This window comes from Hanstruepera marina (genome assembly GCF_019880635.1).
Lineage (GTDB): Bacteria > Bacteroidota > Bacteroidia > Flavobacteriales > Flavobacteriaceae > Hanstruepera > Hanstruepera marina.
On the sequence record NZ_JAINVX010000001.1, the window covers coordinates 1,566,029 to 1,616,122 of the forward strand.

The following is a 50,094-nucleotide window of genomic DNA, read 5'->3' on the forward strand; positions in this document are numbered from 1 at the left end:
AGTAATTGAAACATCCGGATACGTTTCAATTTTGGGCATCTAGAATTGTTTATAACAAATCTATTGATGTATTAAACAAGGCTAATAAAGAACGATTGGAGTTAAAAAACTTCAAGTATTCAAACTCTATTGCGGATACCGATAATACAGAAAACGAGAAATTGAATGCACAATTATTAAAAGCTATAAAAACATTGCCTGTAAACCATCAACAGGTTTTACATTTATTTTATTTAGAGCAGTATTCCATAGTTGATGTGGCAAAGAGACTTAACATATCAAAAGGAACAGCAAAATCGCGTTTATTCTATGCACGTGAAAAGTTAAAATTAATATTAAAAAGCGAACATTATGAAAACTAATATGGAAGACATTGACAACATAATTAAGGACACCTTAACTCAAGAGGAAGCAAAATTTTATGATGCTTTAGATGAACAAAACGTTTTACAGATGGTTTTGGGTTTGTTTAAAGGCAAGTACAAATGGATTATGTTTTTAATGAATGTTATGACACTTGTGTTTTTTGCACTATTCATTTATTGTATCGTACAGTTTTTTCAAACCGATATTCAAAAAGATTATATAAAATGGGGCATAGGTAGTGTGGTATTCTTATTGGGAGTGAGTATGCTAAAGCTTTTTGCTTGGATGCAAATGGACAAGAACGCCTTATTGAGAGAGATGAAACGCTTGGAATTACAGATTTCATCACTATCTGGAAAAATCTCTGAATAACATTTTACCAAGCAGGTAATATTTAGTATTTTGCAAGCCCTAGGGATGATTTCTTTCCCACGCTGAATTTTCGAATCTTTTCGGAAGGATAAAGGTAGATAAGGAATGGTTATTTATTAATTTAAAACAAATTAAGATGGCTGTTTTAGACCACATTTCATCGCAAGAAGCGATGGCTTTAGAAAACAAGTATGGCGCTCAAAATTATCATCCACTTCCAGTTGTGTTGAGCAAAGGGGAAGGTGTTTATGTTTGGGACGTAGAAGGGAAGAAGTATTACGATTTTTTATCGGCTTACTCTTCATTAAATCAAGGGCATTGCCACCCTAAAATTGTACAGGCAATGACAGATCAGGCGCAACGTTTAACATTAACTTCACGTGCCTTTTATAATGATATGTTGGGTAGATACGAGAAGTATGCCACCCAATATTTCGGGTTTGATAAAATGCTGCCTATGAACTCTGGTGCCGAGGCTGTAGAAACAGCTTTAAAGCTTTGCAGAAAATGGGCTTATGAAGTTAAAGGTATAGACCTTAACAAAGCAGAGATTATTGTCTGTAAAAATAATTTTCATGGTCGTACCACGACTATCATTTCTTTTTCAAACGATCCTGTTGCCCGTAAAAACTTTGGTCCTTATACTGATGGCTTTATTAAAATAGAATACGATAATTTGGCTGAATTGGAAGCCGTGTTGAGTACAAACCCTAATGTAGCTGGATTTATGGCAGAACCTATTCAAGGTGAAGCTGGTGTTTATGTGCCAAGCGAAGGGTATTTAGCCAAAGCCAAGGCTCTATGTGAAAAATATAATGTACTGTTTATTGCAGACGAAGTTCAAACGGGTATTGCTAGAACTGGTAAGTTGTTGGCTGTAGACCATGAAAATGTGAAACCAGATGTTTTAATTCTTGGTAAGGCATTAAGTGGCGGGTTATATCCCGTTTCTGCAGTTATGGCAGATAATGAGATTATGAATGTTATTCAACCTGGTAATCACGGTAGTACGTTTGGAGGAAATCCTATAGCTGCAGCTGTGGCTATTGCTGCTTTAGAGGTTGTTAAAGAGGAAAATTTAGCTGAAAACGCTGATTACCTTGGAAAAATATTTAGAGCAGAAATGAATAAGTACATTGAAACAAGCTCAATAGTTAATTTAGTAAGAGGTAAAGGTTTATTGAATGCTATTGTTATCAATGATGATGAAGATAGTGATACGGCTTGGAATATTTGTTTAGCGCTTCGCGATAATGGTTTGTTGGCTAAACCAACCCATGGAAACATAATCCGTTTTGCGCCACCATTGGTTATGACAGAAGAACAGTTGTTGGATTGTGTATCAATTATCACTAAAACCTTAAAAGAATTTGAAGAGTAAAACTATTTAGATTCGAAGTATAAAAAAAGCGACCTACAGGTCGCTTTTTTTATTTAGGAACCATAAGTTTATTGATTTTGCATTTGTTCCATCATTTCCTGAACTTGCTCCATATAAGCATCCCATCCACCAATGGCATAGATATTATATATAGCATAGAAGAAATATAAGATATTAATAATCAGAATTATAAGAGCTACAGTTTTAGCCGTATTCATGGCTTTAACACTAGACACTTCGTAATCATCAGGATTAATTTGTACTTGCTTTAATTTGCTGTGAGCTATAAAGAATGCTATTCCTGCTAAAATAAATCCTAGCCCTGCAAAACAGCAGCATAGCAGTCCGATAATAGCTAACACATAGACTAAAGTTGGATTGAGTTTTTGTTTTTCCATAAAAGTTTTAATTGATTAATTTAATTATATAATTACCAACAATAATTGCAACTGAAACAATTGCCAATATATTGATAACTCTTGTTGCGTGTTTAAATTTAAAGAAAATATTTAGGACTATAATTACGAATAGGGGAATTAACGTATATATAGCTGGATACATAAAAAAGGCTTCAACAAATTCGCCTTTAAAAATTAATGCTACTGAACGTTGTAAGCCACAGCCCATACATTCAAAACCAAAAAGTTTTTTGTTTAAGCAAGGAATCATGTAATCTTCTACAGAAGACATAAATGGTATTAATAAATTTCAATCAAAGGTATAAAACTACTACGAAGAATTAATTTTTATTTGCAACAATAACTTTTTTACTGATTTCTTCACTAGACTTGAGTTCAATTTTAGTAATATATACACCATCGCTTAAGCTTTGGGTAGAAAATTTATAATTACTTTTTAAAGGTAAATTTGTTTCGTTTAGAATGTGTTTACCAGTAATGTCAAACAAAGTAACTTGATTAATGCTTAATCGTTTAGGGTTTATAATAGTAAGCTGCGAATTGGAATTATCCTGATATATTGTAAAATCATTACTAGTTATTTCATCGGTACTTAAAGATTCAGATGTAAATGTAATTTCAAATCTATCAGAATATAATCCTTGGTCTAAAATTAATTCATAGGCTTGAACTGTTAAATCAACATACACATCGTTGTCTATATCGTGAATATATATAGGTTGCGACTCCTCAAAATTTTGGACATCGTAGATTCCAAACCTAACCAATTGCTGATTTTGGACCTTTACCACCAAAGGAATGGTTAGGGTTTCATTAAAATTAAAAGCTTGAATGATATATGGTGTACCTTCAAGAGTCCAATGCGCATCTGAATTTAGTAATTCACTTATTTGGGCTTCTAGGCCATAATCAAAACCGTTTGTAGCGGTACGATGAAAGTTCATTAATAATTGTCGGGTATATGAACCAGAACCGTTGTTGTCAAAACCTACATTTATTCTAAAGCGTTTAAAGTCTTCAGGAACCACATTGTAACCTTCATCGGTATATTGTGTTTCTGAAGTTCTATTGGCGTGCGCCCCATCGGTTCTAAAGAAACTACTGTTGGCATCAGACTGCTTATAATACACTCTGTGTGAATTCTTAAAAACAACGCTACTAGCACTCCCGGAGCCCTCCATCATGAAGCCTTGTCCAATAGGGATGTACCTGTAGGCTGTTTTAGGCATGGAGTTCGCAATTGGTGGACCAGAAGCAATAGAGCCATCTAATAAATACATATAAAAAACGGCAGGTGTAAAAGAATCTACAACAGTGTCATCGGTTAAATCGGCAGGCGTTCCATTGTTATTTGTAGCTGCATTAGTATACAAAGCATACCCACCAACATAGTCAGCTAAATTATGGGAACTAGATCCAGGATGCTGTTGCCAATATTTTAATACTCCAGTAGTATTGGTTTGATTATGTGAATCGTGAATAAAATAGTACGAGTCAATAGCAGAGGGATAAGGATTCCCCACTAAAGTTTCTTTATTCGGGTTAATGGTTGCAGAAATGTCCCCCTTATTTGGTCGTCCACGAAAATCGTATTGTTGTGCTCCACTTGGGTTACCTTTCATGGTAAATCCATAGCCTGGGGCAAGGGTTCCGCTAGGGTCGCCACCAACAGGTAGTGAACCGCCTCCTAATCCAATCCAATCTTCATAAGGATTGGTTGTAGCAGGTAAACCAATGTAGGTATAAAGCCAATAACTGGCTATTTGGGTAGTAGTGCCATCATATCCGCTTATAAAACCAAATGGCGTACTTGTGATTGGTGCAGCAGTTTCCCTGTAAAAATTAATATTGGGTGTAAACACAGAATTCCCAGCAGGACCACTGTTTATACCAACAGGCGAACCCCAATAATTATATTGATAGGTGTTTGAGTTTCCAGTTTGGTAAACACTTAACCTACCGGTTCCAGAATTTCCAGTAACACCATTGCCTTGAAATAGTTGCGCATCATCTCGTAAATAAATGTATGCATTGGTACCATCTAAATTAATTGCGTTGGTTACAAATAATGGCACTGAAGCTCCAGAAGCATCAGAGCTAAACCCATCGCCATCAACAAAAACATAGCTGTTATTACTGACGTATAAATCAGATTGAGCATATGTTAAATTGAAAAGAATAATTATAAGAAACGTAAATATGTTTTTCATATAATCGATATTTTATTTGTCAATTGACTGACTATTTCAATAGATTTTATATTAAAATTAATTTTATTCATCTGATTTATAAGCGCCTATAGATTTAAGTTCTGGTGTTTTACTTTTCAGAGTATCTTGTGTTATGTCTTTATTTAGATTCCTGACAACAACAGAAGATGTATTTAATTCAGGAGTTGCATTACTTTTTTTTAAAAAACTTAAACTATCTTTTCTTACTTGTGATTGATTCTCATTCATACCATAGCTTTTAAGAATTGGTTTCTCAATTTTATCGCCACTACTTTTTTTGTTTTGTGAAAAACTCACACAAAAAATTGATAAAAAAAGTAACGTTAAATAATATCTTTTTTGAATCTTCATGATTAATTATTGTAGTACAGTTAATGTAAGGTGATGGTAATCTGGGTTGGTGTTAGCAAATATTGCTGCATTAGGAGTCCCTAAGATTCCTCCAACTTGTCCTTGTAGTTGTATCGTATAAGTATTGCCAATTGTCAATCCAGTTAGTAATTTATTAAAAGCTAAACTCCAAGGAGTAACAGTACCAGTTAAATCATCATAACTTTGTATTTTGGTGTTGGAGCCACCAATTGAAGTTGTGCCATTTCTTGCCCTTATTTGAACAAAAGCCATTGAATTAGTATAACCAAATCCAGATGCCGTAAACATAATTAGTACTGAAGTTTTAGTTGCAGTAAAGGTTAAAGATGCACCAGTAATATTTGTCCAACTAGCAGAGCTTATCTGAAAATCAGTATTTACGGAAACACTTTGAATAGGTGCTGTTTGCTCAACACGAACCCATCTAGAACCATTGTTATAATATTGCCCTGGTGTAACATCATTTATAGTGGCAGTGTTATAAACAGACATTCCTTGAACATGAGCACTAAGAGGCGCAAAGCTAGCTGTAGAGGTAAGATTCATTCGTGGCAAAAGTAAACCACCAACATTTGTTGAGGCATCAATATCTAGCAGAGCATTGCTATTCGGACTGGTTGTACCAATACCAACTTGTGCGTAAGTTGAAAAGCACATTGTAATTATTAAAGCGAAATATAAGGAGCCTTTAAAAAGTTGTGTATTTTTTTTCATAGAATGTTCATTTTAAGTGAAATAGACACTATAAAATAAGAAAAAAAATGACACATATTAATTTGATGTTCTGTCATTTATAATTATTTTCGACCAATAGTTAATTTTTCACGATAATTGTATATTTAAATTGAAATATTTTAATTACTTATTGATTGTAATTGGCTGCACTGTAGCTATTTACGCACAGGCGGAAGTCAAGCAGAATGAACTGGTTTTGATTGCTGGAATCGTTATTTTAATGCTTGGCGTTTATAGGATTTCTAAAACTATTCCGAGTAAATTCGCTACTAAAGACAATGACGTTCTAGATGAAGAAGAATAAGCTTGAAATTGGAGATTTTGTTTCGGTTTTAGATGATGATTTATCGGGAACAGTAACTAAAATGAATAACAGCAATATTACCATTGAGACTGTAGACGGATTTAATCTGGATTTTGATGAAAGCGAGTTGGTAAAAATCAATAATCCATTACATATCTCCATATCATCTCATGATATACTGGAAAAAGAACAACCTGTTAAAAAACAAAGACCAAAACAAAAAGCCAAGGAACGTTTTCAGCCTACTTTAGAAGTGGATTTGCATATCCATCATCTTACTGAAAACTCAAATAGAATGACCAATCATGAGATGCTAACATTGCAATTGGATACAGCAAGACGGCAACTGGAATTTGCCATACAGAAACGTATTCAGAAAGTGGTCTTTATTCATGGTGTAGGAGAGGGCGTTTTAAAAATGGAATTGGAATACTTGTTTGGCAGATACAATAACGTTAAGCATTATGATGCCGACTACCAAAAATATGGACTAGGAGCCACCGAAGTCTATATTTATCAAAATGTAAATGCAGAATGATTCTAAAAATCGGGAGTTACAATACGTGAACTCTCTAATCTATCATCACCTTCTAAAGTCCCAAAATCAAATTCGTCTAGGTCAATAGTTGGTAGTCTAACTTCTTTAATTTCTAACTCTACAGTAAATTTTTGATCTATTACGTGTGGTCTGTAGGCTGTAGCTGGTACTGTTGTATTTACAACAGGGTTTAGGTAATCAGCTATTGAAGGGTCTGTAAAATCGTTTGCTGGGTTTTGGTCTTCAGAAAAATTTTCTTCGTCAATAGTTAAAACACCATCTCCATCATCATCATCATCCAGGTAATTTGGAACACCATCCATATCGGTATCTGCAGGATTTGTGAGTGGATCACCATCGCCATCCAAGTCTGGATCGAGATCCAGCTCGGTACTTGTTAATACATTGTCGCCATCGTCGTCAAAATCTAGATAGTCGGGAATGCCGTCACTATCCGTATCAGTTGGGTTGGTAGACGGGTCGTCGTCTCCATCTAAATTCTCATCTTCCATGTCTGCAGGAACACCATCCTCGTCGTCTTCTAAAAGGAACATGTATATTCCGGCTTCTCCTTCAGTACTCTGTAAATCTTCAATTATTTCAATACCTGAAGGCGGTACAGGGCTACAAAACAATGTTGTTGGGTCTGAATTATACGTTCTGTAATTAAATTTATTAGTATCTCCGTTAATGTTTACAATAAGTGTGTCTGTAACTAATTCGCCATCGTCATCCACCTCCAATAACTCGTCTAATGTTACTGGTGGATTGGTAATTTGAAGCGATAGACTTTCATGGGGAAATTCTTTTATTTGAAAAAACACCAATTCGCCACAGGTTTTGAAGGTGTCGCCAAATTCAATTTCAACGGTTATAATATCACCATCGTCACAAGATGTTGTACAAATAAGTAGGGTAAGTAACCAAAAAAGTTTGCGCATGAATAGCATATTTTTAAGCAAAAATAAAAGAATATCTAAATATACAACGTAGCGAATTATAAATAATTTTATTTCAAGTATTTTTGCAATTCAATTAATTCTAGATTAGATACAAGCACACGATTTATGAAGACAGTTTATTTTGATAATGCGGCAACAACCCAAGTTAGGGACGAGGTGATTAACACCATTACCGATGTTATAAAAAATAATTTCGGAAATCCTTCATCAACACATAGTTTTGGGAGGTCATCTAAAGTTTTAGTTGAACAATCTAGAAAAACAATAGCCAAGTATTTACATGCTACTGCTAGTGAAATTGTCTTTACCTCTGGAGGAACAGAAGCCGATAATTTTGCCATTCAATGTTCGGTTAAACATTTGGGTGTGACACATATTATTACGTCTCGATTGGAACATCATGCAGTGCTTCACACGGTTGAGGAACTTGAAAGAAATGAAAGGATTCGTATAAGTTATGTAAATGTTAATAGCAGCGGAGAAATTGATTACAATCATTTGGAGAGCTTATTACAAGACGATGAAAAAACACTGGTAAGTTTAATGTTGGTTAACAATGAAATTGGCAACATTTTAGATGTTAAACGTGTTGGTGACTTATGCAAAACCCATGAGGCTTTGTTTCATTGTGATGCGGTACAGTTTGTGGGGCATTTTAAAATTGATTTACAAGATATCCATGTTGATTTCCTAGCAGCAAGTGCTCATAAGTTTCATGGGCCAAAAGGTGTAGGGTTTGCTTATGTTCGTAAAAATTCAGGATTAAAGGCTCTGTTATTTGGTGGTGAGCAGGAGCGTGGATTACGAGCAGGAACAGAAGCTGTACATAATATAGCGGCTATGGAAACCGCTTTACAAGTTGCTTATGATGCATTAGATGAAGAACGCCAATATATTACAGAACTGAAATCTTATTTTATTGCCGAAATAATAAAAACCATCCCAGGCGTTACGTTTAATGGCTTGTCTGGAGATTTAGATAAAAGCACCTATACGTTGGTCAATGTTTGTTTGCCATTTACAGCGGACCAAGGTCAGATTTTATTATTCCAGTTGGATTTAAAAGGTATAGCTTGTTCAAAAGGGAGCGCTTGTCAAAGTGGGAGCTTAAAAGGTTCTCATGTGTTAGCCGAGATTTTAACTGATGATGATATTAAAAAACCATCCATTCGGTTTTCATTTAGTATTTATAATACTAAAGAGGAAGTTGATTATGTAATAAGCGTTTTGAAAGCGTTTAACCAAAATTAATTTGGTAGATGTGTATTTCTTTCGTAAACTCGCTATGGAATTATAACATTAAACTTTTTGCTATGAACAACTCAAGACTATTTCGTAACACTTTTTCATTATTTTGTCTTATTTTATTGGTAATAAGCTGTAGTAGTGATGACGACAACTCTGGTGATATAATTACCCCACAACCAAAAGTTTTTGAAGGTGATGTTGTACTGTCTTCACAATCTGAAGTTGACGATTTTGGTACGAATGGTTATAATGTTATTGATGGTTTTTTATTTATTGGTGTAAACGACCCTAACTCTCCAGATCAGGTAACTAATATTAGTGATTTAAGCTCGTTGTTAAGTATAAGTTCGGTTCAATACGGTGTTACAGTCTATAACAATCCACAATTGAATAACTTGGATGGATTAAATAGTTTGACGTATATAAATGGTGGTGCTTTAACAATTGATTCTAATGAAAGTTTAGTCTCTATAAGTGCGTTAACAGGCCTAGTATCATTTAGGTCTTTAGAAGTAGTTGGTAATCCAATGCTCTTAAACATTGATGGTTTAGAAGGTGTGCAGTCTTCTCGCGAATCTATTATTATTAGTAATAATTCAGGTTTGTTGAATATTGATGGATTAAGTGGCTTAAGAACTATAGGAGGTGAATTTTTGTTTATTTCTGACAATGAATCGTTAGCCAATATAAATGGTTTAAGTAATTTAGAGAACGTTGACAGAGATATTGTAATTAGCAGTAATATTGAATTAACCAATTTAAACGGATTATCTAGCTTGCAGAATGTAGGAGAAGATATCTATATTAATTTTAACGAGGGGTTAGTTAACTTTTGTGGATTGGAAAACTTATTTATGGAAGGTTCATTAGTAGGATCATTCAATACACTTGGTAATGGATTTAATCCTACTTCTGATGACATGGTTAATGGGAATTGTAGTTTGTAATCGTTTTCCACATTAAGGATTTTATTCACAACCTACCACATTTAAAAGCGCATACTGGTTCTAACGTTAAAAACTCTTGGCGTTAAGTAATTAGGAATTCCATATTGGCGCTTACTGTAGGCGTCTCTTACCCATGTGTTTGTGATTGAGTTTTGAACGTCAAATACATTAAAAATTTCAAATCCCACGGAAAGGTATTTAAACGGTTTACGCCAGCCTTTGTCGAAATTGTCATTGTCATCCACGATTACATACGAGAAACCAACGTCAGCCCGTTTATAATCGGGTAGTCTATTTTGATATTGATAAGGGTCTGCATAACTAGGTGCACCACCAGGTAATCCCGTGTTATACACTAAATTTAAGTACATTTTCAGCTTTGGTAGGCTAGGTACATAATCTTGAAATAAGGCTGCAAATTTTAAGCGTTGATCTGTTGGTCTGGCTATATAACCTCTATCATCTATATTTTCTTCAGTCTTTAGGTATCCAAAACTAAACCAAGATTCCGTTCCAGGGACAAACTCACCATTCAATCGCATATCAAGTCCATAGGCATAGGCTACAGCATTGTTTTTTGCCTGATAGCGAATACGAACATTATCAATGTTGTATGGATTAACATCGGTTATGTTTTTATAAAAAACTTCGGTGTTGAGTTTAAAAGGGCGTTCCCACATTTTAAAACTGTATTCATGCCCTAAAACAACTTGAATAGACCTTGGTGCCTTAACATCTGGTTGAACAGACCCAGATGAATCCCGAAGTTCTCTGTAGAAAGGCGGCTGGTAATACAAACCACCACTTATTCTAAATAGCATGTCGGCATCCCAATTGGGTTTAATGGCAAATTGTCCTCTAGGACTTATAACAGTCTGACTAGAGCTTTCAATGCCATCGCCACTAACGTTCCAATTATGGACACGTGCACCAATGTTAAACCAAACATCGTTATCTCCAATTTCGGTTCGTCTACTCCATTGCGCATAGGCTTGAACTCTATTGATTTGTACATCGTTAAAAGCTCTAACATTTTGATAGGCTTCCAACGGACCTCCATAAGGCGCGTAGGGTTGTTCGTTAAACGCATCGCTAGAAGGTGGATTAATGGCAAATCCTGCAGAGTCAATCACTTCCCATTCAACTAATCTGTCGCGAATGTCTTCGTTAGTGTACTTTACTGAAAATTTTAAATCATTTTGTTCAACGGTGTAGTCTGCATTAACTTCAACATTTGTTATAAAAGCATCTAAATCATTACGACCATGATTAAGTTGTGAACCAATACCTTCGGTAAATTCCACTTCCCCTAAATCCTCATCACCGATATTAGTGTTAACTTCCCCTAAGCGGTATTCTGCTAAAATATCAAAATGTTCTTGCTCTGTAGTATGAAATGCAGATACAATGGCATTGACAGTTAAATTGTCGTTGGCAAAGTATGTTCCTTTTAAGGCTCCAAAAAAAGTTTGATATTCATCTTGTTCTTGGCCCTCATAAAATACCAGCAATGCCAAAGGGTTTTGTAGTGTGCCAAAATTGGTTTGTCTGGTTTCAGGCTCGTAATTATATTGATTGATTGAAGCGTTTCCTAAAAAGCTCAACTGGAACTTATCGGTAAATTTATAGGTTATGTACGATTGAATATCGGCAAAGCGCGGATCGTAATTGGTTTCAGTTTCTTTTGCTTGAACCAAAAGACTGTTATCACGATACCTAACACCTAAAATACCGGACAACTTAGAATCTTTGCTAATAGCTCCAACTGAAGCACTGGCACCTAATAGGCTTAAGTCTACTGTTGATCCAAAATCTACTGGTTTTTTGTATGTGATATCCAATACAGAAGCGAGTTTGTCGCCATATTTAGCCTGAAATCCACCTGCAGAAAATTCAACGTTTTGTACTAAATCAACATTGGTAAAGCTTAAGCCTTCTTGCTGACCAGAACGAATTAAAAAAGGTCTGTAAACTTCAATGCCGTTTACATACACCAAATTTTGGTCGTAATTTCCGCCGCGAACCATATATTGTGTACTTAACTCATTATTTCCACTTACTCCAGGGAGTGTTTTTAATAAATTTTCAATACCAGGATTTGCTCCAGGAATTTTTCTAATGGTTTGTGGTTCTAATGTCGTGACACCTTCAACAGCTGTTCGTTTCACGTTTGAAATAACAACGGTTGATATCTGCTCGACATTGACATCCATAACAGGGTGAAATTCGATTTCCTCTCCGTTTTTAAGATTAAAGGTAGCCACAACACGTTTATGTGATAAGTGCGTGAATTCTATCCTTACATCTTGATTTGCAGGAATTTTTATGGTAAAAAAACCATTTTCGTTTGTAGTAGTACCAGTTTCTCCAGTGTTTACATTAACATCAGCAATGGGATTGTTCGATTCATCTAAAATAACACCTCTTACAGTTCCGGTTTGGGCAAACCCTATGGCAGATAGAATAAAAAGTAAAGGAAAAAGAAAATTAAGTTTATAGCTCAAGACAGTTATTTTTATTTTCTGTAAAACATAGTTTCAAATGTAGTAGAATTTCCAACATTATCGGTAACAATTAGCTTGAAATTATTTTTGGTTTCTGTTGATACCTTATCATTAAAGTCATATTGTAACAATTTGGTTTTATAATCATATTCCATAAGAATCCATTTTCCATTTATGGTGGCCCGATAATTTGAAATTCCAGATTCCTTATCATCAATTTGTATTTTTAAGTACCGATAGTTACTTATCCATTTACCTTCAGAAACGTTTATAGGTTTGATGGTTGGTGCAATATTGTCACTTACTAGTGCATAGGTTCCTAATGTTTTGGTTGATGTTGTTAATATATTGTCTTTTCGATATGTAGGTGAGTAGATGGTATACTGCTTTCTGTAACCTACTAATCTTGCAATGAATAGTTTATCCGAGTCTTCTGGTCCATAATTGCTGATGTCATAACTAATGGAAAAATTATTTTTTACAGGAACTGTATCGTCATGAAGTGTTAAGGTATCATTTTGCACTCTAAAATCTATAAAGAAATCATCGTAAAATGTGTTTTGCGGAAAATGGACCTCTATAGTTTTGTCTACCAACTCGTTGGTTTTATTGGCATAGATAAAAAAGTCGGAACTAAACTTATCTTTTTGTTCTATGTCTTGCGACTTGTTACCTTCAATATTAATTGTTATCCAGGAGTTATTATTTTTAAAATCTTTAACACAAATTTTATACACTGATGCTGTACTATCATTTATGGTTAAATAACCATCGTTATCTAAATTTTTGTACATGCTCAAAGGATTGTTTGGTTCAACAAACAATTTCTGAATGCGTTTTTTCTTGGTTTTATAATGTTCATAATCTATTAACCGGTTTAGATGTCTAGTTTCATCAAACGAAAAGCGTTTAAAATCAATTTCAAATTTCATATTACCATTAAACAACGCCTGAATATTGCTAACGCCATTGTTGTTGGAAGCTAGATCTTGACGATCATTGGCCTCAACTCCAAAACCAATTTTGCCAAAGGCCTTTAAGTTTTCAACCGTGTAATCACCATTGTCAAGCCTAATAAGTCTTAATTTTTGTCTTTCATTTGAGTTGTTTACATGCGAATCTTCATTAATAGGGTAGGCATAAACGTTTTTAATATCTGGAGCTGTTGTATCTTTTATGTCTAGTCCAAATAACATGGGATTAATAGGGCGTTCTTCGTTATCGCGAATTTCAAAGTGCAGGTGTGGGCCACCAGAACCTCCTGTATTACCACTGTATGCAATAACGTCTCCTTTAGTGAGTATGAGTTCATCAGAATTTGGAAACACTTCAATTTCAAAAGATTCTTTTTCATATTGCAGTTTTTTAACATAAGCTTCTATGGTTGGAGAAAATTTTTGAAGGTGCGCGTAAACTGTAGTATATCCATTAGGGTGGGTTATATAAAGTGCTTTTCCATAACCATAATGCGATATCTTTATCCTGCTAATATAACCTTCGGCAGCAGCATAAACTTTTAAGCCTTCACGACGCTGTGTTTTAATATCTAAACCCGAGTGGAAGTGGTTGGAGCGCAATTCGCCAAACGTACCAGACAATACTAGTGTAACATCAAGAGGGTTCCTAAAATAATCTTCAGGATATGGATTTTGGGCATGGCAATAAACCGAAAATAGAATTACAAGTGACAGTAATTTTTGCATAAAATAAGTATTAACGCTAATGTATTAATTTGTGTGAAAATGGCAAAAGAATAAAAATATATTGCTATTTAACTGATTACGAGATTTAACTGATTGCTTTTATTTTTATTGCAAAACTATTGTTATTTATCTTTAGGTATGTTAACTTTGTGATATAAGTATTGATATTGTAAATGAGTAAAATTGAAGACATTGTAGATACGCTTGAAAACAAAATCAGTAAAGTTTTACATAAGCAAGAGGTTTTAAAACAGGCCAATAGCAAGTTAAAACAAGAACTACAATCAACTCAAGAGGCTTTTCAATTACAACAGCAAGAATTAGATTCTTGGGAAGAAAAGTATGAAGCTCTAAAAATTGCAAATACAATGCTTGGCAGTGACAATAATAAAAGAGAAACAAAGCTTAAAATAAATGCATTAATTCGAGAAATTGACCATTGTATAGCTCAACTTTCAGAATAATGTAACATAGTTTTCAATGTCAGACAAGCTTAAAATAAAGCTATCAATAGCTAATAGAGTATACCCTTTAACAATTGCACCAAGTCAGGAAGAGGGTTTGCGAAAAGCAGCTAAAAATATTGATGCTATGATTAAACAATTTGAGCAAAGTTATTCTGTTCAAGATAAGCAAGATGTTTTGGCCATGTGTGCCTTACAGTTTGCTTCGCAAGTAGAACAGAAATCAATAGATAAAGACAATGTGAATGAACATGTTGAACAAAAGCTTAATGCTATCAACAATTTGTTACAGGAGCATTTAAACTCTTAAACGTTCTTTAAAATAAACAAAGGTTACTGCCTGCATTAGTTATTTTTTTGATAAACTCAACGCTAATTCTTTAAAAAGGGTGAGTTTAAGTTGTAAAAGCGTGCTGTTAGTATTGAATTTTTCAGTGCTTGGACAGATACTTGATCAGCTTGGTATCCCTAAACTTGTTTTAAGGAGTTTATACAAAACGTTATACTGATGCAGGCTTTTTTTTATAAATAAATTAACTTGAACATGGATAATACAATTTTAATAATTGTTGGAGGAATATTACTAGGTATCATTATAGGTTTTATTGTTGCAAAAGTTTTAGAACGAAACAATGCATCAAAACTTGTTAAAAGCGCTAAAAAATCGGCTGCAGCTATAATAAAGGAGGCCAATCATGAAGGTGAATCTATTAAAAAGGACAAAATACTTCAGGCTAAAGAAAAATTTATAGAGCTAAAATCAGAACACGAAAAAGTCATTTTAGCACGTGATAAAAAAATGGCTGATGCCGAAAAACGAACTCGAGACAAAGAATCTCAAGTTTCTGGTGAACTATCAAAGAACAAAAAACTTAACGATAGTTTGGAAGAAAAGATAAAAGATTACAACCATAGGTTGGATATCTTGCAAAAGAAAAAAGGAGAATTAGATAGACTACATAAAAGTCAAGTTGAACAGCTTGAAGTTATTTCAAGTCTTTCGGCAGAGGACGCTAAAGCACAACTAATAGAATCTCTTAAAGGTGAAGCTAAAAACGATGCCATGGCTTTTGTTCAAAGCACATTGGAAGAAGCCAAACTAACGGCTCAACAAGAGGCCAAAAAGGTTATTATTAATACCATTCAGCGTATTGGTACGGAAGAGGCTGTAGACAATTGCGTGTCAGTTTTCAATATTGAATCAGATGATGTAAAAGGTCGCATTATTGGGCGTGAAGGACGAAACATACGTGCAATAGAGGCTGCCACTGGTGTTGAGATTATTGTTGATGATACACCAGAAGCTATTATTTTATCGTGTTTTGACTCTGTTAGACGCGAAATAGCACGCTTATCACTACATAAACTGGTGACAGATGGACGTATTCATCCAGCCAGAATTGAAGAGGTGGTTAAGAAAACAACAAAACAAATTGAGCAAGAGATTATAGAGGTTGGAAAACGTACTGTAATCGATTTAGGAATTCACAATCTTCATCCCGAATTGGTAAAGGTTGTTGGTCGAATGAAATACCGTTCGTCTTACGGTCAGAACTTACTACAACACTCACGTGAAGTTGCTAAGCTATGTGGTGTTATGGCTGCTGAATTAGGCTTGAATCCTAAATTGGCAAAACGTGCAGGATTGTTACACGATATAGGGAAAGTACCTGATGCAGAAGCTGATATGGAAACACCTCACGCTATATTAGGTATGCAATGGGCTGAAAAATACGGCGAAAAAGAAGACGTTTGTAATGCTATTGGTGCTCACCATGATGAAATAGAAATGAAATCGTTGTTAGCACCTATTATACAAGTTTGTGATGCTATTTCTGGTGCTAGACCTGGTGCTAGACGTCAAGTATTGGATAGCTACATTCAACGTTTAAAAGATTTAGAGGATATCGCCTTTGGTTTTAATGGTGTAAAGAAAGCCTATGCCATACAAGCTGGTCGAGAATTACGTGTCATTGTTGAAAGTGAAAAGGTAGATGATCAAAAAGCTGCTGATTTATCATTTAATATTTCGCAGAAAATACAGACTGATATGACGTATCCTGGACAGGTTAAAGTAACTGTTATTAGGGAAACACGAGCAGTTAATATTGCTAAATAGAAGTTTAAAAACTCGAATAGTTTAAAGGTTCACAATTTGTGAACCTTTTTTATTTTCTGGGATGATAGGTCTGTATGGCTTTTTTAAGCTGTTTTTTGTCTAGATGCATATAAATTTCAGTAGTTGTAATACTCTCGTGTCCCAACATCAGTTGAATGGCTCTTAAATCAGCACCATTTTCCAATAAATGTGTCGCAAACGAATGCCTGAAGGTATGGGGTGAAATGGTTTTACCCAGATTAATGTCTTTAGCTAAATTTTTAATAATTGTAAAAACCATAGCACGCGTCAATTTTTTACCTCTATTGTTTAAAAACAGTGTATCATTATCTTCCTTTTGTACATTAATGGCTGTGCGTACCTCTTGTATATAGATATTGATTAACTTTTGTGTTTGTTGGCTAATGGGTACAAAACGCTGTTTATCACCTTTTCCGGTAACCTTAATAAAGCCTTCGGCAAAAAATAAATCTGATAGCTTTAAATTAATGAGTTCACTTACTCGCAGACCACAACTGTAGAGCGTCTCTAGCAGGGTTCTATCGCGTTCGCCAATTCTTACTCCATTGTATGTTTTTGAAAGGTCTATCGCGCCAATAAGGTTGTCAATATCGTTTAAGCTTAAGGTATCTGGAAGTTTACGGCCTATTTTAGGCGATTCAATTAAATCAACTGGGTTTGTCGTTCTATAATCTTCAAAAACCAAATAACTAAAAAAACTGCGCAGGCCAGAAATTAAACGGGATTGTGAGCGTGCATTCAATGTTTTGGCTTTCTCATAAATGAATTGTTGAATGGTTTCTGATTCAATTTTTAATGGAGAAATTGAGATGTTATTAGTGTCTAAATGCGAAACCAATTTATCTATATCCAAGTTGTAATTGTCTACGGTGTTTTGAGACAAACCGCGTTCTATTTTTAAATAGAGTTTATAATCGCTAATGCAGTTTTCCCAAGTCATGTGCTTTGTTTGTATGGTAAAGTAACGATTCTTTAAAATAATACCCTAAAAACCTGTAAAATATTAACCTTTAAAGATATAAATCAACAAAATTTGTTAATAACACAAATTTTAAAATATTGAAATTCAAATAGTTGAACTTTAATGTTAATTAAATTGTTAATAAAGTAGTTAAATGGTTAAAATATGTCATAAAAATGTATTTAGTTTGCCGAAATCAATTAATAAACTTAACAATTATGAAAAAATTATTTTTATGTGCTGCTATTGCAGTATTTGGATTAACAAATGTTAATGCTCAAAACGAAAAATCGGTTGATCAAGGCTTTAGTTTTGGACCAAAAGCTGGTGTGAATTTTGCTACTTTAACAGGAGATGTTGAAGACGCTGAAATGAGAATTGGCTTCCACATTGGTGGTGCCGCTGAGTATATGTTCAACCAAAATATGGGGCTTCAAGCAGAACTTTTGTTTTCTGCTCAAGGAGCAAAAAATGAATATACTGAAAGCAGTAGCCAAGGAGGAGTAGACTATTATTTAAAAGAGAAAGAAGAAGTTAAATTAAACTACATTAATATTCCAGTAATGTTTAAGTATTACATTGTAAATGGGTTTAATGTTGAAGCGGGTCCACAAGTTGGAATTTTAGCTTCTGCTAAATCTGAATATGAATATGAAGAAAGAGTTACAAGTGGTGGAAATACGGTTACTGACTCTGGTTCTGCAAAAGTGGATATTGATGATGAAGTTTCGTCAATAGATTTTGGACTAAATTTTGGATTAGGATACAGAATGGATAATGGTCTGAATTTTGGGGCACGTTATAATTTAGGATTATCAAATATCAACGATGCTGATGATTCTGATGATTACAAAGTTTCTAATGGAGTAATTCAAGTTTCTGTTGGATTTATGTTTTAGTAGTTTTTAAAGATAAAGGTCAAAAACCGAAGTGATTAACTTCGGTTTTTTTTGTTTCTAATTTTTAAACCTTATATTTAATAACATTAATCAATGTAAAACTTAACAATTATGAAAAAATTACTTTTAGTAGCTGTGTTTACAGTTTTTAGTTTAACAAGTGTAAAAGCCCAAGAAGGTTTCAGTATTGGAGCATTTATTGGATTACCGGTAGCAGACGGAGGAGATTTTGCAACATTCTCAATTGGTGTAGATGCCACATATCAATTTTCAATAAATGAAAAGTTTAGTGTTGGTCCAACAGTAGGGTTTTCGCATTCTTTTGGCGATGAGTACTTTGGTTTAGATTATGATGACACTCAATTTTTGCCAATAGCAGGTGCTGGTCGGTTTTACATCAATGAAATGTTTACTGTTGGTCTAGATTTAGGCTATGCTGTAGGGATTAATGATGGAAACGATGGTGGATTTTATTTTAGACCAATGTTTGGGTACAACATTAATGAAAGAATTCAATTAAATGCATCTTACAGAGGTGTGAGTTCAAGTTATGATGACACATATTATATTAATGGTACTGTCTATCGTAATAGTGTTAATTCCAATTTTGGAATATTAAGTGTTGGAGCAACGTTTAGTATAAACTAAATAAATAAAAAATTATAAAGGGCCGAAGCTTTTGCTTCGGTTTTTTTGTTTCTAACTTTTAAATCTTATATTTAATATAATTAATCCATTAATTAAACTTAATAATTATGAAAAAACTATTATTATTTACAGCTCTTGTAATCTTTAGTTTAAATGCCAAAGCACAAGATATTGAAGACAAAATAAAAGGTGGCGGTTTTTATGTTGGCGCCAATATTGGGATGCCAATAAGTGCAGCAGCAGATGTGGCATCATTTAATTTTGGATTTGATGTTGCCTATTTGTTTGAAGTTATTGATAATCTAGAGGTAGGACCGTTACTTGGATTTACACATTTTATTGGAGACGGCGAGTATTACGCTTACAGTTCTAGTAACGTGGAGTTTAGGAGAGATTATAAAGATGCTTCATTTTTACCTATAGCAGCATCTGCACGCTATTATTTTGCAGACCATCGGTTTTTTGGAGGTATAGATTTGGGTGTTGCCGTAAATGTTTCTGGTGATGCTAAAACAGGCTTTTATGCACGGCCAAAGTTTGGATTTGATCTTGGTGTAGTAGCCTTGATTGCATCGTTTCAAAATATTTCAGGAGGAGTGGATTATGGTGATACTTATTACGGCGGAACTTATGTTTCTAGTAGCGGATTTAATTCATTCAACTTTGGTGTTGAATTCGGATTTTAATAAACGTTTAAAAAATAAAGAAAAGAGTAAACTATAGTTTGCTCTTTTTTTTAATTTGTAAATTCATTAAAAACCCATAACAATGAAAAAATATGTTATTACTCTAGTAACCGCATTATTGTTTAATGCGTTTACCTATGCACAATCAGGCTTGAATATTGGAGCAAGTATTGGATTTCCCTATGAAAACTACGAAGGCTACGACTTTTCGTTTGCCTTTTCTGCAGATATCAATTATTTATTTGAAGTTAATCAGGCCTTTAGTTTAGGTATTGCAACTGGTTACGGACAAGCTTTAGGAGAAGATTTCTATCTAGGTCCAATTAATTTTGAAACACCTGACTACCAATTTGTACCTCTTGCAGCTGCAGCACGATTTGGAGCTGGCAGATTAGTATTTGGAGCCGATATTGGTTATGCGTTTTCAGTTTCAAGTGCCAAGGATGTTTTTAATAACGACTACTATACTGGTGGGTTTTATTGGAGACCTATGTTTGGGTTCAACCTTAATGAGGTGTTTCAATTAAATATCAATTATGTTGGTATAAGTGACGACTATTTTTACTATTCGTCATTTAATATTGGTTTTATGGTAAATATCAATTAAGATAGTTTATAAGAACACTAACCGAAGCCTAGAGCTTCGGTTTTTTTTATACCTTTACTTTATGAAAAATCTCATTATAATTAATGGTCCTAATTTAAATTTGTTAGGAAAGCGAGAACCCAATATATATGGGAGTTTGACCTTTAATGAATTTTTTGAGACCATTAAAAGTAAATACCCAAATGTGGCTTTTGAACATTATCAATCCAATATTGAAGGTGAATTGATTGACAAGTTGCACGAAATGGGTTTTAAATATGATGGTATTATATTAAACGCAGCAGCTTACACTCATACTTCGGTAAGTATAGGTGACGCTGTAGCAGCCATTGAAACTCCTGTTGTTGAGGTACATATTTCAAATACCTTTAATAGGGAAGAGTTTAGGCACCAATCTTTTGTAGCACCTCATGCCAAGGGCGTAATTGTTGGTTTTGGATTGCAAAGCTATGAATTGGCCATACAGAGCTTTCTTGATTAATTTTTATTTTTTACTTTCCTAAATTCATTCGAATAACGATTTTAGTTAAAGGGCATAGTGGTTAAATAATTATTTTACCCTGTGACTTTATTTTGATTATTGTGTCTAAATGAATGATTATAATTTTCATATTGGAAGATTTAAAAATAGACAGCTCAATTTCAGACGAAAAACTTGTAGAATTAATAGTTAAAACTAAAAGTTCAGAGTTATTTTCAATTATATATGACAGGTACTCACATTTAGTCTATAATAAGTGTATAAGCTTTGTGCAGAACAAAGAGGAAGCTCAAGATTTAACCCATGATATTTTTGTCAAGCTTTTTATTAAGATTAAAACTTTTGGTCATAAGTCTAAATTTTCCACATGGCTCTATTCGTTTACGTATAACCATTGTATAAACTATGTTCAACGCGATTTTAACAAGCGTAAGAGTAAGTTTCTTTATGCAGATACACATGAAGAACACTTAAGTACTGTTCAAAACAATATAAACGAAGAGAAAATTCATAGTATGGATTCGGAAAAATTAAACAAAGCACTAGATTTAATTGACCCAAACGATAAAACCATATTATTTATGAAGTATCAGGATGATATGAAAATAGAGGATATTCAAGAGGTATTGGAATTAGGTAAAAGCGCTGTAAAAATGCGATTGAGCAGAGCCAAAAGCAGGCTAGTTAAAGTATATGAAACTATTTAATTATGGAAAATCCGTTTAAAAAAGTAATAAACAGCGAAAAACTTCCAGACATTATTAAAGATAAAGTAATGGATGATATTAATGTCATTAAATTGGCACTTGATGTTACCGATTTACTTACCATAAAATATCCGGAAACCATAAATAATATTTTTAATCTATCTAAAAAAAACAACAAGTAATTACAAACTAAATTAACATACCATGAACGACGATTTGAATTTTAATCTTTTAGATGAGCTATTAAGAAATACCTATAAGTTTTTACCGAAAATTATTTTTGGAATTATATTTATAATAGTTGCGTGGTTGTTACTTAAACTGATATTGTTTGTGATTAAAAAATCACTTAAGCTAACTAAAATTGGATATTTGTCTGAAAAGTTAAATGACCTCCCTTTTTTGAATGGTACGTTCAAAATAGACCCAGAAAAAATAATTTTGGTTTTTGTTAAATGGCTCTTCATTTTAATTTTTGTTATTATTGGAGCTGAAATTTTAAACTTCAGTCTGATTTCTAATGAAGTTGGTAAGTTAATTAGGTATTTACCCCAATTCTTTAGTGCATTGTTAATTTTTGTGTTGGGTATTTATGGAGCCAATTATTTAAAAAAGACTTTACGTACTTTGCTAAAAGCAGTTGACATTAACGGCTCTAAAGCCATTAGTAATATTCTTTTTTTAATATTGGTTGTTATGGTATCTATTATGGCACTGGATCAAGCAGGCTTCAATACAGATATTATTACAAACAATCTGTTTTTAATTCTCGGAGCAGTTTTGGCTTCTTTTACAATAGCTTTTGGTTTTGGTTCGCGCGATATAGTTTATAGATTGTTATTAGGGTTTTACTCTAAACGTAATTTTTATGTAGGTCAAAAGATTGTAGTTGATGAAAAGCAAGGTGTTATATATGCCATAGACAATATAAGTATGGTTGTTGTTTTTAATGATGCCAAGGTAGTTTACCCCATAAAACATATCACCAACAAAAAAATAGAAATTCTAGACTAAAGCGTGACTTTATTGTGAATTACGTGTCTAAAACAATAAACCAACAATTTAGAACGTATTTATGGTCGCCAATTATGAGGTCAAGATTATTATCATTTTTTTACTGGTTATTATTTTAATTATGTTGGTTGGGTTATCAATAAGTGTTTTAAAAGATCATAAATCATCTTTCAGGTTTTATAAATCGATTGTTGAAGAAAAAGATAAAAAAGAATCTAAAAAGAAAAAAAGGAAATAACTATCAGGAAATAGATATTATGTTATGGAATATCTTTGTTGATGTTGTAAAAAAAAGAGCCTATTCCAGGCTCTTTTTGATTTTAGATTATACTTTTAAGCAATAAAATACTACTTTAAACAAAATTTCACTTTTATAATGAAACCTATTTGCGGCTTATTGATATTAAGTTTATGCTTTACTCATTTTGCACATGCACAATCTAAAACAGATTTTGGAATTAAAGGAGGTGTAAACCTGACGTTTTATAAAGTTACTGAAGCTAGTTTTGGCGATAACCCAGAAGTTGGGGTAGGGTATTATGGCGGTTTGTTTGTTGATATTCCTATTGAAAATAGTTTGTCAATTCAACCTGAAATACTTTTTGTGGGATTACATGACTTTAAGTTTTTAAATGCTCCTATCTATTTAAAATACGAAGCCGCAGAGCGGTTTTATCTTTTAATAGGACCCAGTATGAACTACTTTTTCGACTTCTTTTCAAATAAGTTTAAAGTGAGAGCCGATTTAAGTGTGGCCTATCAATTAACAGATGCTTTGGATATCCACATGAAATATACGCTGGGTTTTGAGGAAATTACGCCCAATGGTTTGTTTTTGGGTTTGGATTTTAGGCTGTAGTTTATTTAAAATTTAGTTTTAGAGAGTCATATTTCTATTCTTAAAGTTTATTACAACAGCATTAATAACTTTTTCAAAATTATTTAAGTGTCTAACAGAACAGTTTTCATAAATGAGGTATTCGTAATAAACATTTTTATTAATCTCTGTATCATAAAGCAACGTATGAATATATATGCGTTCTGATTCCCCATTATTTTTTGGAAAAAATTGAAAGAAAAATGCAAGTTTAAATCTGTGTTTTCCGACTTTATGAATTGCTTTAGTGTAGTACTCTTCAGGCACAAAATGGTTATGTGCTAATGAAAATGATGTGCTTCTGATGCTATTTTTATAATCTGCAATATCTTTTTGTGAAAAATCAGAAAGAGAACAAGGTATATAACTTATATTATGTTTTTTTAAACTGTTATATACAACAGATTCTACCTGCTTCCTTAAGGCTTCTTTTTCAGAAGTAATAGAGTCGTTTATAGATGATTTTAAACTAATGTCATAGAATACAGGTAGTATATCTAAACTATTAATATAAACGTTTTCAATTGAAGCACTGCTATATTGTTCTAAATTAAATGCTGGACAATTATCATCTTGGAACGTTTCACTCGTAAGCTCTGTTTTATATTTTGAAACTCCGCACGATAGTATAGTTATGATTAATAATGCAAGAAAGCCTTTTTTTTTCATAAATCGAAAATAAAAAAAAGCGATTCATATTTGAGTCGCTTTTTAAAATTATATAAATAAATATTTTTTATAAATGTATCACTTCATCATAAGCATCGGCAACAGCTTCCATAACGGCTTCACTCATAGTTGGATGTGGATGCACTGCTTTTAAGACTTCGTGTCCTGTTGTTTCCAGTTTTCTTCCTAAAACGGCTTCAGCAATCATATCTGTAACTCCAGCACCAATCATGTGGCAACCTAACCACTCACCATATTTGGCATCGAAAATTACTTTTACAAAACCATCTTTGTTTCCGCCAGCACTGGCTTTACCAGATGCAGAAAACGGAAATTTACCAACTTTTATGTCTAAACCTTGTTCTTTAGCTTGTTTTTCAGTTAAACCTACAGAAGCTATTTCTGGGGAACAATAGGTACATCCAGGAATATTTCCATAGTCAAGAGCTTCTACATGTTGTCCTGCTATTTTTTCAACACACAATATACCTTCAGCAGATGCAACGTGGGCTAAAGCTTGTCCAGGAGTAACATCTCCAATGGCATAATACCCTGGAATGTTGGTTTGGTAATAATCGTTTACCAAAATCTTATCACGATCTACAGCAATACCAACGTCTTCTAAACCTATATTCTCAATGTTGGATTTAATTCCAACAGCCGATAAAATAATATCTGCTTCAAGAACTTCTTCTCCTTTTTTAGTTTTTACCGTAGCTTTCACACCTTTACCCGAAGTGTCAACTTTGGTCACTTCTGAAGATGTCATAATCTTAATACCACTCTTTTTAAATGAACGTTCTAGTTGTTTTGAAACATCTTCGTCTTCAACAGGAACGACATTAGGTAGGTATTCAACTATGGTCACTTCAGTACCCATAGAATTATAGAAATAGGCAAACTCAACCCCAATAGCTCCAGAACCCACAACAATCATTTTTTTAGGTTGTTTAGGTAAGGTCATGGCTTCACGATATCCAATTACTTTTTTTCCGTCTTGGGGTAAGCTAGGTAATTCACGAGAGCGTGCTCCAGTTGCTATTATAATATGATCTGCAGCGTATTCTTTACCATCAACGTCTATTTTTTTTCCAGGTTTCACTTTTCCGTAGCCTTCAATAACGTCAATTTTATTTTTTTTCATTAAAAATTTAACACCATTACTCATGCCATCGGCAACACCACGACTACGCTTTACAACAGCATCGAAATCCTTATCGGCTTCCTTTACCGATAGGCCATAATCTTCAGCATGCTTTAGGTATTCAAAAACTTGAGCTGATTTTAAAAGTGCTTTTGTAGGAATGCAGCCCCAGTTTAAGCATACACCGCCTAAACTTTCTTTCTCAACAACTGCTGTTTTAAAACCTAATTGTGACGCGCGTATAGCTGTCACGTAGCCACCAGGACCACTTCCAAGAACAATAACATCGTATTTACTCATTCGTCTATTTTTAATCGTTTTTTGAAGCTACGAATTTACGAAATAGGAAGCGAATAATAAATAATATTCATTTTTAAAATTTGGATTAAAAAAAGCACTTAAGCATTTTATGTAAGTGCATTATAAATTTATCCTTCAGGAATAAATTCCAAAGCCACGCCATTTATACAATGCCTTTTGCCTGTTGTATCTCTTGGGCCATCATTGAATACATGTCCTAAATGACCACCGCAAGTAGCACAATGCTCTTCATTACTTTCATAACCATTTCCGTATGCAACATTTCCTTTGATCTCACGGTCAAAGCTTGGCCAGCCAGTTCCGGAATCAAATTTGTGATCGCTCTCAAACAAAGGTGTACTGCAAGCAGCGCAAACATATACCCCTTTTTTATAGTTTTTGTTTAGCGGGCTGGAAAAAGGACGTTCGGTACCAGACTGCCTTAAGACATAGTACTGTTCTTTAGTAAGCTCTTGTTTCCATTCAGCTTTAGTTTTAAAAACTTTAAAGGTTTCTGTTTGTTTAGTTTCTTTTTTTTGGGCATTGCTGTTGCAACTCAAAAAAAGTGACAATGAAACTAATAGGATGAATTTGTTCATGGTGATTTTTTTTAATTGTGTCGTTAGCAGAAAGCTTTAATTACAAAAGAACCATGATAATGATATTTTGCGTATATTATTTAAGTCATCAACTTGTGACCAAAAAACACTTTATGTGTCGAAAATTAAAGAATGATTATTGTAAATTTGATTAAATAAAAACCATAAACTACATGAAAACAAAAAACATAATAATAACAGCCGCTATAACCTTGCTGTTTCTTTCTTGTTCAACTAATCCATTTACGGGAAAGCAAACCATGGCATTTGTGTCTAACGATCAATTATTTCCTGCTGCCTTACAACAATATAATCAAGTGCTTTCTGAAAATAAAGTGATAACAGGAACGCCAGCTTCAAAAATGATTACCCGAGTTGGACAACGTATTGCCATTGCAGCCGAACGTTGGTTAAATGCCAATGGTTATGAAGGGTATTTAAAGGATTATGTATGGGAATACTCGTTAATAGATTCTGAAACCGTAAACGCTTGGTGTATGCCTGGCGGGAAGATTGCCTTTTATACAGGTATTTTACCAGTTGCAGAAAATGAAACGGCTATTGCAGCCATAATGGGACATGAAGTAGCCCATGCTTTAGCTAACCATGGTCAACAACGTATGAGTGCCGCATATATTCAACAAGGGGTTGCGGTTGCTGGAAATGTTTTGTTGGAGGGCGATGAAAATATCGATATTTACAATCAAGCTTATGGAATAGCTTCAAATGTAGGCGGTATGTTGCCATTTAGTCGAGCTCATGAAACCGAAGCTGATAAAATAGGATTGTACTTAATGGCTATTGCTGGATATAATCCTAATGAAGCTGCTAAATTATGGGAACGCATGGATGAGATGAGTGGTGGACAAGCACCTCCTGAATTTTTAAGTACACATCCTGCCAATCAATCACGAATTGATGAGTTAAACAAACTAGCACCTCAAGCCATTGCTGAAGCTAAAAATTTTGGTGTGACTACATTTAGACCTTTAGGAAAATATTAGTATTTAAATTATTTGTTTTAATTTAGGAGCTGCTCAATAAAAGGGCAGCTTTTTTTATGAAATCTTACCAAAAAGGCAGTAAAAAACTTTTAAACGCTTGGGCGTTTTACGATTGGGCAAACTCGGTTTACACGCTAACTATTGCATCGTCAATATTTCCCATATTTTATTCTAGTTTGTTTGCATCAGCTGACGAACCTGTTTCGGCGTTTGGTTTTGAAATGAAACAGACCGTTCTTATATCAATAATAACGGCGTTTACATTTTTGGTTGTCGCATTTTCTTCACCAATCTTATCAGGAATAGCTGATTATGTGGGTAACAAAAAATTCTTCCTTAAGTTTTTTTGTTATATGGGAGGCTTGGGTTGTATAGGATTGTATTGGTTTGATTTAGACTTTATTCACACCAGTATTTTGTTCTATTTTATGGGATTAATGGGATACTGGGGCAGTTTAGTGTTTTACAATTCCTATTTGCCAGACATTGCATTTGAAGAACAGCAAGATGCCATTAGTGCCAAAGGATTTTCTTTAGGTTATGTGGGTAGTGTACTACTGCTATTAATAAACCTAGCAATGGTTATGAAGCCAAACTGGTTTGGATTTGATATCGGTACTACAGAAGCCGAAAAGAATGCAGCATCAATTGAAGCTATGAAAATTTCATTTATTACAGTAGGGCTTTGGTGGGTTCTGTTTAGTCAATATACATTTTACTACTTACCAAAAGGTGTGTCTTCTGGACATAAAGTAACAAAGGATGTTGTTTTAAAAGGATTTACTGAATTACGGCAAGTCTGGAAACAGCTAAAACAAAACTTACGGTTAAAGCGGTATTTGTATGCTTTTTTTGTATTTAGTATGGCTGTGCAAACCATTATGTTAATGGCCGTTTATTTTGGTGAGAAAGAAATAGCATGGGCAGACTCTGATGAAAAAACACAAGGATTAATAGTAAGCGTGTTGGTTATTCAATTGGTAGCCATTATTGGAGCTATTTTAACATCAAAGGCTTCAGAAAAGTTTGGAAACATAAAAGTATTGATTGTTCTTAACTTTATTTGGATGAGTATTTGTTTCTATGCGTATTTTATGGAAACACCTATTCAGTTTTACATTGCTGCTGGTATTGTTGGATTGGTTATGGGTGGTATTCAGGCCTTGGCACGTTCAACATATTCAAAGTTTTTACCGGAAACCGAAGACACCACATCCTATTTTAGTTTTTATGATGTAGCCGAAAAAATCGGGATTGTTATAGGTATGCTTATTTTTGCTGTGGTTGACTACAGAAGCTCCATGCGTGATGCTATATTATTCTTGTTTGTGTTTTTCCTGTTTGGAATAGTGTTACTTTTTAGAGTTCCTAAAAAGGCTTGACAATGTAATCTGTGAAACGTAATTAAAAAAAAGCGACCAATTGGTCGCTTTTTTTGTTTCATAAGTGTTCTGTTATTTTCCTTTAATAGATCCAGAACCTGATACTTTAGTATCTTCTTTTTCTGGATTGCCTTTGTAAGCTATATCTCCAGATCCAGAAACACGACCTCTAATACGTTTGTTACTTACAACTTGAGCATCACCAGATCCTGAAATGGATACTTCAGTATTATCAGAGTTTAAATTAAAACCTTCAAAATCTCCTGAACCTGCAATGTTGGCTTCAAGGTTTGTGGTGTTACCAGATAATGTAATGTCACCAGAGCCTGCTATACTGCTTTCCACTGAAGTAGCTTTGACGTCTAATTTAACATCGCCAGAACCGGCTAACGATACATTTAGATTAGTAGAAGTAATTGTAGTTTCGCTCCACAAATCACCTGAACCAGCAAGAGAAACACTATTGATATCCTGTATAGGTATGGTTACTTTAATGGTTTTTCCTAAACTACTTTTTAGGTTAATGCCATTTTCAGACTTGATAACTAATTTACCATTTTTTACTTCTGTAATAATGTGTTTTAATAAATTTTCTTCGCCCTCAAGTGTAATTTTTCCTTCAGTACCAGCTACTAAAACATAATCAAAAGACCCGGCGCAACTGACACCATCATAATCACTTGTGGTTCGTGTTTCTGTTGTCATATTACCATTTCCAGAAACTTTTTTCCAATTTTGCGCACAGCTAAATGCTGTAACAAATAAGACAGATAATAATAATACTTTGTTTTTCATGGTTTGTGTGTTATTTGATTGATATTAATTTCTATTTAATTTTACGCTACCGTAATCAGAGTTTATCTTTATTAAGTTTCCAGAGTTATTAGAGCCGTAATATCCTGCATAGTATTTTTCTCCAGATTCTTCTCGACTTTTATTGAATTCCAAGTCATCTTTTCCACTTAATGAGGCATATTCCAAATTCATTTCAAAGTTAAATTTATAAGCGCTATCGTAACCAATATGAATACCTACATAATCAGAGTTTATGGTTATGTTCCCTGCATTGGCAGTCATTCGCTTAATTTTAATAGACCCGTAATCCGCATCGATAGTTACATTTTTATAAATATCACCTAAAACAACCGTTAAGTAGTCGCCATTTCCGGTTACATTATTGGCTTTTTCAGCGGTTAAGGATCCGTAATCACAATCGTAGGTAATATCTTCGGCTATTTCAAATTTTGATTGCGTATAGTCTGCTGATAGTCTAATGTTTTTGGCTTTGGCTACGGTAAACCCACTATAATCAGCATCTATTGTTCCTCCACCTATATATTCAAAATAGCATCCTTGACTATAGTCAAAATTGAGGGAGTTGTCTGTGCTCATTAACTCTTTGGTTGTTATTTTACCATAATCGCAACTAATTGAAGCTTTGCCTTCCAGTTTATCTAAATTTATACTGCCATAATCGTTATCTAGTTTTACAGAATTTGTTATAGGCATTTTTATTACATAATTAACACTCATTTTTGAGCTGCCATTACTGCCCCAATTCCACCAAGATTTAGATTTGTTTTTATTAAAAATTGTTTTTGCTGAAACCATATTTGAACTGGCATCAAAATCTACCGTTATTTCATCAAGCTTTTTAATGACTTTGTCTTCGTTGCCTCCTTCGACAGTTATTGTGACTTCAATATCAATACGGTTTTCGTTCCAAGTCACTATGTTTAAATTTCCATAGCTATTATCTACCTTTAATTCGGCATTGCTATTTACATTAAACGATTTTTTAATGGTTTTCTCTTTTTTGTGCTTTACTGCGTTGTCAGGGTTTATAGATGCAACAATAAGTGTTGGCATCAATAAAAGCACGATTAGGGTTTTAGATAGTATTGTTGTTTTCATGTTTACTGTTTTTTAATTGTTCAACTATTTCAATTTGTTGTAAAGTATTCTGTAATATTTCAATACGATTTTGAAAGTTTGAAATCATAGCATAAATAACACGCTGGTCATTCCCGCTTTCAGTTAAATCTGTTATCAACGACTCATATTCGTTTTCTAAACGTTTCATTTGATTAAGGGCATCCTGAATAAGCATTTTGGTTTCAGGATTGGTGGCGTTTTCAAGTTTCTTTAACTCTATAGCAATAGTAGAAGTAAAGAAGTCTTGGGTTTGTGCCATTTCTGGAGACACGCTAGCTAAACCAGAAGCATTTACATCTTGATTATTACCGAAGGTCAATACTAATATTAAGGCAATAGAAGCTGCTACACCAACTAACGGTTTCCAAATAGACCAATGTTTTTTGCTCACGTCAACAGTTTTCTTTTGATTGTTGAGTTTAGCCATAAACCGTTTTTTATGGTCTTCATTAGGCGTTTCCTGATCAAAACTACCTTGTAAATCTTCAAAAAGAGAGTCTAAATTATCTGTGCTCATAATTCAATTTTTAATAACTTACTATTGGTTCAAGTTTTTTACGTAAGCTTTCTTTTGCCCGTGATATTGTTGTTCTGCAATTGGCGTAAGAAAGATTCATAATGTCTCCAATTTCCTCATAATCATATCCTTCAATTAAATGTAATGTTAAAGCAATTCTATAATTGTCCTTTAGTTGATTCAATGTATTTAAAACCAACTTGGCTTTGTCGCTTGATGATGATGTGTCGTTATCCAAACCTTGAAAGTCATCTTCAACTTTATGCATTGCATGCTCAAAAGGAACGTTTTGGTACTTACTATTTTTGTTGAAACGGTAAATACTGTTGTTAATAACAATTCGTTTTAGCCATGAACCAAAAGTCACTGTATCTTTCAGGCTGTAGAGTTTAGAAAAAGCAGTTAAAAATGCATCTTGCATGACATCCTCTGCTTCAAAGCTGTCTTTTACAATTCTAAACGCTACGTTATACATGGCTTTGTAATAACGATTATAAACTTCCAATTGCGCAAATTGGTTTCTAGCCCTACAAAGCTCTATGAGCTCTTCGATATTTTTGGTGGTTAGTGTCAAAAAATTCAAATTGTTATATTAAAGAGTAAGCAGATTTTCATTTGTTACACTTTTTAAAAAAAAACTTTTTAGTATCAAGGTATTCATGGCATATAAATTGAACTTATTATAGCGTTACAAACCTAATATTTAATTTAAATTACTGATTGTTAGTTTTGTAGATTAAAACTTAATATTTAAAAATACAATAGAAATTCTGTTATCTGAAGTAAAAATGACAGAATGACTTAAATATATCTATGAAGAAATCTAATTTTTTAAGCCTTGACAGTTTGTCATTACAGGATTTTGATGAAAATTCAGAATTAATTCCTTTAATGACACCAGAAGACGAAGAAGAAATACGAAAAGAGGAACTTCCCAACTCATTACCTATACTTTCATTACGTAACACGGTATTGTTTCCAGGTGTTGTTATTCCTATTACAGCTGGACGTGATAAATCCATTAAGTTAATAAAAGATGCGAATAATGGCAGTAAGGTAATTGGTGTTGTGTCCCAAAAAGATGAAGCTGTAGAAGACCCAACAGCTAATGATATTTTTAAAACTGGGACTGTTGCCAGGATTTTAAAAGTATTGAAAATGCCAGATGGTAATACAACAGTTATAATTCAAGGTAAAAAACGTTTTCAGGTTGACGAAGTAGTGTCAGAAGAGCCTTATTTAAAAGCTACTGTAAAAGAAGTGCCTGAAGCTAGACCTGCAGCTAAAAACAAAGAGTTTGAAGCGATAATCGATTCGATTAAAGAATTGTCACTTCAAATCATTAAGGAAAGTCCAAATATTCCAAGTGAAGCCTCATTCGCCATTAAAAACATAAAAAGCGATTCGTTTTTAATAAACTTCGTGTCTTCCAATATGAACTTATCAGTTACTGACAAGCAAAAATTATTGGAAATAAACGATTTGAAAGAGCGTGCGTTGGAAACTTTAAAGTATATGAATATTGAGTTTCAAAAATTGGAATTGAAAAACGATATTCAGTTAAAGGTTCAAAGTGATATGAGCCAACAGCAGCGTGAATACTTCTTGCACCAACAAATGAAAACCATTCAGGAAGAGCTTGGTGGTGTTAGTCATGATGAAGAGTTGGATGATATGAAACAACGCGCTAAATCAAAAAAATGGCCAGAAAAAGTAGCCAAGCATTTTGATAAGGAATTGGCTAAAATGCACCGAATGAATCCTCAAGTGGCTGAATATTCCATTCAACGAAACTATTTAGATTTGTTTTTGGACTTACCGTGGAATGATTACAGTAAGGATAAATTCGATTTAAAACGCGCTAAGCGTATTTTAGATAGAGATCATTACGGTTTAGACGATGTTAAGCGTCGTATTATAGAGCACTTGGCGGTTATAAAACTTCGTAACGATATGAAGTCACCAATACTTTGTTTATATGGACCTCCAGGAGTTGGTAAAACTTCTTTAGGGAAATCTATTGCAGAAGCTTTAGGAAGAGAATATGTGCGTATGTCATTAGGTGGTTTACGTGATGAAGCAGAAATACGCGGACACCGTAAAACTTATATTGGTGCCATGCCAGGGCGAATTTTACAAAACCTAAAAAAAGCGGGTACATCAAACCCTGTTTTTGTTTTAGATGAAATCGATAAGCTTTCCAACTCACATCAAGGTGATCCATCATCGGCTATGCTTGAAGTTTTAGATCCAGAACAGAATAGTGAGTTCTATGACAACTTTTTAGAAATGGGTTATGATCTTTCCAAAGTTATGTTTATTGCCACATCCAATAGCTTGTCAACCATTCAGCCTGCATTGTTAGATAGAATGGAAATTATAAATGTTACGGGATATACAATTGAAGAAAAGGTTGAAATAGCCAAACGACACTTATTGCCTAAACAATTAAAGGAACATGGTTTAACCGAAAAAGATTTGAAAATAGGTAAACCCCAACTGGAGAAAATTGTAGAAGGATACACAAGGGAGTCTGGAGTTCGTGGCCTAGAAAAACAGCTGGCGAAAATGGTACGTTATGCAGCTAAAAACATAGCCATGGAAGATGACTATAATATAAAAGTAACCAATGAAAATATTGTTGAGGTTTTAGGCGGACCAAAGCTAGAGCGCGATAAATATGAAAACAATAATGTTGCTGGTGTCGTTACAGGTTTAGCTTGGACTCGAGTAGGGGGTGATATCTTATTTATTGAATCTATCTTATCTAAAGGCAAAGGTAACTTAACGGTTACTGGTAATTTAGGTAAAGTCATGAAAGAATCTGCTACAATAGCCATGGAGTATATTAAGGCTAATGCTGATGAATTGGGCATTAATTCAGAAATTTTTGATAAGTATAATGTGCACATCCATGTACCTGAAGGTGCTACACCTAAAGATGGGCCTAGTGCAGGAATTACCATGCTAACTTCATTAGTGTCTTTATTTACACAGCGTAAAGTAAAGAAGAGTATAGCCATGACAGGCGAAATCACACTTCGAGGGAAAGTACTTCCCGTAGGAGGTATTAAAGAAAAAATACTAGCCGCCAAACGCGCTAGAATTAAAGAGATTTTACTTTGTGAGGAGAACAGACGTGACATTGAAGAAATAAAACCAGAATATCTAAAAGGCTTGACTTTTCACTATGTTTCAGATATGGGTGATGTTATTAAATTGGCATTAACAAACCAAAAGGTTAAGAATGCTAAAACCCTATAATACATTTGATTAATAGTAAAAGACCTCGAATTAAAATCGAGGTTTTTTTATGTATTAAAAATAATTTATACTTGCAGCCGTTTTAAGATAGATTTAGTTACTTTGCAACTTTATGATTAAGAGATTTACCACTGTTATTTGTGTTTTTTTCAGTGCATATTTATGCGCTCAAGTAGGTGGTGAAACTACATATCAATTCCTTAACCTTATTGCTTCACCAAGGCAAGCAGCTTTAGGGGGTAAAGTATTTACTAATATAGATTACGATGTTACCCAGGCCTTAACAAATCCCTCGGCAATTAATGTTGAAATGGACAATCAATTGGCATTAAATTACTCAAGTTATTTAGGAGGCATTAGTTATGGTACTGGAGCTTATGGATATACCTGGGACAGACGTGTGTTAACGTTCTTTACGGGTATTACCTATATTAATTATGGTAGTTTTGATGGTTATGATGAACAGGGCAACCCTACGGGATCCTTTAGTGGTAATGAAGCGTCTTTGTCTTTTGGACATTCGAGACAAATTGGGTATTCTGATTTTTATGCAGGAGGAACTATCAAGCTAATTACTTCAAAACTAGAGCAGTATTCATCATTTGGAGCAGCAATTGATGCTGGTTTGATGTATATCAATGAAGATATTGAGTTTCAGGCCACATTGGTAGTCAGAAATTTAGGGATGCAAATAACAACCTATGCAGGGCAAAACGAGCCCTTACCTTTTGAAATTGCTTTTGGTATGTCTCAAACATTGGAGAATGTGCCTTTGCGTTGGCATATAACATTAGAAAACTTACAGGTTTGGCCATTGGCGGTTAGTAATCCTGCACGAGCAGAAACGGATTTGGAAGGCAATCAAACTCAAGAGAAGACGGGTTTTTTTACTAATCTTATAAGCCATACAATTCTTGGTGCAGAACTTTTTCCTGAAGGTGCATTTAATATTAGATTGGGTTACAATTTTAGACGAGGCCGGGAGTTGCGAATTGATGAACAACGAAATTTTTCTGGAATTTCAGCTGGAATTGGTTTGCAACTCAATAAATTTAGATTTAGCTTTACCCATGTGCGCTATACCAGTGCATCGAATGCTAATTTCTTCGGTATGCAAATAGATTTAAGATAAATGCAAAAGATTACGATTGCTATAGATGGATATTCCTCAACAGGAAAAAGTACTGTTGCAAAACAACTGGCAAAGTATCTGGGCTATGTTTATGTCGATTCAGGTGCCATGTATCGTGCTGTTACGCTGTTTGCCATGGAAAAAAACTTTATTGGCGATGATCATTTTGATGTTAAGGACTTAATTTCAAATTTAGAAAGCGTTCAAATTTCATTTAAGCTAAACAGTGAAACGCAGGTAGCAGATGTGTATTTAAACGACATTAATGTTGAAAAAAAAATTCGAACACTAGAGGTTTCCAATTTTGTGAGTCAGGTGGCAGCTGTATCTGAAGTTAGGAGCATGCTAGTTAAACAACAGCAAAAAATGGGAGAGGATAAGGGCGTTGTTATGGATGGTCGTGATATTGGAACTGTTGTATTCCCTAATGCCGAATTAAAGATTTTCATGATGGCCTCGGCTGAAAAGCGGGCACATAGGCGTTACCATGAATTAATCGAACGAGGAGACAATGTAGATTATAATGAAGTTTTGCACAATATTCAAGAACGTGATTATATTGACACACATAGAGAAGATTCTCCATTAATTAAGGCTGATGATGCTATAGAAATTGATAACTCTAACCTAACTTTAGAAGAACAATTTCAGAATATATTGCAACTTACTTCCCAAGTATTAGAAGCACTATAATAAATATTTAATTTTCAGTGAATAAGCTGTTGTTTTATTAAGGAAAAAGTAGTATTTTTGCACTCCTTTTTAGCGATGCATTGAAAATTAAGAAGGGAATACAAAATATAACATAACACTTCTGTGTGTTAATTGCTTAAAATTTTCAAGACATAACAGAATACAAATTATTATCAGCATATGGCTGAAAAAGCAAAACAAGCGGAAGTTGAAGCAACTGAAGCACAAACAGTTGAAGCAACTGAAACAAAAACAGCAGAGGCTCCAGTAGTATCTGAAGCTCAAGCAAACCCTGAAAAATTCTTAAAAGATTTTAACTGGCACAATTACCAAGAAGGTATTGATGAGGTTGAAGATTCGCAATTAAAAGAATTTGAAAAATTAGTAGCAGAGAATTTCGTTGACACTTTAGATGATGAAGTTGTAGAAGGAGAGGTTATTCACATTACAGATCGTGATGCCATTATTGACATTAACGCTAAGTCTGAAGGTGTTATTTCATTAAACGAATTCCGTTACAATCCAAACTTAAAAGTAGGAGACAAAGTAGAAGTATTAATTGATGTTCGTGAAGACGCTACTGGTCAGTTGGTATTATCACACAGAAAAGCTCGTGTAATTAAAGCATGGGATCGTGTGAATGCTGCTCACGAAAGTGGAGAAATCGTTAATGGTTTCGTTAAGTGTAGAACTAAAGGTGGTATGATTGTAGATGTTTTCGGAATTGAAGCATTCTTACCAGGTTCTCAAATTGATGTGAAGCCAATTCGCGATTACGATCAATACGTAAATAAAACAATGGAATTCAAAGTTGTTAAAATCAACCACGAATTCAAAAACGTTGTGGTTTCTCATAAAGCACTTATCGAGGCTGATATTGAAGAACAAAAGAAAGAAATTATTGGTCAGTTAGAAAAAGGACAAGTATTAGAAGGTGTTGTTAAAAACATTACTTCTTACGGTGTGTTTATTGACCTTGGAGGTGTAGACGGTTTAATCCACATTACCGATCTTTCTTGGTCACGTATCAACCATCCAAATGAGATTGTTGAGTTAGACCAAAAATTGAACGTCGTTATCCTTGATTTTGATGAAAACAAATCAAGAATCCAATTAGGTCTTAAGCAATTATCTAAACATCCTTGGGATGCATTAGGTGAAGACGTTAAAGTTGGTGACAAAGTAAAAGGTAAAGTAGTTGTTATTGCAGATTACGGTGCATTTATTGAAGTTGCTGATGGTGTTGAAGGTCTTATCCACGTTTCTGAAATGTCTTGGTCTACACATTTACGTTCTGCTCAAGATTTCGTTTCTGTTGGAGATGAAGTTGAAGCTCAAATCTTAACATTAGATAGAGAAGATCGTAAAATGTCTCTAGGTATTAAGCAATTAACACCAGATCCATGGACAGATATCACATCTAAATATCCTGTAGGTTCTAAACACACAGGTACGGTTCGTAACTTTACAAACTTTGGTGTATTTGTTGAATTGGAAGAAGGTATTGATGGTTTAATCTATATTTCTGATTTATCTTGGACGAAGAAAATCAAGCATCCAAGTGAATTCTGCAACGTAGGTGATAAATTAGATGTTGTTGTTCTTGAATTAGATGTTGAAGGACGTAAATTAAGTTTAGGTCATAAACAAACAACAGAAAACCCTTGGGATAAATATGAAGAAGAATTCGCTGTTGGAACTGTCCACAAAGCTGAATTAACTGAAATAGTTGACAAAGGTGCTACTATTGATTTTAATGAGGATATTGTAGCTTTCGTTCCTTCTCGTCATATGGAAAAAGAAGACGGTAAGAAACTTAAGAAAGGTGAAGAGGCAGAATTCAAAATCATTGAATTTAACAAAGAGTTTAAACGTGTAGTTGCTTCGCATACAGCTATCTTTAGAGAAGAAGAAGCTGCTAATGTAAAAGCTGCTGCTAAAAATGCTGCTGCAGAGGCTAAACCAACTTTAGGTGATGCTAATGACACATTACAAGCTCTTAAAGATAAAATGGAAGGGAAATAATAAACCCTCCATTATAAAGCGTAAAAGCCTTCCAATTTTTGGAAGGCTTTTTTATTTTTTTGCATTATCTTTGTTCTCCAAACAACGTTTGGATAGTTTATGAGTCAAAAAGTTTTACTTAACGCAAAAGAGGTAAACATCATTCTTCATCGATTGGCTTGTCAACTTATTGAAAACCATAACGACTTTACCAATACAGTTTTAATAGGTTTACAGCCAAGAGGTAAATACATGGCTAATCGATTAGCTCAAATGTTAAAAGAGGAGTACAAAATTAAAAATTTGCAACTCGGGCATTTGGATATCACATTTTTTAGAGACGATTTTAGACGAAGTGATAAACCCTTAGAAGCCAATACTACAGAAATAAATTTTCTTGTTGAGAATAAAAAAATTGTTTTTATAGATGATGTGTTGTACACAGGAAGAAGTATTCGTGCAGCATTAACAGCTATCCAGTCTTTTGGTAGACCAAACGAAATTGAATTATTAACGTTAATTGATAGGCGTTTTAGCAGACACTTGCCCATACAACCCAATTACAAAGGAAGGCAAGTAGATGCTATTAACGAAGAAAAAGTAATCGTGCATTGGCAGGAGGAGCAAGGCGAGGATGCGGTTTACTTAATAAACAAATAATAATATGAGCGAGTTAAGTGTCAATCACTTATTGGGAATTAAATATCTTAATAAAGACGATATTAAACTTATTTTTGAAACGGCTGACCACTTTAAAGAAGTGATTAATAGGCCTATCAAAAAAGTGCCTTCCCTTCGTGATATTACTATTGCCAACTTATTTTTTGAAAACTCTACTCGAACAAAATTATCTTTTGAGTTGGCAGAAAAACGCCTTTCAGCCGATGTCATAAATTTTTCAGCATCACAATCTTCTGTTAAAAAAGGGGAGACCTTAATTGATACGGTAAACAATATTCTATCCATGAAGGTGGATATGGTTGTTATGCGCCATCCTAACCCAGGAGCTAGTGTATTTTTATCCAATCATGTCAATGCAAGTATTATTAATGCTGGTGATGGCGCACACGAGCACCCAACCCAAGCTTTATTGGATTCGTATTCCATTCGTGAGCGGTTGGGGGATGTGAAAGGAAAGAAGGTTGTAATAGTTGGGGATATATTGCACAGTCGCGTGGCATTGTCAAATATTTTTGCATTAAAAACCCAAGGCGCCCAAGTTATGGTCTGTGGACCAAAAACTTTAATTCCAAAATATATTGATAAACTGGGGGTTAAAGTTGAAACCAATTTACGAAAAGCCTTAAATTGGTGTGATGTGGCTAATATGCTTCGTGTTCAAAATGAACGTATGTCTGTGAGTTATTTTCCTTCAACACGGGAATATACACAGCAATACGGTGTTAATATGGAGTTATTAAATACATTGGATAAAGACATTACAATTATGCATCCTGGACCTATAAACAGAGGAGTTGAAATTACCAGTGATGTAGCAGATTCAGATCAAGCCATTATATTGGACCAAGTACAAAATGGTGTAGCAGTTAGGATGGCTGTTATTTATTTATTAGCTTCAAAAATAAAACAGTAACACTATGATATTTGATAAGCAGGATAACATAACTGTTATTACACAGGAAAAGGCATCGGTTGTTGAACTGGTCAAGAAATTAGACGTTTTATTCGATCGTTTTAAAAATGATAATATCATAATATGCTTAACGAGTTTAAGGCAAATTCCTCTTAATGAAATCGTGGAGTTTTTAAATTTATCAAACACACACAGGCAAGCAAAAAACTCCTTTGTAATTGTTACCGATAAAGTAAATTTTGATGATATGCCAGATGAGTTGGTTGTTGTTCCTACAATGCAGGAAGCTTATGATATTATTGAAATGGAAGAAATGGAACGCGATTTAGGGTTTTAGTGTGAAATGATTATCGTGCATTCCTCCTGACCTCTGAAAAACATGCATATTAATAGATGAAATTAACCATATTAGGTTGTCATAGTGCCACACCACGCGTAGATACCCATCCTACATCACAAGTATTAGAAATAAATAATAATATTTTTTTAATTGATTGTGGAGAAGGTACTCAAGTGCAATTGCGTAAAAACAAAGTTAAGTTTTCAAGAATCAAACATATTTTCATTTCCCACCTCCATGGAGATCATTTTTTTGGTTTGATAGGTCTGGTTTCTACTTTCAGGTTGCTTACAAGAGAAACCGATTTACATATTTATGGACCAAAGGGCTTAAAGGAAGCTATTACGCTACAGTTAAAATTGGGCAACTCCTGGACAAATTATAAGCTAATTTTTCACGAGCTAATTTCAGAAGAATCGGAATTAATTTATGAAGATGAAAAAGTAACCGTACATACCATTCCTTTAAAACATCGCGTTTACACTAATGGTTTTCTGTTTAAAGAAAAACTTGGTGAACGCAAATTGGATTTAAATGCAACCCTAAACGCTAATATTGATAAATCGTACTACCGAAAATTAAAACAAGGTTTCGATGTAGTAAATGAAGATGGTAAGCTTATTTTAAATGCAGATGTAACTAAAGATCCTGCCAAACCAAAAAGTTATGCCTATTGTAGTGATACAGCTTACACAGAAACGATTATTCCTATTATTAAAAATTCTGATGTATTGTATCACGAATCTACATTTTTGGAAAAGCATGCCCATTTATCGAATCCTACAAAGCATAGTAGTGCCATTGATGCAGCGACTATTGCACAAAAGGCAGGAGTTGGTCAATTAATACTTGGGCATTATTCTACACGTTATGATGACATTTCGGGTTTTAAAGAGGAAGCACAAACCGTTTTCGAAAATGTAGAATTAGCAGAAGCGGGAAAAGTGTTTACGTTTTAAACTCGTCAAGATTTTGAATCCAGTGAATGGCTTCTTCTAAGCTAGAACAGCGTTTTAAACTGTTTTCGGTAAATTGTTTTTCAAGAGTTGCATTCATATATCCAAAGTCATCATGAATCACAACAGCACTAGCCACTATAAAGCCAAACTCCTTGTTGAAAGTAGACCATAAATGAGGATCAATAGAGTAGGAGTTTATTCTGTTGGAGATATATCCAATCTTTATGTTATTTCCATAATGAGCTATTAATTCATATGAAACTTCCTGTATTTTTTCCCAGTCAAAGTGTACGCCTTCATGTAATTCTGAAATAATAAAATTATCAAACAAATAAAATTTACCAAAAGGGAATACTAGTTTGCTGTGTTTTAACTGGTTGAAATAAATGCTGTTTTCAAATTTCATTTCTGTAATTAATGCTTAAATTTATATAAAAAAATAAACAAGACAAGAGCCAATAGTAATTTATGGATGCAGATTTAAGTAATTATAGAAGGTCGTACGAAAAGAATGAATTATCGCTTTCTAAAAGCCCAGAAAACCCCTTTGAATTGTTTAGGGATTGGTTTTTAGAAGTAGATGAGCATTTTCCGGAAGACGAAAATAATGCCATGACTATATCTACTTTGGGTTTAGATGGCTTTCCTAAAAGTAGAGTCGTTCTGTTAAAGCGCTATACTTATGAAGGTTTTATTTTTTACACCAATTACAATAGTGAAAAAGGTAAAGCCATTCAAGCGAATCCTAATGTGTGCTTGTCCTTTTTTTGGCATGGAGCCGAACGACAAATTATAATAAAGGGTAGGGCTGAAAAAGTTGCTGAAAATTTAAGCGATGGTTATTTTGAATCGCGACCAAGAGGAAGTCAATTAGGGGCCTTGGCTTCTAAACAAAGTGAAGTTGTAGAGAGTAGGGAGGTATTAGAAAATAAATTAAAACGTTTGGAAGAACAATTTGAGAATAAAGATATACCAAGACCTGATTTTTGGGGCGGTTTTATAGTAAAGCCCATAGAGTTTGAATTTTGGCAGGGACGCGCTAATAGACTACATGATAGAATTCGCTATAGGCTTGATAATGAATGCAATTGGATTAAAAGCCGATTATCTCCATGATAATATCGGTAAAGTGTAGTTTTATCGTGATTAAAAACACTTAATATCGATAAAAAACATTATAAATCGATAAAATGCATGTATTTTATCGATTTTAACATTTTGTTAACAGTCTTTTTTGGTTAGGAAGTTAATTTTACTATCCCAAATCTAAATAACCTAACAATGAAAAGACCTACGTTACTACCAGTTATGGTTTTATTTGCTATGTTCATGTTTTCATGTTCATCAGATAACCTAGACGACAAAGCCGAAGCTTATAATGCTAATCTAGTTATTCCTGAAGCTAAAGGCATTGAAGTTGAAATTTTAGAGCTTATAAACGACCATAGACTTAATTTAGGTTTAAACCCGTTGTCTGACATGGGTATAATTAAATCGCAAGCCTATAACCATACTACTTATATGCTTGAACAAAATGCTATCTCGCACGATAATTTTTTCTTGCGTAAATCGTATTTACAAAGCAACGCTGGAGCTAATACAGTTTCAGAAAATGTGGCCTATGGCTATACAAGTGCGCAATCTGTTGTAAACGCTTGGTTGAATAGTGATGGTCACCGTGCCAATATTGAAGGTAATTTTACCAATTTTGATATTTCGGCAGAACAGGATAACGATGGTAACTGGTATTACACAAACATATTTGTAAAGAAATAATTAGAATATTGATTAATAGCAATTCAGATTACTTTACATTAAAAAAGCGACTTTATGGTCGCTTTTTTTAGTTTAAAGAACTTATAATTGATTGTTATAATCACTAATTATAAATTAGTTTAACCCGTTTGTATTTAATACTTTTTTTTAATTTATCTTTTCTTTTATTAAAATAGAAAATTAATCGGCTTTTAGTGACTTTTACATTCCATTCAATATCAGTTTTGTTTCCGTTCCCATATTCAGTCAAGGTATAAAATTTACCATTTCGTCTGATTTTCCCGCTACTTATTTCAGGTTCAAAATCTTTATAGGTTTTCCAAGTCTTTCTGTTTTTCATTAAATACCTTTTTAAGGTATAGCTTGAATCAGAATGAATTGTAATTTCAGAAACCTCATATGAATAAGTTGTACTATAATTATGATCATGGTATAAATAGATTGGTTCATTCGTTTGCCCAAATACATTAGACATGAATAATAATAACAATGTTAGAATTCTATTTTTCACCTAGTAGTGTTTTTTAAAATCTGTCCCAACGGTTTAGGCTATGGTTTCGTTGCGTGAAAATCCACAAGGATTTTCAGAAGTAGGCTAGAAGAAGCAATTACTTATAGCTATTGTTGTGTATAGTTTAGTTTTATTGTTTTGAAGAATCAATGAGGTCTTTTATAGCTTTAGATACTACTTCTGGTTCATCTATATGCACGTGGTGTCCACTATGTGCCGCTATAATTTGTTTGCTATTAGAAGAAAGATTCAATAAATCTTTTTGCAAAGATTTTGAATGATTAAGAAGTTGTTCACTACTCCAGTTACTATCACCTTCTTTAATTTTTTTTTGACCTGCACTAATAACAATTAATGGAATGTTTTCTAAAAGATACTTTTCTTTGTTTTGAAACATTTCTTGAAAAATTTCAGCTTCATAAGTTTTTCCTTCCCCTTTTACATAAGTCCAAGGTCGTTCATTATAAATCCAATTAAAAAGTTGTTTGTCTCTATTCGAAAATTTCTCTAACATATCTCCAAAATCTTTTTTAGGTTGAAATGATTTTGTTTTTTTTGGGAATTCTAAATAAGTAGTATTTATTGTTGGAATAGTGTCTTTTGCGGTCAATCTCATTTTTTTCCATTCCATTTTTTTAAGTTCTTTATTGTAGACTTTTAAAACAACATCTGGATGAGTAGCATCAACGAGTACAATTCCAGCAACTTCATCTTTATATTCTTTAGCAAATAAATTTGCTAATACACCACCTAGGGAATGTCCAACTAAAATATAAGGGGGTGAAAAGTTAGCTTCTTTAAGAAGCTCATGTGTATCATAAACTTGTTGGTTTAAGGCCATTCCATGTCCGTGTTCACTCCAGCCTTCTCCTGCTTGATCAATAGCTACAGCTTTAGTAAATTGCCCAACTTCTGGAAGAACTAAATTCCAATTTAGTGCAATGTCACCAGCTCCATGAAAAAGTACTACTGTTGGACCTTTTTGATTTTCGCCTGCAAGAAGAACATGCATATTATGACCTTTTACGTTGTACAATTTTCCTGGAGGACTAAATTTTACTTCTTGTTTATTATGTAAAACCGTTTGTGGTTTTTTCTCTACAACAACAGATTTTTTTTTGCAGTTGGTAAGAAGTAGTGCAAAAAATAGAATTTTAATAAGATTGTGATATTTCATTTTAATTATTTTTAGAACAGTTATTCGTTATTTTAAGTAATATTTTGTTGACTATATCTATTTCTTCTTGTGTAATATTTTTAAGCGCATTTGACCTATTATTTAATATTACTGGTTTAAGTTTTTTTAAAGCTGTAATACCTTTTTCCGATGCTTGCAAGTCAAACCTCCTTCTATCTTCTCTATTAATTTTGCGTTTTACATATCCTTTTTTTACCAAAAGTTCTATCATACGAGTAATAGAAGCATGATCTTTATAAAGAATATTAGCTACTTCTTTTTGATTTAATTTTGAATTTGAATCTATCATTATTAAAACTAATACCTGATCAAGTGTAATGTCACTAATATGCTTTGAAATATTGTCTTGAGAATACCTACGATATTCTTTAATGGTCTTTTCTATGGAGTAGAAAATAGTTTTTAAAGGAGGTGTAATCATAATTTTATTTATTTGATACAAATATAATTGATATATCATATAAATAAAAATATATTTATAAAGCATGTGTATATAGCACTAATAGTAGTGTTTTATGTATTATATATACAGCTTAAAATCTAGTGTATTTTAATTTATAAAAATTTAAAAGCCACTCACAAGGAGTGGCTTTTTAGTTAATAAGATTATTGTTAGGAAGGTTTTAATAAATGTAAGCTTATTAAATCAATTTTCTTAAATCTTAATAACTATGTATTGTATGTTAAGACTTAAGCCTTCTTAATTATTATCACTTAATATTATAAATTTAGAACGTCTGTTTTCTTGATGCTTTTCTTTAGAACATTTTACACCATTTGAACATTCGTTAACCAATTGTGTTTCGCCATAGCCAATAGCGCTTTCTATACGCTCTGTAGCAATACCTCTAGAATATAAATACTCTTGGGTAGATTTGGCACGACGGTCTGATAACTTCATATTATATCTATCACTACCACGACTGTCTGTATGCGATTCAATTTTAATAACCATATTTGGATGCGCACGCATTACTGAAACAATGTTTTCTAATTCGTAAGCGGCATCTGGTCTAATGTTCCATTTGTCAAAGTCAAAGAAAATAGGATTAATAACAATTTCGTTATCATTAATCAACGGGATTAAATTAAGGTCTACCGTATGTTCTTTACCATATTCGGTAGTGGTTTTTAATTCTTCCAATGCATCTTTGTAGTCTTGTTTAGAGCCTAGTATTTTGTATTCCTTATCACAATCGGCTTCTAATTGGTACTCGCCATTTTTATCTGTTGTTACTTCAGAAACAATTTTACCAGATTCTTTGTCTATTAACTGAACCGTTACCATAGCAAGAGGAGTTAATAGTTTGCTATCTCTGGCAGTACCTTTTATTATTTGCTTGCATGGCAATTCTTTAAAACCATAAACATCGTCTCCACCTTTTCCTTCTGGTCGGTTAGAGGAGAAGTATCCGGTTTTAGAATCACTATCCATAAAGAATGCGAAATCGTCGTAACCACTATTGTATGGTGCTCCTAAATTCACAGGTTCTTCTTGAGATCCGTTTTTTAGTATATCTGATTTAAAAATATCTAATAAGCCAAGGTTTAAAAATCCATCTGAAGAGAAGTATAGGGTACTATCTTTTGCTACATAAGGAAACATTTCACGTCCTTCGGTATTAACAGTTGCTCCTAAATTTTCTGGAGTTCCATAACTATCACCGTCGATTGATACTTTATAAATATCTGTTTGTCCAAAACCACCTTCGCGATCTGAAACAAAATAAAGTGTTTTGTTATCTGGACTTAATGTTGGGTGACCTGTAGAATATACATTGTCGTTAAACGGTAATTCTATAACGTTGCCCCAAACACTGTCCGTTTTAGTGGCCTTATAAATTTTTAAATGTGAGGTTCCTTTTTTATCGTAAACGGGTCTGTTTCTGCTATTCACGTTATCTCGAGTAAAATACATGGTGTTACCATCATTGGTAAGACATGCGCTAGCCTCGTGAACATCATTACGTTGTTTGCCTTCAAAAGCCAGTAGGGTTACATTGCTTACCGTAGCAGTGCCATCTTCTTCGTTTACAGAAATTTCACCTTTGTAGATATCTAAATAAGGTTCTCCATTCCATTTATAGATTTCGTTTTCAGTATTTCTAGATGAAGAAAAATAAAGAGAACCCTCGTGGATAAAACCGCCAAAGTCGGCATAGTTTGTATTACTATCTAAATTTTGAGTCTCAACGTATATACCGGTTGTAGATTCTAACTCTTCATAAATACTTAAATTACCTACACTTAAATCGGCCACACGGCTATCTGAACTTTGAATGTCTTTGAATTTTGATAACCACTTATCGGCTTCAACATAATTACCCAAACTACGTTGTGTTTGGATGTACTTGTAAATGTATTCAGGGTTGATATCTGAATATTTGTTTAAAGCTTTTTCATACCATATTGCAGCCTGTTCAGAATTAGAGTTGTTGTAATAACAATCTCCCAAACGTGTTAAGACATGCTCGCTACTATCACCTTTTTTTACAGCTTCCTGATATAAATCGGCAGCTTTTAAATAGGCATAATTCTCGAAGAATTTATCTCCTACTTTGCTTTGCGAAAATAGAATTGTACTACTTAATGCAATTATTGCGAATATAACTTTAGTTTTCATACGATTTTATTTTTAGAAGTATCTAGGTGATTTAATTCGTTTCATTTTAAATAGCTCAAACATGATAAGTACTTCATGAGTTCCTCCAGTATAAGCGTTCAAATCTGATAAAGGATACTCATAGGCATACCCAATACGTAATTGTTTTGAAACCTGGAAATCTGCTATACCAGCAAGAGCTGAAGTATTTTGATTAATCCTGTATCCGCCACCAAGCCAAAACTTTTCATAGAATAAGAAATTAGCAGTAATATCAAATGAAAGAGGAGCTCCATTAGTAGCTTTTACTAAAAATGCAGGTTTTAATTTTGTATTTTCTCCTAAATCAAAAACATAACCACCAGTAAGGTAATAACTAACCCGTTCTAATGCTTCGTAGTCTTGACCATTACTATCTTCGTCGTTATAATCGTTAGTCAGGATTCTTGGTGTTGAAAGTCCAACATACCATCTATTCGAATGCCAGTAAACACCTGCACCAATATTAGGACTCCACCTATCATCAATTCCATAAACACTTGGGTCTGTTACAGAAGGATCTGCTGAAAATCTATCAAGTGTATAGCTTGTAAATCCAGCTTTTATACCAAAAGCTAGTTCTGATTTTTCACCAGTTTTAATGGTATAAGAGAAATCTCCGTACAAATAAGTAAAACGTTCGTCACCAAGTTTATCATTAATAAACGAAACACCTAAACCGATTTTATCATTACGTAATGGTGAATGGACGGAAAGTGTTTGCGTTGTAGGTCCACCATCAAAGCCAACCCATTGACTTCTATGTAGGCCAACTACACTTAATGTCTCTCTACTACCTGCATATGCAGGGTTTATAGAGATTGTGTTATACATGTACTGAGTGAATTGTGGTAATTGTTGTGCAATACCAAACGTACAACTTAATAATGCTAACGCAATTATATTATGTTTAACAAGTTTCATAGGTTAAAGTTTTATTTGGTTCCTACGTAGAAGTAACCAGTAATTGGTTTTAATCCACTATTTTTTAAATTAACAATATAGTAATATGTTCCTGTTGGGACTGTATCTGCACCACCAACTGATGATTTATGTGCAGAACCATTCCAATTATTTTGATAATTATCAGTTTCAAAAATCATAGCGCCCCAACGGTTAAATACTTTAATATCAATTACAAATCCACATTCTTCAATACCTGTAATTTCAAAGTACTCATTATATTGGTCACCGTTAGGCGTTACAGCAGTAGATATTACAACATCTTCTAAACCACATGGTAATACAATACAATCGTCATTAACCGTTATTGTCACTTGTGTTGTGCTTAAACATCCATTTTCCATAACTGAATAGCTGAAAATGTAATCGCCAAGTTCAACATCTAGCGGATCAAAATAATTTCCGTCTAACGTGGTGTCTCCAGATTCCACAACCCAAGTTCCAGAATCATCAGTACCGCTATAGTAGTCGAATAAGTCAATTATTCCATCTTCTGAACATCTACTGTCTGAAATTTCAGTGACAAAGTTTTCATTTGTTACAAAAACATATTGTTCGATCATGTCTTTATTACCACAATTGTCAATTACAGACCAGGTCCAAATAATTTCATAATCACTGTCAGAACCATCCGAAGTACTCGTTACAACAAAATCTACAATAGTTACGTCACCAGAGCATTCATCAAACACTAAAGTTGGCGGTTCAGGAATTTCACTACAAACAACCGAAAGATCAGATAGATCGTTAGTTGCCTGTGGAGGTATAGTATCTATTACATTAATAATCTGTGATACAGAGCTTGAGTTGTCACAAGCATCGGTAAACGTCCAAGTACGTGTGATTATGATGTTACACGGATCTGTACTATCAGTATTATCCACACCGGTCACTGTAATATCACCGGCACAGTTATCATTAGCAGTCAAATCACCCGGAGCAGGCACATCAGCAATACACTCATAAGTGATATCGGCAGGCGCACTAGGAGCCACAGGCGCAATGGTATCAGTCACTGTAATGGTTTGTGAAACCGAACTTGAGTTGTCACAGGCATCGGTAAACGTCCAGGTACGCGTGATTATAATGTTACAAGGATCTGTATCGTTAGTAGAATCAACAGCCGTAGCCACAATATCACCAGAGCAATTATCCGTAGCTGTCAAGTCACCCGGAGCAGGTACATCCGCGATACACTCGTAAGTGATGTCTGCAGGCGCACTAGGAGCCACAGGTGCAATGGTATCGGCCACCGTAATAGTCTGTGATACAGAGCTTGAGTTGTTACAGGCATCGGTAAACGTCCAAGTACGTGTGATAATAATGTTACAAGGATCCGAACTATCTGTAGAATCAGAACCGGTAACTGTAATATCACCAGCACAGTTATCGTTAGCTGTCAAGTCACCCGGAGCAGGCACATCAGCAATACACTCGTAAGAGGTATCTGCAGGCGCACTAGGAGCCACAGGCGCAATGGTATCGGCCACGGTAATAGTCTGTGATACAGAGCTTGAGTTGTTACAAGCATCGGTAAACGTCCAAGTACGTGTAATAATAATGTTACAAGGATCGGAACTATCTGTAGAATCAGAACCGGTAACTGTAATATCACCAGTACAGTTATCATTGGCAGTCAGGTCACCTGGAGCAGGCACATCAGCAATACACTCGTAAGTAATGTCTGCAGGCGCACTAGGAGCCACAGGTGCAATGGTATCGCCCACGGTAATGGTCTGTGATACAGAGCTTGAGTTGTTACAGGCATCGGTAAACGTCCAAGTACGTGTGATAATAATGTTACAAGGATCGGAACTATCTGTAGAATCAGAACCGGTAACTGTAATATCACCAGCACAGTTATCGTTAGCTGTCAAGTCACCCGGAGCAGGCACATCCGCGA

At 34.0% G+C, this 50,094-nt stretch carries 54 protein-coding genes and 1 other RNA gene (1 of these 55 running past the window's edge); 32 read left to right on the top strand and 23 right to left on the bottom strand.

Annotation, left to right across the window (positions count from 1 at the left end; genetic code table 11):
* From K7G76_RS07375 to rocD, 4 genes are all read left to right on the top strand, one after another.
* A protein-coding gene (locus tag K7G76_RS07375; protein ID WP_223033515.1) for an RNA polymerase sigma factor crosses the window boundary here: on the top strand, positions 1-5 show its 3' end. It extends 193 nt beyond the left edge of the window; the window shows 5 of its 198 coding nt (coding positions 194-198); its start codon lies beyond the left edge, outside the window; its stop codon occupies positions 3-5.
* Positions 6-362: an RNA polymerase sigma factor gene (locus K7G76_RS07380; protein WP_223033516.1), complete on the top strand. Its 357-nt coding sequence runs from the start codon at positions 6-8 to the stop codon at positions 360-362.
* Positions 352-738, top strand: coding sequence for a DUF6768 family protein (locus tag K7G76_RS07385; RefSeq protein ID WP_223033517.1), 387 nt, complete (start codon positions 352-354; stop codon positions 736-738). Before K7G76_RS07380 ends, K7G76_RS07385 begins: the two co-directional genes overlap by 11 nt.
* 136 nt (positions 739-874) lie before the next feature.
* Entirely contained in the window at positions 875-2,119 is a 1,245-nt protein-coding gene (gene rocD, locus K7G76_RS07390; protein WP_223033518.1) for an ornithine--oxo-acid transaminase, read from the top strand.
* 68 nt (positions 2,120-2,187) lie between these two features.
* Here the strand turns inward: rocD and K7G76_RS07395 are convergent, their stop codons facing one another.
* The 5 genes from K7G76_RS07395 to K7G76_RS07415 all read right to left on the bottom strand — a co-directional run bounded on the left by K7G76_RS07395 (position 2,188) and on the right by K7G76_RS07415 (position 5,855).
* The gene (locus tag K7G76_RS07395; protein WP_223033519.1) at positions 2,188-2,517 is read right to left on the bottom strand and encodes a CCC motif membrane protein; all 330 of its coding nucleotides are present in this window, start codon (positions 2,515-2,517) and stop codon (positions 2,188-2,190) included.
* 7 nt (positions 2,518-2,524) lie between these two features.
* Entirely contained in the window at positions 2,525-2,809 is a 285-nt protein-coding gene (locus K7G76_RS07400; protein WP_223033520.1) for a DUF2752 domain-containing protein, read from the bottom strand.
* 49 nt (positions 2,810-2,858) lie between these two features.
* Entirely contained in the window at positions 2,859-4,748 is a 1,890-nt protein-coding gene (locus K7G76_RS07405; RefSeq protein WP_223033521.1) for a T9SS type A sorting domain-containing protein, read from the bottom strand.
* A 63-nt stretch (positions 4,749-4,811) separates the two neighbouring features.
* Complete coding sequence (locus tag K7G76_RS07410) at positions 4,812-5,120, bottom strand: hypothetical protein (protein ID WP_223033522.1); 309 nt, start codon at positions 5,118-5,120, stop codon at positions 4,812-4,814.
* Between the two features lie 6 nt (positions 5,121-5,126).
* The gene (locus K7G76_RS07415; protein WP_223033523.1) at positions 5,127-5,855 is read right to left on the bottom strand and encodes a hypothetical protein; all 729 of its coding nucleotides are present in this window, start codon (positions 5,853-5,855) and stop codon (positions 5,127-5,129) included.
* Positions 5,856-6,166: 311 nt separating this feature from the next.
* Here K7G76_RS07415 and K7G76_RS07420 point away from each other — a divergent pair, with 311 nt between their 5' ends.
* Positions 6,167-6,718, top strand: coding sequence for a Smr/MutS family protein (locus K7G76_RS07420; protein ID WP_223033524.1), 552 nt, complete (start codon positions 6,167-6,169; stop codon positions 6,716-6,718).
* Between the two features lie 2 nt (positions 6,719-6,720).
* On the opposite strand, the gene K7G76_RS07425 is transcribed toward K7G76_RS07420, so the two are convergent.
* Positions 6,721-7,659 carry a hypothetical protein gene (locus tag K7G76_RS07425; RefSeq protein WP_223033525.1) on the bottom strand — a complete coding sequence of 313 codons (939 nt, stop codon included), beginning with the start codon at positions 7,657-7,659 and terminating at the stop codon, positions 6,721-6,723.
* A 126-nt stretch (positions 7,660-7,785) separates the two neighbouring features.
* Between K7G76_RS07425 and K7G76_RS07430 the strand changes: the two genes are divergently transcribed.
* Both K7G76_RS07430 and K7G76_RS07435 read left to right on the top strand, forming a co-directional pair.
* Entirely contained in the window at positions 7,786-8,931 is a 1,146-nt protein-coding gene (locus tag K7G76_RS07430) for a cysteine desulfurase family protein (RefSeq protein ID WP_223033526.1), read from the top strand.
* Between the two features lie 62 nt (positions 8,932-8,993).
* A complete protein-coding gene (locus K7G76_RS07435) occupies positions 8,994-9,875 on the top strand; it encodes a hypothetical protein (RefSeq protein WP_223033527.1) in 882 nt (293 codons plus the stop codon).
* Positions 9,876-9,916: 41 nt separating this feature from the next.
* On the opposite strand, the gene K7G76_RS07440 is transcribed toward K7G76_RS07435, so the two are convergent.
* Positions 9,917-12,379 (bottom strand): TonB-dependent receptor plug domain-containing protein, encoded by a 2,463-nt coding sequence (locus tag K7G76_RS07440; RefSeq protein WP_223033528.1) that lies wholly within the window; start codon positions 12,377-12,379, stop codon positions 9,917-9,919.
* An 11-nt stretch (positions 12,380-12,390) separates the two neighbouring features.
* A complete protein-coding gene (locus tag K7G76_RS07445; protein ID WP_223033529.1) occupies positions 12,391-14,082 on the bottom strand; it encodes a M23 family metallopeptidase in 1,692 nt (563 codons plus the stop codon).
* A gap of 173 nt (positions 14,083-14,255) precedes the next feature.
* Here K7G76_RS07445 and K7G76_RS07450 point away from each other — a divergent pair, with 173 nt between their 5' ends.
* The 4 genes from K7G76_RS07450 (at position 14,256) to rny (ending at position 16,665) form a co-directional block, all read left to right on the top strand.
* Entirely contained in the window at positions 14,256-14,546 is a 291-nt protein-coding gene (locus K7G76_RS07450) for a hypothetical protein (RefSeq protein WP_223033530.1), read from the top strand.
* A 16-nt stretch (positions 14,547-14,562) separates the two neighbouring features.
* Complete coding sequence (locus K7G76_RS07455; RefSeq protein WP_223033531.1) at positions 14,563-14,856, top strand: cell division protein ZapA; 294 nt, start codon at positions 14,563-14,565, stop codon at positions 14,854-14,856.
* A gap of 54 nt (positions 14,857-14,910) precedes the next feature.
* A non-coding RNA gene (gene ssrS, locus K7G76_RS07460) (6S RNA) lies at positions 14,911-15,036 on the top strand.
* Positions 15,037-15,090: 54 nt separating this feature from the next.
* Positions 15,091-16,665, top strand: coding sequence for a ribonuclease Y (rny, locus tag K7G76_RS07465; RefSeq protein ID WP_223033532.1), 1,575 nt, complete (start codon positions 15,091-15,093; stop codon positions 16,663-16,665).
* 49 nt (positions 16,666-16,714) lie between these two features.
* On the opposite strand, the gene xerD is transcribed toward rny, so the two are convergent.
* Positions 16,715-17,626: a site-specific tyrosine recombinase XerD gene (xerD, locus tag K7G76_RS07470; RefSeq protein WP_223033533.1), complete on the bottom strand. Its 912-nt coding sequence runs from the start codon at positions 17,624-17,626 to the stop codon at positions 16,715-16,717.
* A gap of 239 nt (positions 17,627-17,865) precedes the next feature.
* Here xerD and K7G76_RS07475 point away from each other — a divergent pair, with 239 nt between their 5' ends.
* The 9 genes from K7G76_RS07475 (at position 17,866) to K7G76_RS07515 (ending at position 23,548) form a co-directional block, all read left to right on the top strand.
* On the top strand, positions 17,866-18,546 hold the full coding sequence (locus K7G76_RS07475) for a porin family protein (RefSeq protein WP_223033534.1): 681 nt from the start codon (positions 17,866-17,868) through the stop codon (positions 18,544-18,546).
* Between the two features lie 111 nt (positions 18,547-18,657).
* Complete coding sequence (locus tag K7G76_RS07480; protein ID WP_223033535.1) at positions 18,658-19,194, top strand: outer membrane beta-barrel protein; 537 nt, start codon at positions 18,658-18,660, stop codon at positions 19,192-19,194.
* A 107-nt stretch (positions 19,195-19,301) separates the two neighbouring features.
* A complete protein-coding gene (locus tag K7G76_RS07485; RefSeq protein WP_223033536.1) occupies positions 19,302-19,880 on the top strand; it encodes a hypothetical protein in 579 nt (192 codons plus the stop codon).
* Between the two features lie 82 nt (positions 19,881-19,962).
* Positions 19,963-20,487: a hypothetical protein gene (locus K7G76_RS07490; RefSeq protein WP_223033537.1), complete on the top strand. Its 525-nt coding sequence runs from the start codon at positions 19,963-19,965 to the stop codon at positions 20,485-20,487.
* Positions 20,488-20,548: 61 nt separating this feature from the next.
* Positions 20,549-20,968, top strand: coding sequence for a type II 3-dehydroquinate dehydratase (gene aroQ / locus K7G76_RS07495; protein WP_223033538.1), 420 nt, complete (start codon positions 20,549-20,551; stop codon positions 20,966-20,968).
* A gap of 113 nt (positions 20,969-21,081) precedes the next feature.
* A complete protein-coding gene (locus K7G76_RS07500) occupies positions 21,082-21,675 on the top strand; it encodes an RNA polymerase sigma factor (protein ID WP_223033539.1) in 594 nt (197 codons plus the stop codon).
* Positions 21,676-21,677: 2 nt separating this feature from the next.
* A complete protein-coding gene (locus K7G76_RS07505) occupies positions 21,678-21,857 on the top strand; it encodes a hypothetical protein (protein ID WP_223033540.1) in 180 nt (59 codons plus the stop codon).
* A 22-nt stretch (positions 21,858-21,879) separates the two neighbouring features.
* Positions 21,880-22,689, top strand: coding sequence for a mechanosensitive ion channel family protein (locus K7G76_RS07510; protein WP_223033541.1), 810 nt, complete (start codon positions 21,880-21,882; stop codon positions 22,687-22,689).
* Between the two features lie 376 nt (positions 22,690-23,065).
* Positions 23,066-23,548, top strand: a complete 483-nt coding sequence (locus K7G76_RS07515; protein WP_223033542.1) for a PorT family protein — start codon at positions 23,066-23,068, stop codon at positions 23,546-23,548.
* An 18-nt stretch (positions 23,549-23,566) separates the two neighbouring features.
* Here the strand turns inward: K7G76_RS07515 and K7G76_RS07520 are convergent, their stop codons facing one another.
* From K7G76_RS07520 to msrB, 3 genes are all read right to left on the bottom strand, one after another.
* Entirely contained in the window at positions 23,567-24,235 is a 669-nt protein-coding gene (locus tag K7G76_RS07520; protein ID WP_223033543.1) for a hypothetical protein, read from the bottom strand.
* 67 nt (positions 24,236-24,302) lie between these two features.
* Entirely contained in the window at positions 24,303-25,679 is a 1,377-nt protein-coding gene (lpdA, locus tag K7G76_RS07525) for a dihydrolipoyl dehydrogenase (protein ID WP_223033544.1), read from the bottom strand.
* 128 nt (positions 25,680-25,807) lie between these two features.
* Complete coding sequence (gene msrB / locus K7G76_RS07530) at positions 25,808-26,278, bottom strand: peptide-methionine (R)-S-oxide reductase MsrB (protein ID WP_223033545.1); 471 nt, start codon at positions 26,276-26,278, stop codon at positions 25,808-25,810.
* A 173-nt stretch (positions 26,279-26,451) separates the two neighbouring features.
* Between msrB and K7G76_RS07535 the strand changes: the two genes are divergently transcribed.
* Complete coding sequence (locus K7G76_RS07535) at positions 26,452-27,282, top strand: M48 family metallopeptidase (protein WP_223033546.1); 831 nt, start codon at positions 26,452-26,454, stop codon at positions 27,280-27,282.
* A gap of 56 nt (positions 27,283-27,338) precedes the next feature.
* Positions 27,339-28,664, top strand: coding sequence for an MFS transporter (locus K7G76_RS07540; RefSeq protein WP_223033547.1), 1,326 nt, complete (start codon positions 27,339-27,341; stop codon positions 28,662-28,664).
* 72 nt (positions 28,665-28,736) lie between these two features.
* Here the strand turns inward: K7G76_RS07540 and K7G76_RS07545 are convergent, their stop codons facing one another.
* The 4 genes from K7G76_RS07545 to K7G76_RS07560 are packed head-to-tail and all read right to left on the bottom strand — an operon-like array spanning position 28,737 to position 31,690.
* Positions 28,737-29,459, bottom strand: a complete 723-nt coding sequence (locus K7G76_RS07545) for a head GIN domain-containing protein (protein WP_223033548.1) — start codon at positions 29,457-29,459, stop codon at positions 28,737-28,739.
* A gap of 24 nt (positions 29,460-29,483) precedes the next feature.
* Positions 29,484-30,578 (bottom strand): DUF4097 family beta strand repeat-containing protein, encoded by a 1,095-nt coding sequence (locus K7G76_RS07550; RefSeq protein WP_223033549.1) that lies wholly within the window; start codon positions 30,576-30,578, stop codon positions 29,484-29,486.
* Complete coding sequence (locus tag K7G76_RS07555; protein WP_223033550.1) at positions 30,556-31,116, bottom strand: hypothetical protein; 561 nt, start codon at positions 31,114-31,116, stop codon at positions 30,556-30,558. Before K7G76_RS07555 ends, K7G76_RS07550 begins: the two co-directional genes overlap by 23 nt.
* Positions 31,117-31,126: 10 nt before the next feature.
* Complete coding sequence (locus K7G76_RS07560; protein ID WP_223033551.1) at positions 31,127-31,690, bottom strand: RNA polymerase sigma factor; 564 nt, start codon at positions 31,688-31,690, stop codon at positions 31,127-31,129.
* A 239-nt stretch (positions 31,691-31,929) separates the two neighbouring features.
* Here K7G76_RS07560 and lon point away from each other — a divergent pair, with 239 nt between their 5' ends.
* The 8 genes from lon (at position 31,930) to K7G76_RS07600 (ending at position 41,102) form a co-directional block, all read left to right on the top strand.
* The gene (lon, locus tag K7G76_RS07565) at positions 31,930-34,380 is read left to right on the top strand and encodes an endopeptidase La (RefSeq protein WP_223033552.1); all 2,451 of its coding nucleotides are present in this window, start codon (positions 31,930-31,932) and stop codon (positions 34,378-34,380) included.
* A 112-nt stretch (positions 34,381-34,492) separates the two neighbouring features.
* Complete coding sequence (gene porQ, locus K7G76_RS07570) at positions 34,493-35,512, top strand: type IX secretion system protein PorQ (protein WP_223033553.1); 1,020 nt, start codon at positions 34,493-34,495, stop codon at positions 35,510-35,512.
* Positions 35,513-36,205: a (d)CMP kinase gene (gene cmk, locus K7G76_RS07575; protein WP_223033554.1), complete on the top strand. Its 693-nt coding sequence runs from the start codon at positions 35,513-35,515 to the stop codon at positions 36,203-36,205.
* A gap of 180 nt (positions 36,206-36,385) precedes the next feature.
* Complete coding sequence (rpsA, locus tag K7G76_RS07580; RefSeq protein ID WP_223033555.1) at positions 36,386-38,230, top strand: 30S ribosomal protein S1; 1,845 nt, start codon at positions 36,386-36,388, stop codon at positions 38,228-38,230.
* Between the two features lie 99 nt (positions 38,231-38,329).
* Positions 38,330-38,869, top strand: coding sequence for a bifunctional pyr operon transcriptional regulator/uracil phosphoribosyltransferase PyrR (gene pyrR, locus K7G76_RS07585; protein WP_223033556.1), 540 nt, complete (start codon positions 38,330-38,332; stop codon positions 38,867-38,869).
* A 4-nt stretch (positions 38,870-38,873) separates the two neighbouring features.
* The gene (locus K7G76_RS07590) at positions 38,874-39,803 is read left to right on the top strand and encodes an aspartate carbamoyltransferase catalytic subunit (RefSeq protein WP_223033557.1); all 930 of its coding nucleotides are present in this window, start codon (positions 38,874-38,876) and stop codon (positions 39,801-39,803) included.
* 4 nt (positions 39,804-39,807) lie between these two features.
* Positions 39,808-40,140: a ribonuclease Z gene (locus tag K7G76_RS07595; RefSeq protein ID WP_223033558.1), complete on the top strand. Its 333-nt coding sequence runs from the start codon at positions 39,808-39,810 to the stop codon at positions 40,138-40,140.
* Between the two features lie 56 nt (positions 40,141-40,196).
* Positions 40,197-41,102: a ribonuclease Z gene (locus tag K7G76_RS07600; protein WP_223033559.1), complete on the top strand. Its 906-nt coding sequence runs from the start codon at positions 40,197-40,199 to the stop codon at positions 41,100-41,102.
* Here K7G76_RS07600 and K7G76_RS07605 read toward each other — a convergent pair.
* Positions 41,092-41,508, bottom strand: coding sequence for a hypothetical protein (locus tag K7G76_RS07605; protein ID WP_223033560.1), 417 nt, complete (start codon positions 41,506-41,508; stop codon positions 41,092-41,094). The genes K7G76_RS07600 and K7G76_RS07605 overlap by 11 nt on opposite strands.
* Before the next feature lie 62 nt (positions 41,509-41,570).
* Here K7G76_RS07605 and pdxH point away from each other — a divergent pair, with 62 nt between their 5' ends.
* Complete coding sequence (pdxH, locus tag K7G76_RS07610; protein WP_223033561.1) at positions 41,571-42,218, top strand: pyridoxamine 5'-phosphate oxidase; 648 nt, start codon at positions 41,571-41,573, stop codon at positions 42,216-42,218.
* A 165-nt stretch (positions 42,219-42,383) separates the two neighbouring features.
* Positions 42,384-42,878, top strand: a complete 495-nt coding sequence (locus tag K7G76_RS07615) for a CAP domain-containing protein (protein WP_223033562.1) — start codon at positions 42,384-42,386, stop codon at positions 42,876-42,878.
* A gap of 103 nt (positions 42,879-42,981) precedes the next feature.
* Here K7G76_RS07615 and K7G76_RS07620 read toward each other — a convergent pair whose 3' ends face one another.
* The 6 genes from K7G76_RS07620 to K7G76_RS07645 all read right to left on the bottom strand — a co-directional run.
* Entirely contained in the window at positions 42,982-43,389 is a 408-nt protein-coding gene (locus tag K7G76_RS07620) for a hypothetical protein (protein WP_223033563.1), read from the bottom strand.
* Between the two features lie 130 nt (positions 43,390-43,519).
* Positions 43,520-44,566: an alpha/beta hydrolase gene (locus tag K7G76_RS07625; RefSeq protein WP_223033564.1), complete on the bottom strand. Its 1,047-nt coding sequence runs from the start codon at positions 44,564-44,566 to the stop codon at positions 43,520-43,522.
* Between the two features lies 1 nt (position 44,567).
* Positions 44,568-45,008 (bottom strand): MarR family winged helix-turn-helix transcriptional regulator, encoded by a 441-nt coding sequence (locus K7G76_RS07630; RefSeq protein WP_223033565.1) that lies wholly within the window; start codon positions 45,006-45,008, stop codon positions 44,568-44,570.
* Positions 45,009-45,287: 279 nt separating this feature from the next.
* Positions 45,288-47,210 (bottom strand): OmpA family protein, encoded by a 1,923-nt coding sequence (locus K7G76_RS07635; protein ID WP_223033566.1) that lies wholly within the window; start codon positions 47,208-47,210, stop codon positions 45,288-45,290.
* A 12-nt stretch (positions 47,211-47,222) separates the two neighbouring features.
* Positions 47,223-48,152 carry a PorP/SprF family type IX secretion system membrane protein gene (locus tag K7G76_RS07640; protein ID WP_223033567.1) on the bottom strand — a complete coding sequence of 310 codons (930 nt, stop codon included), beginning with the start codon at positions 48,150-48,152 and terminating at the stop codon, positions 47,223-47,225.
* A gap of 11 nt (positions 48,153-48,163) precedes the next feature.
* On the bottom strand, positions 48,164-50,094 hold a 1,931-nt coding region (locus tag K7G76_RS07645), incomplete at its 5' end, for a gliding motility-associated C-terminal domain-containing protein (protein WP_223033568.1).

Coding starts and splice junctions, on each gene's coding strand:
- K7G76_RS07385 (WP_223033517.1), top strand. CDS start 352: ATGAAAACTAATATGGAAGACATTGACAACATAATTAAGGACACCTTA.
- rocD (WP_223033518.1), top strand. CDS start 875: ATGGCTGTTTTAGACCACATTTCATCGCAAGAAGCGATGGCTTTAGAA.
- K7G76_RS07395 (WP_223033519.1), bottom strand. CDS start 2,517: ATGGAAAAACAAAAACTCAATCCAACTTTAGTCTATGTGTTAGCTATT.
- K7G76_RS07400 (WP_223033520.1), bottom strand. CDS start 2,809: ATGTCTTCTGTAGAAGATTACATGATTCCTTGCTTAAACAAAAAACTT.
- K7G76_RS07405 (WP_223033521.1), bottom strand. CDS start 4,748: ATGAAAAACATATTTACGTTTCTTATAATTATTCTTTTCAATTTAACA.
- K7G76_RS07410 (WP_223033522.1), bottom strand. CDS start 5,120: ATGAAGATTCAAAAAAGATATTATTTAACGTTACTTTTTTTATCAATT.
- K7G76_RS07415 (WP_223033523.1), bottom strand. CDS start 5,855: ATGAAAAAAAATACACAACTTTTTAAAGGCTCCTTATATTTCGCTTTA.
- K7G76_RS07420 (WP_223033524.1), top strand. CDS start 6,167: ATGAAGAAGAATAAGCTTGAAATTGGAGATTTTGTTTCGGTTTTAGAT.
- K7G76_RS07425 (WP_223033525.1), bottom strand. CDS start 7,659: ATGCGCAAACTTTTTTGGTTACTTACCCTACTTATTTGTACAACATCT.
- K7G76_RS07430 (WP_223033526.1), top strand. CDS start 7,786: ATGAAGACAGTTTATTTTGATAATGCGGCAACAACCCAAGTTAGGGAC.
- K7G76_RS07435 (WP_223033527.1), top strand. CDS start 8,994: ATGAACAACTCAAGACTATTTCGTAACACTTTTTCATTATTTTGTCTT.
- K7G76_RS07445 (WP_223033529.1), bottom strand. CDS start 14,082: ATGCAAAAATTACTGTCACTTGTAATTCTATTTTCGGTTTATTGCCAT.
- K7G76_RS07450 (WP_223033530.1), top strand. CDS start 14,256: ATGAGTAAAATTGAAGACATTGTAGATACGCTTGAAAACAAAATCAGT.
- K7G76_RS07455 (WP_223033531.1), top strand. CDS start 14,563: ATGTCAGACAAGCTTAAAATAAAGCTATCAATAGCTAATAGAGTATAC.
- rny (WP_223033532.1), top strand. CDS start 15,091: ATGGATAATACAATTTTAATAATTGTTGGAGGAATATTACTAGGTATC.
- xerD (WP_223033533.1), bottom strand. CDS start 17,626: ATGACTTGGGAAAACTGCATTAGCGATTATAAACTCTATTTAAAAATA.
- K7G76_RS07475 (WP_223033534.1), top strand. CDS start 17,866: ATGAAAAAATTATTTTTATGTGCTGCTATTGCAGTATTTGGATTAACA.
- K7G76_RS07480 (WP_223033535.1), top strand. CDS start 18,658: ATGAAAAAATTACTTTTAGTAGCTGTGTTTACAGTTTTTAGTTTAACA.
- K7G76_RS07485 (WP_223033536.1), top strand. CDS start 19,302: ATGAAAAAACTATTATTATTTACAGCTCTTGTAATCTTTAGTTTAAAT.
- K7G76_RS07490 (WP_223033537.1), top strand. CDS start 19,963: ATGAAAAAATATGTTATTACTCTAGTAACCGCATTATTGTTTAATGCG.
- aroQ (WP_223033538.1), top strand. CDS start 20,549: ATGAAAAATCTCATTATAATTAATGGTCCTAATTTAAATTTGTTAGGA.
- K7G76_RS07500 (WP_223033539.1), top strand. CDS start 21,082: ATGATTATAATTTTCATATTGGAAGATTTAAAAATAGACAGCTCAATT.
- K7G76_RS07505 (WP_223033540.1), top strand. CDS start 21,678: ATGGAAAATCCGTTTAAAAAAGTAATAAACAGCGAAAAACTTCCAGAC.
- K7G76_RS07510 (WP_223033541.1), top strand. CDS start 21,880: ATGAACGACGATTTGAATTTTAATCTTTTAGATGAGCTATTAAGAAAT.
- K7G76_RS07515 (WP_223033542.1), top strand. CDS start 23,066: ATGAAACCTATTTGCGGCTTATTGATATTAAGTTTATGCTTTACTCAT.
- K7G76_RS07520 (WP_223033543.1), bottom strand. CDS start 24,235: ATGAAAAAAAAAGGCTTTCTTGCATTATTAATCATAACTATACTATCG.
- lpdA (WP_223033544.1), bottom strand. CDS start 25,679: ATGAGTAAATACGATGTTATTGTTCTTGGAAGTGGTCCTGGTGGCTAC.
- msrB (WP_223033545.1), bottom strand. CDS start 26,278: ATGAACAAATTCATCCTATTAGTTTCATTGTCACTTTTTTTGAGTTGC.
- K7G76_RS07535 (WP_223033546.1), top strand. CDS start 26,452: ATGAAAACAAAAAACATAATAATAACAGCCGCTATAACCTTGCTGTTT.
- K7G76_RS07540 (WP_223033547.1), top strand. CDS start 27,339: ATGAAATCTTACCAAAAAGGCAGTAAAAAACTTTTAAACGCTTGGGCG.
- K7G76_RS07545 (WP_223033548.1), bottom strand. CDS start 29,459: ATGAAAAACAAAGTATTATTATTATCTGTCTTATTTGTTACAGCATTT.
- K7G76_RS07550 (WP_223033549.1), bottom strand. CDS start 30,578: ATGAAAACAACAATACTATCTAAAACCCTAATCGTGCTTTTATTGATG.
- K7G76_RS07555 (WP_223033550.1), bottom strand. CDS start 31,116: ATGAGCACAGATAATTTAGACTCTCTTTTTGAAGATTTACAAGGTAGT.
- lon (WP_223033552.1), top strand. CDS start 31,930: ATGAAGAAATCTAATTTTTTAAGCCTTGACAGTTTGTCATTACAGGAT.
- porQ (WP_223033553.1), top strand. CDS start 34,493: ATGATTAAGAGATTTACCACTGTTATTTGTGTTTTTTTCAGTGCATAT.
- cmk (WP_223033554.1), top strand. CDS start 35,513: ATGCAAAAGATTACGATTGCTATAGATGGATATTCCTCAACAGGAAAA.
- rpsA (WP_223033555.1), top strand. CDS start 36,386: ATGGCTGAAAAAGCAAAACAAGCGGAAGTTGAAGCAACTGAAGCACAA.
- pyrR (WP_223033556.1), top strand. CDS start 38,330: ATGAGTCAAAAAGTTTTACTTAACGCAAAAGAGGTAAACATCATTCTT.
- K7G76_RS07590 (WP_223033557.1), top strand. CDS start 38,874: ATGAGCGAGTTAAGTGTCAATCACTTATTGGGAATTAAATATCTTAAT.
- K7G76_RS07595 (WP_223033558.1), top strand. CDS start 39,808: ATGATATTTGATAAGCAGGATAACATAACTGTTATTACACAGGAAAAG.
- K7G76_RS07600 (WP_223033559.1), top strand. CDS start 40,197: ATGAAATTAACCATATTAGGTTGTCATAGTGCCACACCACGCGTAGAT.
- K7G76_RS07605 (WP_223033560.1), bottom strand. CDS start 41,508: ATGAAATTTGAAAACAGCATTTATTTCAACCAGTTAAAACACAGCAAA.
- pdxH (WP_223033561.1), top strand. CDS start 41,571: ATGGATGCAGATTTAAGTAATTATAGAAGGTCGTACGAAAAGAATGAA.
- K7G76_RS07615 (WP_223033562.1), top strand. CDS start 42,384: ATGAAAAGACCTACGTTACTACCAGTTATGGTTTTATTTGCTATGTTC.
- K7G76_RS07625 (WP_223033564.1), bottom strand. CDS start 44,566: ATGAAATATCACAATCTTATTAAAATTCTATTTTTTGCACTACTTCTT.
- K7G76_RS07630 (WP_223033565.1), bottom strand. CDS start 45,008: ATGATTACACCTCCTTTAAAAACTATTTTCTACTCCATAGAAAAGACC.
- K7G76_RS07635 (WP_223033566.1), bottom strand. CDS start 47,210: ATGAAAACTAAAGTTATATTCGCAATAATTGCATTAAGTAGTACAATT.
- K7G76_RS07640 (WP_223033567.1), bottom strand. CDS start 48,152: ATGAAACTTGTTAAACATAATATAATTGCGTTAGCATTATTAAGTTGT.